Raw genomic sequence first — 55,913 nt, forward strand, 5'->3', positions numbered from 1 at the left:
CGCACGCGCCGCCATCGGCGACGACGTCTGCGCCGTGATCGTCGAACCGCTGCAAGGCGAAGGCGGCGTGGTCCCGGGCGACAAGGCCTTCCTGCAAGAGCTGCGCGACCTGTGCACCAAGACCGGCGCCCTGCTGATCTTCGACGAAGTGCAGTGCGGCATGGGCCGTACCGGCGAGCTGTTCCACTACATGACCTACGGCATCACCCCGGACATCCTGACCTCGGCCAAGGCGCTGGGCAACGGCTATCCGATCGGCGCCATGCTGACCACCGACGAACTGGCCAAGACGCTGGGCGTGGGCACCCACGGCACCACCTACGGCGGCAACCCGCTGGCCGCGACCGTGGCGCTGACCGTGCTGGACACGATCAACCAGCCGGCGTTCCTGGCCCGCGTGAAAGAAGCCAGCGCCAAGCTGCGTTCGACGATGGAAAAACTGGTGGCCGACTACTCGCAGGTGTTCACGCTGGTGCGCGGCGCCGGTATGCTGCTGGGCCTGGTCGTCACCGATGCCTGGAAAGGCCGTTCGAAAGACATCCAGCGCGCCGCCGAAGCCAACGGCCTGATGGTGCTGATCGCCGGCATGGACGTGGTGCGCCTGGCGCCTGCGCTGATCGTCACCGACGCCCAGATCGCCGAAGTCGACCGCATCCTGCGCCTGTCGCTGGACGGCATGATCAAGGCTGCCTAAACAGCACCTACGGCGGCGGACCTGGTTCCGCCGCCTTTCATTTCAGCCCGGTGCCTTGCGCTCCGGGCTTGTGCGTTAATCTGAGGAGTTCCCATGTATGTAGTCCGTCCGGTAGAACTTGCGGATATTGCTGCCCTCGAAGCGCTGGCCGCAGTGACCATGCCGGGTGTGCACACCTTGCCGAAAACGCGCGAGAAGATCGCCGACATGATCGAGCGCTCGATCGCCTCGTTTGCCGCCCACGTCGACATCCCGAGCGAAGAATCCTACCTGCTGGTGCTGGAATCGCCGGCCGATAAGACCATCGTCGGCACCGCCGCGATGTTCGCCGCCGCCGGCTCCAACGGCACCTATTTCTCCTTCCGCAACGACGTGATCCAGCAGGTGTCGCGCGACCTGAACATCAGCCACAGCGTGCACGCGCTGACGCTGTGCTCCGAGCTGACCGGCTATTCCCAGCTGTCGAGCTTTTACGTCGGCGAACGCGAACACGGCACGCCGGAAGCGGCACTGCTGTCGCGCGCCCGCCTGATGTTCGCCGTGCTGGCGCCGCACCGCTTCGCCGACCGCTTCTTCGTGCCGCTGGCCGGCGTGACCGACGCCGACGGCGGTTCGCCGTTCTGGGATGCGCTGGGCCGCAAGTTCTTCAAGATGGACTTCCTCGACGCCGAACGCGTCATCGGCGGCGCCCGCAACCGCACGCTGATCGTCGAACTGATGCCGCACTATCCGGTCTACGTGCCGCTGCTGCCGGGCGACGCGCAGGCGGCCATGGGCCAGATCCATCCGTCGGGCGAGCTGGCGTTCAACCTGCTGACGGCCGAAGGCTTCGAAGCCGACGACTACATCGACATCTTCGACGGCGGCCCGATTCTGCAAGCGCACAAGAACACGCTGCGCACCTTCACCGGCGCGTTGCAGCGCCGCGTGACCACGGCGGTGGAATCGCCCGACCGCGGCCGCGAGCCGCAGCTGCGCTACGCCGTGTCGTCGGGCTCCGAACACAACTTCCGCGCCGTGATCACGCATTGCGCGGCGCTGGAATCGCAAGTCAACGTGGCGCTGCCGGCCGATGTGCAGGAAGCGCTTCAGATCGCCGAAGGCGATACCGTCATCTGCGTCAGAATCTAAGAGTGGACCACCTATGCTAGTAGTACGCGCAATCACAGCCAACGACCTCGACGCCCTGTACGTGATGGCCACGCAGGTCGGCAGCGGCATGACCACCCTCAAGCCGGACATGAAGATGATGGGCGACCGCCTGGCCATCGCCGTGGCCTCGTTCGCCGAAACCATCCCGCCCGAAAAGCGCGACTACATGTTCGTCATGGAGGACACCAGCAACGGCCGCATCGCCGGCGTGTGCGCGATCAAGGGCTCGGTGGGCTTGACCGAACCGTTCTACAACTACCGCATCGGCACGCTGGTGCACTCCAGCCGCGAGCTGGACGTGTTCACCCGCATGGACACGCTCTACCTGTCGAACGACCTGACCGGCAGCACCGAACTGTGCTCGCTGTTCCTGGCGCCGGACTACCGCACCGGCAACAACGGCAAGCTGCTGTCGAAGAGCCGCTTCCTGTTCATCGCCCAGTTCCCGCACCTGTTCACCGAAAAGCTGATCGCCGAGATGCGCGGCTACCAGGAAGAGGGCGGCCGCTCGCCGTTCTACGAAGGCCTGGGCCGCCACTTCTTCAAGATGGACTTCGACCACGTCGACGACCTGACCGCCGTCGGCAAGAAATCCTTCATCGCCGAGCTGATGCCGCGCCAGCCGCTGTACGTGGCCTACCTGCCGGAAGATGCGCAGGAAGTGATCGGCAAGGTCCACACCTCGACCGCGCCTGCGCGCCGCCTGCTGGAACAGGAAGGCCTGTACTTCGAAGGCTATGTCGACATCTTCGACGCCGGCCCGGTGCTGCAGGCGCGCGTGTCGGAACTGCGCGCCATGCGCGAGAGCACGCTGGCCGAAATCGGCCTGGCGACGGACTGGGATTCGGCCTGCGCGCCGGAGACCGCGGTCGCCGAACCGATGCTGGTGTCGAACACCACGCTCAAGGATTTCCGCATGATCCTGTCGCAATCGGTGCCGGTCAACGGCGCCATCGCGCTGCCGGAAGCCGAACAACAACTCCTGCACTGCCATCCTGGCGATACGGTGCGCACGCTGACCCTTAATCTGAGGAAGAATCCACATGTCTAAAGCTCTGAGTAACTTCATCAACGGCGAGTGGCTCGCCGGCAGCGGCGCCGAACTGGTGACGATCGATCCGTCGAACGGCAAGCAGACCTGGGCCAGCAACGAATCGACCGCGCAGGACGTCGGCCACGCCGCCGCCGCCGCGCGCGAGGCTTTCGAAGCCTGGGCGCTGACGCCGCTGGCCGACCGTATCGCCGTGTGCACCCGCTTCCGCGATCTGCTGAAGCAGGATGCGGAAGAGCTGGCGCTGCTGATCGCCGAGGAAGTGGGCAAGCCGATGTGGGAAGCCCGCACCGAAGTGACCACCATGGCCAACAAGATCGACATCTCGGTGCAGGCCTACGGCGCGCGCACCGGCGAAACCCAGAACAAGGTCGCCGACGGCGAGGCCGTGCTGCGCCACCGTCCGCACGGCGTGTTCGGCGTGTTCGGTCCCTACAACTTCCCCGGCCACCTGCCGAACGGCCATATCGTGCCGGCGCTGATCGCCGGTAACACCGTGGTCTTCAAGCCTAGCGAATACGCGCCGCGCACCGCCGTCAAGACCGTGCAGCTGTGGGAAAAAGCCGGCGTGCCCAAGGGTGTGATCAACCTGGTCAACGGCGGCCGCGACGCCGGTATCGCGCTGGGCCAGAACGCCTTGCTGGACGGCGTGCTGTTCACCGGCAGCTGCCAGACCGGCACCGCGCTGCACAAGCAGTTCGGCGGCCAGCCGGGCAAGATGCTGGCGCTGGAAATGGGCGGTAACAATCCGCTGGTGGTGTGGGACGTTAAAGACATTGACGCCGCCGTGTTCATGGCGATTTCGTCGGCCTTCATCTCGGCCGGCCAGCGCTGCACTTGCGCGCGCCGCCTGATCGTCAAGCAGGGCGCCGAGGGCGACGCGATCGTCGCGCGCCTGGTCGATGTGGCCAGCCGCCTGACCATCGGCGCATCGGCCTCGGAACCTGCGCCGTTCATGGGCCCAGTGGTGTCGGCGGCCATCGCCAAGCGCCTGGTGCAGGCGCAGGCCGACATGGTCGCCAAGGGCGGCAAGAGCCTGCTGACCATGCGCCAGCTGGTCGACAACACCGGCTTCGTTTCGGCCGGCATCGTCGATGTGACCGACGCCAAAGGCATTCCTGACGAAGAGTGGTTCGGCCCTCTGCTGCAGGTGATCCGCGTTGCGGACTTCGACAGCGCGATCAAGGCCGCCAACGCCACCGAGTTCGGCCTGGCCTCGGCGCTGATCTCGAATGACGAAAACCTGTGGAAGATCTTCCAGGTGCGCGCACGCGCCGGCATCGTCAACTGGAACCGTCCGACCACCGGCGCCGCCAGCAGCGCGCCGTTCGGCGGCGTGGGCCAATCGGGCAACCATCGTCCGAGCGCCTACTACGCGGCCGACTACTGCGCCTACCCAGTCGCTTCGATCGAAAACAATGTACTTGAAATGCCTGCGAAACTGTCGCCGGGCATGCACTTCTAAGGAACTGAAATGCGCGCACGCGAATTCAACTTCGACGGCCTGGTAGGCCCATCGCACAACTACGCCGGTCTGTCGTTCGGCAATGTGGCCTCGTTCAGCAACGTCAAGAGCGCTTCGAATCCGAAGCTGGCGGCCCTGCAAGGCCTGGCCAAGATGCGCGCCCTGGCAGCGCGCGGCTTCGGCCAGGCGCTGTTGCCGCCCCAGGACCGTCCGAATTTCCGCCTGCTGCGCAGCATCGGTTTCACCGGCAGCGATGCCGAGGTGCTGGCCAAGGCCGCCAAGGAGTCGCCGGTGATCCTGGCGTGCGCTTATTCGGCCTCGCCGATGTGGACCGCCAACGCGGCCACGGTCAGCCCGTCCGCCGACAGCGCCGACGGCCGCACGCACTTCACCGCAGCCAACCTGAATAACAAGCTGCACCGCGCCTTCGAGCACGCGCAGTCGGCGCGCTCGCTGCGCGCCATCTTCAAGGACGAGAAGCACTTCGCCGTGCATGACGCGCTGCCAGGCACGCCGGCATTCGGCGACGAAGGCGCGGCCAACCATACGCGCCTGTGCAAGGACCACGGCAGCGCCGCCGTCGAGATGTTCGTCTACGGCCGCACCGAGTTCGACGCCTCGGCGCCGGCGCCGAAAAAATACCCGGCCCGCCAGACGCTGGAAGCATCGCAGGCCGTGGCCCGCCTGCACGGCCTGTCGGCCGAGCGCACCGTCTACATCCAGCAGAATCCGGACGTGATCGACCAGGGCGTGTTCCATAACGACGTGATCGCGGTCGGCAACGGCAATGTGCTGTTCTACCACGAGCAGGCCTTCGCCGACGAAGCGGGCGCGCTGGAACAGCTGCGCCGCGCCATGGGCGGCGTGGGCGCGGAGCTGAACGCGATCCGCGTCGATACCGCCAAGGTGTCGGTGGCCGACGCGGTGCACAGCTATCTGTTCAACAGCCAGCTGCTGAGCAAGGACAACGGCAAGATGGCGCTGGTGATCCCGCAGGAGTGCGAGGAAAACGCCGCCGTCGCGGCCTATCTTCAAGGCCTGGTCGCCAGCGGCAACGCGGTCGACGAACTGATTCACTTCGACCTGCGCCAGTCGATGCGCAACGGCGGCGGTCCCGCGTGCCTGCGCCTGCGCGTGGCGCTGACCGATGCCGAAGCGGCTGCCATGCATCAAGGCGTGGTGATGACCGAGGCGCTGTACCACACGCTGGTGGCGTGGGTGGAGAAGCACTACCGCGACCGCCTGGAGCCGTCCGACCTGGCCGATCCGGCGCTGGCGATCGAAGTGCACACCGCGCTGGAAGACCTGAGCCGGATTCTGGGCTTGCCTGGACTGTATGATTTGTAAAACACCATCTCGCCCCCATATGGGGATTTGGTGTCTAATAGCGCTCAACCCTGCCGCGCAGCCACAAGCCGGCGCGGCGCCTGCAACATAAAATACACATAACGTATTGGAGAAGCAACGATGAAACAAATGCCACAAGACCTGCGTAAACAAACGCTGGAATTGGTCAACGCCAGCAAGCCCGCCAGCGACAGCACTCAAGTCGCCGCGCTGATCAGCGCCTGGCTCGGTTCCCTGGACGACGAAGACCTGGCCGGCACCGTGCCAAACAGCCTGGCGCCGGTCCTGTGGGATGGTTTCACTCAAGCTTCCAAGCGCACCGGCTCCGGCGCGCAGATCGCCAAGCTGCGCTACGCGGATGGCCGCGGCGGCATGGCCACCGCGCTGCTGGTGCTGAACGACGACGTGCCTTACCTGGTCGATTCCATGGTCATGGCCATGCGCAAGCTGCGCGTGGGCGTCAACGGCGTATTGAACTCGGTGCTGCCGGTTGCGCGCAATGCGGACGGCGTCGTCACCGCCGTCGGCCAGGCCGGCGACAAACTCGAATCCTACGTACTGTGCCTGCTGTCCGAAGACCTGCCTGAAGCCGAAATCGGCATGCTGGTCGAGCGCCTGGAAATGGTGTCCCGCGACGCCGCCGTGGTGCGCCGCGACAAAGCCGCGATGCAGGAGCACTTCAGCCGCATCGGCGCCGAAGCCGCTTCGCATGGCGAAGAAGGCAAGGAAGTCGCCGCCTTCCTGGAATGGGCCAAGACCGAAGGCTTCGAGCCGTTCGGCTACGCCTACTACCAGGTCAAGCCGGGCGTGCGCGAGCTGGAACGCGACATCCCTAGCCGCATCGGCGTGCTGCAGGATACGTCGCATCCGGTCTACGGCACCTGCCTGGCCAATATCCCCGGCGATTTCGACACGCTGTCGAAACGCGCCCACACGCTGTCCATCGTCAAGGCCGACGTGGAAGGCACGCTGCACCGCGATCAACAACTGGACTTCATCGGCATCCGCCACACCGACGCGCAAGGCGCGATCCTGGGCGAGTACTGCTTCGTAGGCCTGTTCACCCGCGCCGCCACCGCGACGCCGCTGAACCGCCTGCCGTTCGCCCGTGGCCGCGTGGCCAAGGTGCTGAGCATCGCCGGTGTGCGCCAGGAAGGCTTCCGTGCAGAGAAATTCCTGGAGATCCTGGAATCGCTGCCGCGCACCGAAGCGCTGGAAGCGGAACCTGAATGGCTGGCCGAAGTCTGCGGCGCCGTCGTGTCGCTGTACAAGCAGCCGCGCACCAAGGTGTTCGCCCGCCGCGACGTGTATGCGCGCCACCTGAACGTGCTGGTCTACCTGCCGCGCGAGCGTTACAGCGCAAGCGTCGCTTCCTCGCTGGCCAAGGCGCTGCAAGCCAGTTCGGGCGCGCAGTACGTCAGCTCGCAGACGCTGGTGGCCGACGGCCCGCTGGCCCGCGTGTACCTGATCGCCCACGCCGCGCGCTACCCGCTGGACCTGGAAACCGATATCCAACAACCGCTGCTGTCGGTGCTGGACGGCTGGCACGACCAGTTCTCCGTACTGGCCGACGCCGTGGCGGACCTGCCGCTGCGCGCCAGCCTGCGCAAGATGTGCGCCACGCTGCCGACCGACTACGTCGCCACCACCGCGCCGGAAGCCGCTTTCCACGACCTGGGCACCATCCTGCGCAACACCGATCCGTCGCGCGTGGACGTGCGTGTGGAAACCGTCGCCGATGCGACCACCATCCGTCTGTATTCCGTCGACCGCGTACCGTCGCTGTCGACCATCCTGCCTGCGCTGCACAACGCCGGCGTGTCGATCGACCGTGAACAGGCGCACTCGCTGCGCGTGGACGGCCAGCGCCACTTCGTCACCAGCCTGTCGGTGGACGCCGCCAGCGCCGCCAACCTGGCCAAGGCCGATGTCGTGCCGGTCGCGCAGGAACTGTTCGCCGCGCTGTTCAACAACGAAGCCGAAGACGGCCGCCTGAATGGCCTGGTCATCGAAGGCGGCTTGAGCGTACGCCAGGTACAACTGGTGCGCGCCTACATGAGCTACTGGCGCCAGACCGGCACCCGCTTCTCGGTGCGCTACATCGCCGAAACGCTGCGCAAGCAGCCGGTCATCGTCAAGGAGCTGGTGGACGCGTTCCTGCAGCGCTTCAATCCTGCGCTGGACGAAGCCACCCGCACCGCCGCGCTGGACAAGCTGGCCGGCATCAAGAGCCGCCTGCCTGCGATCAACCACGCCGACAGCGAAGAAGTGCTGGGCGCGATGACCGACCTGATGGTCGCCACGCTGCGCACCAACTACTTCCAGAACGAGCAGAAGGGCGACAAGATCATCTTCAAGTTCGACACCAGCAGCTTGTCGCTGGTGCCGGAACCGCGTCCGTTCCGGGAGATCTTCGTGTTCTCGCGCCGCTTCGAAGGCGTGCACCTGCGCGGCGGCCCGGTCGCCCGTGGTGGCCTGCGCTGGTCGGACCGCATGGAAGACTACCGCACCGAAGTCCTCGGCCTGGTGAAAGCGCAGATGGTGAAGAACGCCGTCATCGTGCCGGCCGGCGCCAAGGGCGGCTTCGTTTGCAAGCAGATGCCGAAAGACGCCGTGCGTGAAACCATCGCGGCCGAAGGCGAAGCAGTGTATCGCCTGTTCATCGCCAGCCTGCTGGAAATGACCGACAACCGCGTGCTGGGCAACATCGTTTCGCCAGCGGACACAGTGTGCTACGACGGCAACGACCCGTACCTGGTGGTGGCTGCCGACAAAGGCACCGCGACCTTCTCCGACATCGCCAACGGCATCGCCGTGCAGCGCGGCTTCTGGCTGGGCGACGCGTTCGCGTCGGGCGGCTCGAACGGCTACGACCACAAGAAAATGGGCATCACCGCCAAGGGCGCGTTCGAAGCCGTCAAGCGCCACTTCTACGAGATGGACCACGACATCCACGCCACGCAAGTGACGATGGTCGGCGTGGGTGACATGTCGGGCGACGTGTTCGGCAACGGCGCGCTGCTGTCGCGCAAACTGAAAATCGTGGCGGCCTTCGATCACCGCCACATCTTCCTCGATCCGAATCCGGACATGGAAAAATCCTTCGTCGAACGCGAGCGCATGTTCGCGCTGCCGCGCTCCTCCTGGGACGACTACAACAAGGAACTGATCTCGGCCGGCGGCGGCGTGTATCCGCGTACCGCCCGTTCGATCGAGTTGTCGCCGCAGATCCGCGCCGCGCTGGATATCGAGGAAACCGCGCTGTCGCCTGAAGAACTGATGCACCGCATCCTGCTGGCGCCGGTGGACCTGTTCTACAACGGCGGTATCGGTACCTACATCAAGGCTTCGACCGAATCGCACGCGCAAGTGAAAGACCGCGCCAACGACAACATCCGCGTGGACGGCAACCAGCTGCGCTGCAAGGTCGTTTCCGAAGGCGGCAACCTGGGCGCGACCCAGGCCGGCCGTATCGAATTCGCGCTGTCGGGCGGCCGCATCTTCACCGATGCGATCGACAACTCGGCCGGCGTGGATTGCTCGGACCATGAAGTGAACGCGAAGATGTGGCTGGACGTGGAAATGAACGCCGGCCAGCTGAGCGAGGCAGACCGCAACCGCGTGCTGAACGAAATGACCGCCGACATCGAACGCCTGGTCCTGCGCGACAACACGCTGCAAACGCAGCTGCTGGTGCGCGAAGCGCAAGCGCAGGTCGACGCCGCGGTGCAGGATGGTTATGCCGCGCTGATCGCGTCGCTGGAAGAAGAGGGCGCGCTGTCGCGCGAACTGGAGCAGCTGCCTAGCGTGGCTGAACTGGCGCGCCGCAAGGCCGACGGCCGTGGCCTGACCACGCCGGAACTGGCGGTGGTGATCGCCAACGTGAAGAACCGCTACAAGCGCATCCTGTCGGCGCTGCCGCTGACGGATTTGAGCTGGGCCGAGTCGGTGCTGAAGCCGTACTTCCCGGATCTGCTGGTGGCGACTCGTCCTGCGCTGGCGCACCCGCTGGCCAATGCCATCCTGGCGACCGTGCTGGCCAACGAATCGGTCAACCGTTGCGGCCCGCTGATGCTGCGCCAACTGGCCGGCGAACATGGCGTGGACGAATCGGATGTGATCCTGGCGTGGGGCCAGGCTTGGTCCGCGCTGAACCTGGCGCCTATCTTCACGACGCTGGATGCGGATGCGTTGAAGGTGCCGCGTGCCGTGTCGATCAAGGTCGATGCGCGTACCCGCGTGCTGCAGAAGTCCGTGATCGAAGGCGTGCTGACGGTGCCTGCCGACCAGCTGCGCGCCGGTGTCGCCGAGCTGACCAAGCTGTTCGCCAAGCCTGAGACGCTGGCGCAGCTGACGCCTGCCGACGGCCAGTCGGATGCCGACATTACCTCCGGCCTGCGCGCCGAATTCGTGCAGGCCTGGAAGGCTGTCGAGGCGATCGAGGCGGTGGCGGCGTTCGTGTTCGCGGCGCTGTCGGTATCGCGTCCGGAAGGCATGGACCTGCCGGCGTTCCTGCAGGTTGGCCTGGCGCTGCGTGCGCAGGTCGGCATCGATACGCTGGAACGCGGCCTGAAACTGCCAGCCACCAGCCGTTCGCAAGAGCAGTTGCGCAGCTACGCGCAGAACGCGCTGCGCCGCACGCAGCAACGCCTGCTGTCGCAGGTGCTGCAGCATGCGACCGGCGGCCACACGGCGGCGGAAGCGGTGGAAGTCGTGGCCAACACGCTGGGCTTGTCCGGCTACGCGGCGGCGACCGATCTGGAACAGGCGATGCTGGACGTTTGGGCTTTGTCCGAAGCGACCAATTCCGGTAACACGATGCTGGTGGTGTAAGTAGATGACTGATTTGCCTAAGGCTTTGCCGGCGGGGCCATTGCCCGGACCTGTGCGTGCGCTCGCTGAAGCCGATTTCAGCGCCGTCGCGCAGCGTTTTTCGGCGGCTGGTTTTGCGGTGACGCAGCCGGCCGACGGTATCCTGACGATCAAGGCCGAAGGCGAACGTCCGAGCGTGCTGGTTTCGGTCGGCGTGCACGGCGACGAGACCGGCCCGATCGAGGTGGTGGCGTATCTGCTGGACGCCTTGTCGCAGCAGGCGTCGTCGCTGGCGGTCAACCTGATGCTTTGCGTTGGCAATATCGGCGCCATCCGCGCCGGCAAGCGCTTCATCGATGCCGACTTGAACCGCATGTTCCGCACGGAGCGCGGTTCGCTGGAAGGCACGGCGGAAGCGGCGCGCGCCGATGTGATGATCGCCGCGACGACGGCGTTCTTCGATGGCGCGGGGCCGGTGCGCTGGCATCTGGATTTGCATACGGCGATACGGCCGTCGGTGTATCCGACCTTCGCTATCGTGCCGGAGCTGATCGCGGAGCAGCCGCGCCGCGAGTTGATCGAGTGGCTGGGATTGGCCGGCATCGGCGCGGTCATCATGAACCCGGCCTCGGTCGGGACTTACAGTTATTACTCGGCCGAGCATCATGCGGCGGCCGGCACTACGGTGGAGTTGGGGCGTATCGGTACGCTGGGGCAGAACGATCTGTCGCAGTTTGTCGATGCGTCGCAGGCGCTGGACGATTTGCTGCGCGGTGCGGCCAAGCGTGAGGCCAAGCAGCAGCCGCACGTGTTCAACACTGCGCGTCAGATTATCAAGTTGAGCGACAAGTTCCAGATGGCGTTCGGCAAAGAGACGCATAACTTCACGGCGCTGAAGCAGGGCGAGGAAATCGCCCGCGATGGCGATACTGTTTATACCGTTCAGCATCCCGAGGAGCTGGTGGTGTTCCCCAACCCTGATGTTCGTATCGGCCTGCGTGCGGGCTTGATGGTGGTGCGGGTCGCCTGATCTTTACGTCGCTTTACACTCTGCGGGGTCATAGTTACATCGATTAGTTCGTTAACAGGAACAACAGTGTCCTTAACCACGGAGTAATCATCATGACCACAGCAATCAGCGGCGTTTCAAGCGGCAGCACCCAGCCCACCTCCTTCGATCCTGCGAAGGGGGCGGCGCGCTTTGCGGCCAAGGTTTTCGGCGATCTGGATGCCGACAAGGATGGCAAGGTCAATAAAGACGAATTCGTATCGGGCCTGGAAAAGAAAGGCGTGTCGGCAGACGACGCCACCAAGCAGTTCGATGCAATCGACACGCAGAAGTCCGGTTCGATCACGCAGTCCGATCTGGAGACCGCGATCAAGAGCGGCACCTTTGCGCCGCCGCGCCCAAATGGTGGTGCCGGCGGCGCTCAAGGCGGCCAGGGTGCGCAGGGCGCGCACGGTGCGGGCGGCGGCGGAAGCGCGAGTGGCGCCAGCAGCACCAGCAGCTCAACCACGACCTACGAAGCGGCCGACACCAACAAGGACGGCACAGTCTCCGCACAGGAGCAACTGGTCTACAGCGTTTCCCATCCCGACAAAACCAACGACGCCAGCAAGATCGGCAACAACGTCGACCAGTTGGCCTGAGCGTCTCGATTGCGTCGATTGCGCTACACTCGCAGTTCTCTATCTCATGTCTGGAGTTCGCGATGTCGCTATCGATGCATCAGGTTTCTGTGCCCGTGTTTGTACGGGGTTTGAAGGTCTTGTCGGATTTGCTGAAGAAGGCCGAGGCCTATGTCGAGCAGCATGGCTCGGTGCCGGATGCGATGATCTCGGCGCGCCTTGCCGATGACATGCTGCCGCTGTCGGCGCAGGTGCAGCGCGCCAGCGATACGTCGAAATTGTCGGTGGAGCGTTTGAGCGGCGTGCCCGCGCCCAAGTTTGAGGACAACGAAACGTCGTTCGATCAGCTGCAGCAGCGGATCGCCGACACCATCGCCTACCTGGAAAGCGTCGATGAAAACGCGTTCGCCGACAGCGAGGCGCGCACGATCACACTTAATTTCGGTTCGTTCCAGCCGGAGTTCAAAGGGGACGATTATCTGCTGACGTTCGCGTTGCCGAACTTCTTCTTCCACATCGTCACCGCCCACGATATCCTGCGCAACCAGGGCGTCCCGGTCGGCAAGCGCGATTATCTCGGGCCGTTCTGAATCAGCCGCGCGCCAGCCACGCAGCCAGCGTGCCCGCCAAACCCAACAGGGCAACGGCGGCGCCAGTCACGACAGGATGAAAACGCCGGGATACAGTGGGGATTTTTTGGATAGGCATGGCAGGCTCTCTTGGGCTTGGGCTAGGCTAGTTGTAACACTTGTCCCTAGAGTAACTTGACAATAATTTCCAATCTATACATCCCGCTGTATCAAAAGTAAGCAACTGTAACGGAGCCCTTGCCCCGCTTGGGGTCTGAGTTGTTTTTCTAACACAAAATTACTGTATTGCGATGGGCCGGAAGGCCCTATAATCGCTTAGTTTTTTTGCCCGTACATATCTCCCACAAGGATTGCCTGTGAACCAAACGCTGGTCCAGAAACTGACCCGTACCAAGCCGGTCAACCACACTGTAGAAACTGCTCCCTCCAGTAGCAACGGCCTGCACCGCTCCATAGGCTTGTTTCCCCTGACAATGATCGGTGTCGGCGCCACGATCGGCACCGGGATCTTCTTCACGATGGTGGAGGCGGTGCCGAAAGCCGGGCCTTCCGTGATCCTGTCCTTCCTGTTCGCCGCCATCACCGCCGGCCTGACCGCGCTGTGCTACGCCGAACTGTCGTTCCGCATTCCGGCATCCGGCTCGTCGTATTCGTTTGCCTACGCAACCGTGGGCGAGTTCCTAGCCTTTATCATGGCGGCCTGCCTGCTGCTCGAATATGGCTTGGCGGCCAGCGCCACGGCGATCGGCTGGTCCGATTACCTGAACAACTTCCTGAACAATGCCTTCGGCGTGCACATCCCCGAGGTGCTGCGATCGCCGATGATCGTGTCCACACCCAAGGGCATCGAGTTCCATGGCGGCCATATCAACCTGCCACCTATCCTGCTGGTCGGCCTGTGCTGCCTGCTGCTGATACGCGGCACCAAGGAATCGGCCACCACCAACGCCATCATGGTGATGATCAAGCTGGCGATCCTGATCTTCTTCGTGGTGATCGCCTTCTCCGGTTTTGATATAAACAATTTCCATCCGTTCTTTAGCCCGGACAACGGCGTCCACATCACCGGCATGACCGGCGTGACGGCCGCCGCGGCCACGGTGTTCTTCTCGTTCATCGGGCTCGACACCGTCGCCACGGCCGGCGAAGAAGTGCGCGATCCCAAGCGCAATGTGCCGATCGGCATCCTGGCGGCGCTGGGCATCGTGACCTTGTTCTACCTGCTGGTGGCCGTGGCCGCGATGGGTGCGCAGCCTGCGTACAAGTTCGCCGGGCAGGAAGCCGGCCTGGCCGTGATCCTGCAGAACGTGACGGGCAAGACCTGGCCGGCGCTGGTGCTGTCGGCCGGCGCCGTGATCTCGGTGTTCAGCGTGACGCTGGTGACGATCTACGGCCAGACCCGCATCCTGTACGCGATCTCGAAAGATGGCCTGATTTCCAAGTCGTTCCAGAAGGTCAATGCGCGCACGGCCTCGCCGGTGCATAACACGCTGATCGTCTGCATCGTGGTCGGCCTGGTGGCTGGTTTCGTCGACGCGACCTTCCTGTGGGATATGGTCAGCATGGGTACGCTGACGGCCTTCATCGTGGTGTCGCTGGCGGTGCCGGTGATGCGCCGCAAGGAAAACGGCAAGGGCACCAAAGGCTTCCGCGTGCCGTTCGGCCCGTATGTGGTGCCGGGGCTGAGCATTGCCGCCTGCCTGTACCTGATGTTCGGCCTGTCGCTGACGACCTACACCATCTTCATCATCTGGATGAGCGCGGCGGTCCTGACCTACTTCCTGTACGGCATGCGCAACTCGCGCCTGAATACGGCCAAGTAAGCAGGCTGGAAGCGAGAAAGCCCCGGTAACGCGCAAGCGGCCGGGGCTTTTTTCATATGCGCTACAGACGGCTTACGCTTCGTCTTTGCCCGGCTTGGCGCCCAGGTAGAGGCGCAGTACGAGGCCAGACAGGGCGATGGCGGCAGGCAGGTTTTCGATGATGGTCAGCATGGTGATCTCCAGGAAGTTGAATTCGGTGCGATTAACCGCGCGACGCCATGTAGCGCAATTCGGCGGACAGGTTGGGCGAATGACGTTCGCAGTCATTGGCCATGCTGTTCAGCCAGGATGCGGCGGACTCTTGCTGGCGCTGCGTAACAACTTCTTCAGCGACGACAGCTGGACGTGGCTTGACTGCGAACAGTGCGGCAATCAGCTGGCGCGCTGCGGCGGCAACGTTGCTTGCATAGCGGGTCGAGGTCAGGTCGATGTAAATCAGGTTGTTAGTTGCGCTCATCAGAAGCTCCATAAATGTTCGTTTGTTGCAGTGCAGTATGCGCGCCTTTCAGTAATAAATAAACTTTTGATTTGTGATACTCGCCATAAGTATTCCGTATAACTGGCGGTTTCTCCTATGAGGAAAGCGTTCTCAAGAGTAATTTTTTTAGGCTGGATTTTTTTACTGGCCGACTGCCATCGGGTATGATTACTGTCCAACTGGCAATAATTTGACGGAGCTCCGATGTCCCTGCGCACGAAATTCATGCTTGCTTTGCTGCTGACCGGGTTGGCGGCCGTGGCGATGGTGGGCAGCCTGGCCTACGTGGGCATGACCAAGAAGGTCGATGTGATCCGCCGGCAGAGCGCCGCCGATCATTTTTACGATGGCATGAGCGCCTATTTACAGAAGTACGGCAGCTGGCAGGCCGCCATCGCCGTCGAGTCCTTCGATGACTTCATGCACAGCTCGCGTGGCCGTCCTCCGCCACCGCCGGAGCAGGATGGCGGCGATGACCGCCCGCCACCGCCGCCGGACGAAGAACCGCAGCGCGCAGGCGAGGGGCCGCCACGCCAGGGCGACCGTCCGCCGCCGCGACGCGGCGGCGAGCCGCCGTACCACTTCATCGTGGCCGACCAGGATTTCCGCGTGCTGATGGGCGGTGGCGCATACCGGCGTGGCGAAGTGCTGCCGGCGTCGGCCCGCAAGGATGCGCGCGCCGTCAAGGTGGGCGAGCGCGTGGAGGCCTACATTTCGCCGGAGGGCGTGTTCACGCCCAGCAAACAGGAGCAGCAATATATCGACGCCATGCGCGAGGCGCTGGTGGCCGGCGTGACCGGCGCGGCCGCGTTGGCGCTGGTGCTGGGCGTTTTGCTGAGCCGTGGCCTGAGCCGCAAGCTCAGTCACCTGACCGGTGCGGTGCGCGCCATGCACGGCGGCTCGCTGCTGCAGCGGGTGCCGGTGGAGGGCAAGGATGAAGTGGCGGCGCTGGCCAGCGCCTTCAACGACATGAGCGAGCAGCTGGCGCGCTCGCACGAGGAATTGAAGGAGTCGCACCAGACCATCCTGGCGCAGGCCGAGCAGATGCGCGAGCTCAGTGTGCGCGACGCCCTGACCAGACTGCACAACCGCCGCCATTTCGACGAGCAGGCCACTACCCTGTTCAGCCACGCGGTGCGCCACAAGCGGCCATTAAGCGTGGTGATAGGGGATATTGATTTCTTCAAGCGTATCAACGACCAGTTCTCGCACGCCACCGGCGATACGGTGCTGCGCCAGGTGGGCGAGATCCTGCGCAGCCATATGCGCCTGAGCGATCTGGTGGCGCGCTACGGCGGCGAGGAGTTCGTGATCGCCTTCCCGGAGACCGAGCTGCCGCAGGCCGCCGCCCTGTGCGACAAGCTACGCAACATGATCGAAGGCTTCCCGTGGCATGAGGTGCACCCGGACCTGAAGGTGACGATGAGCATGGGCGTGTACGCCGACCTGGCCGCCGGCACCGCCGAGGCCATGCTGCAGAAGGCCGACGAGCTGCTGTACCGCGCCAAGCAGACGGGCCGCAACCGCGTCTGCTTCGCTTAACTAGCCACGCTGCCCCAGCCAGCGCCCGCCGAACATGGTGCAGATCAGCGAGGCGACGATCAGCGCGATGCCGGCCCACTGCCAGCCGGTGATGACATCGCCCAGCGCGATCATGCCGGCGCTGATGCCGACCACCGGCACGCCCAGGCTAAACGGCGCCACGCGGTTGACCGGGTGGCGCTTCAATAAACGCGTCCACATGGCGTAGCCGAGGATGGTCGCCATCCAGCCCAGGTAGGCGGCCGAGATCCAGGTGGCCAGCGGCGCGCTGGTCCAGCTCCAGCGCGTGGCCGGATCGTCGAAGGCCAGCGACAGGCCGACGAAGGGCACTATCGGCACCAGGCTGCACCAGACCATGAAACCCACCACATCGAATTGCGGCGTGGCCTGCTGGGCGCGGCGCACGACGATGTTCGACGCCGCCCACATCGCGGCGGCGGCCAGGCACAGCACGAAGCCGCCGGCGGTGGTGCCGCCTGCGTGGCCGGGCTGCACGTAGTTCATGCCGAAGCAGACCAGGCCCACGGCGGCCAGCAGCAGGCCGGCTTGCAGTGCGCGGCTGGCGCGTTCGTGCAGCAGCGCGAAACCGAAGAAGGCGGTGAAGAAGACTTGCGTTTGCAGGATCACGGAGGCCAGCGCGGCCGACATGCCGACCTTCAGCGACAGGAACAGCAGGCCGAATTGGCCGACACCCTGGCACAGGCCGTAGGCCACGATCCATTTCACCGGCAACTTGGGCGGGCGGATGAACAGGATCAGCGGCAGCACGGCGAAGATGTAGCGCGCGGCGCCCATCTGGAACGGCGTCAGGTCGCGCAGGCCGACCTTCATCGCGACGAAGTTGGTGCCCCAGATCAGGACGACGAATAGCGCAGACACCAGGTCGCGGGTGCTGAAGGCGGATGGGGAGGTGGAGGCGCTCATCCAGCCATAGTAGCAGGCCCGCGCCATCGGCGCAGGGGGCCGGCCGATCAGGCGACGTTGCGGACGATGGCTTCGCTGTGGACGATGATCTTGACGGCGTCCGCCTGCAACAGGCGGATGCGGCGCTGCACCAGCGGCCAGCCGGACCACGGCACGCTGGCGGTGTCCACGGCCGGCGCGGCGACCGGCGACGGCTCGGCCGCCGCTGACGCCGGCTTGGCGGTTTGCGGCGCCAGCGCCTGCGCCAGCGTGCGCACCACCTGCTCGTGGCTTTCGTTCAGCATGGCGTTGACGTGCGCCGTCGGCAACTCCTTCTGGTGGCGGCGCAGGATGGACCGCAGCGCGGCCACATGCGCCACCAGCAGGTAGTTCTGCACGATGAACAGGTTGATGTCCTCCACCGCGCGCTGCTTGCGGGCCGGCTCGTCGAGCATGCGCATTAGCGCGGAGCTGAGCGCGGCCAGGCTGTCCATCAGACGCTTGCGCTCGATGCGGTAGGCGAAATCGTCCTTGCCCTTGCCTTGCAGCAGATCGAAGCTGGCCTGCATATAGCGCAGGTTCACGCCCAGCACTTCGCGGATCAGGCGCGGCAGGGATTGATATTCCCAGCTGGCCAGCACGAAGCTGAAGGCGGTCGCCACGGCCGCGCCGATGAAGGTGTCGATCAGGCGCTCCATGATCAGGTCATGGTTGCCCGGCGCGATCAGGTGCATCTGCAGCAGGATCATGATGCTGACCGCGATCGCCGCGTAGCGGTAGCGCAGGTAGATGAAGGTCGGCGTGGCCACCGTCGACAGAATCAGGAAGCCCAGTATCGCCGCCGGATAGTTCAGGTACTTGATGATCAGCGCCGTGATCACGCAGCCGACGATGGTGCCGACGATGCGGTCGCTGCGGCGCTGCTTGGTCATGCTGAAGCTGGGCTTGAGGATGATGACGATGGTCAGCACGATCCAGTAGCTGTGCGCCGCATACGGCAGCCACGCGGCCACCGCCAGCCCGACCGAGATCGCCATCGCCACCCGCAGCGAGAAGCGGAAGATCGGCGAGTCCAGGCGCAGGTGCGACAGGATCATGCGCAGCTCGTACTTCTGCTGCGACAGGAAGGGGCCCATGTCGGCGTCGACCCAGAACGGCGTGCTGTCGTAGACCTTCTGGCTGGCGCGGTGCAGCTCGACGATCATCGTGATGATGGCGCGTACCTTGTTGCGCTGCGCGCGCAGCACGGCCAGCGCTTCCTGCGCCGGCTTGCCTTCGTCCACGCGGCGCTGCAGGGATGCCAGCTCCGCCTCGATGGCGTCCAGCTCCGGCTCGTAGCTGATCTCGGGGTAGGAGGCTTTCTTGCGGGTGACGTCGTAGGCCACCGATTCGATGTCGCGCGCCGCCTTGTAGGCCAGGTCGTGCAGCGATTTCAGCACCGGCGAATCGGCCAGATGCACGCGCAACTGGGCGTAGTCGGTGTGGGTCGACAGGATCAGCTCATACAGGTCCAGCATGCAGACGTGGGTCTGCACGACGATGGCGTCCTTGCTGTTCTGGTGGCTGCGCAGTATCAGGTCGCGCGAGGCTTGCTGGCGGTCGGCCAGCAGGCTTTGGTGGCGCACCAGTTTGTTGAACTGTTCGGTGAGGTTGTAGCGGGTGTCGTAGAAGTCGGCCTTGATGTCGATGTAGGCGGCCAGCTCGAACAGCGCCTCGGCCAGCACCTGCTGCTTGATGCGGTGGCGCAGTATCCACGAGATGCCCATCGCGTAAGCCAGGTAGGCCACGGCGCCCAGCGTGAACAGGCCGGTATGGATGAAGGACTCGCGCACTGTCATGTCGTGTTCCATCGACATGGTCATGATGAACAGCGTGGCCAGTTGCAGCGGCATCGACTTCTTGCCGTAGACGACCATCATGCAGGCCAGGAAGCTGATCGCCACCAGCATCACCATCAGCAGCCAGTGCACCGGCGCGCATAGGCTGATCAGCAGCGTGACGGCGCTGCACAGCAGCACCGAGGCGCTCATCTCGTTGAACTTGTGGCGCAGGGGGCTGGGCATGTCCATCAGCGCGGTGCAGAGCGCGCCGATGCACACCGTCATGGCGGTGGCCATGTCGGCGAATTGAAGGGTGATCAGGGTGACGCCGACCAGGCCTGCGGCGAAGCGCAGCCCGAGGTAAAAGTAATGGCTGTAAAAAAACGTGCGCAGGTTGAGTGCGTAATGCATGGCTATGGCCTTGTGGGCAGCTTGCATGCGCGCCGCGGGATCGCCGCTGCGCGCATGGGGTAACGCTAGTTGATGCTTGCGGGGACTTAGAAGACGGATAGCACCGGGTAACGGCGCCATTCCGGCTCGGCGTGGCGTTTGCCGTTTTCGAAGATGAAGCCCAGTACCTTCTCCTGGTCGGACAGCAGCGCCGGATTTGCGGCCTTCCATTGTTCGAATTTGGCTTTCAGCTCAGGCTCGGTTTCCAGCATCTCCATCGCCAGGTCTTCGAACACGTAGTCGGAGAACGCTTCTTTTTTCTCCAGCACGCTGTTGAAGAAACCCCAGCGGAAGAAGGAGTCGTGGCCTTGCGGTTCCAGCGTTTCGACGGCGTAGCGGGCGTTGGCCTGCTTGAGCGGAATGAAGTAGTCGCCCGGCTGCACGGTGAAGCTGCCGGTGCGCGCTTCCAGTTCCACCACGTCGTGGTACATATGCCCTTCGTAGGCGTGCGGACGCGAGGTGACGGAGGCGATGTGGTAGTACTGCGCCTCGATGGTGGAGGCTTCGTCGAAGCGCGCCATTTCCACGCCGTTCCATTGCAGGCGCTCGATGGCTTCGCGCCAGGCTTGCGGGATCACGTAGCCCTTCGGTGCACGCACGGTGGCCGACGGCACGAAGCTGTTGTAGTAGGCGATGTCCTTTTCCCACGGCTGGCTGCGGTCGTAGGACAGGCGGGTGTAGTTGCCCAGCAGGCTGGGGCTGCGCTTGGCGGCGTAGCCCTTGAAGCGGAAGGTCGACGGATTCGCTTCATCCATCTGCCAGCTGACGGTCCACTGCTTGGCGTTGGCGGCCTGCTCGCGCGCGTCGGCGCGCAGCTTCCGGATTTGTTCGCCGTGGGTGACGGTGAAGGCCATGGTCACGTCCAGCAGCGCGCGCATCGACTCGTAGCGGTCCTTGAAGGGCTTGAGCATATGCGTCTCCGGCATGAAGCCGATCACGTGGTGCAGCGCTGCGAAGCCGGTCGAGAAGCGCGGCACTTCGAGGAATTCGGCGATGCCGTCGTCCGGCGTGTCTTGCACCGGGTTGACGTAGGGGCAGGTCGGCCAGCCCTTGGCTTCCATCTCGGCGTAGATGTGCGGCAGCATGGTCTCGCGCAGGAAGGGGCCGAGGCCGTAGCCCAGCTTGTCCGCCTGCGTGTGGATCAGCGTCATCGTGTATGGATAGTCGGCGCCGTTGGAGGTGTGGGTGTCCACCATCACGTCCGGATCCCAGCTGGTGACGAGCTGGTTGAACAGCTGCGCGTTGAGCGTGTCGCACTTGATGAAGTCGCGGTTCAGGTCCAGGTGGCGGCTGTTGCCGCGGAAGCCGAACTGCTCCGGGCCGTCCTGGTTGACGCGCGAGGTGTTGGCGCGGTTGAGCGCGCCGTCGACGTTGTACAGCGGGACGAACAGCAGCACGGTCTTGCCCAGCGCGGCCAGGCGGGCCGGATCGAAGCACAGGTCGCGCACGATGGCCATGCAGGCGTCCACGCCTTCGGGTTCGCCGGGGTGGATGCCGTTGTTGTTGAAGAAGACGGTGCGGCCTTCGGCCTTGATCTGGTTGCGGTCGAACACGCCGTCCGCGCTGACTACGCCCGCATGCACCGGGATGCCGCCGTCGGAGGTGCCGATCTGTTCAAAACGCAGCACTTGCGGGAAGCGCTGCGCCAGTTCCTGGTAGAACGCAATGCATTCGGTCCACAGGGTGGTCTGGTTTTGATTACCTTTTTCGTAAGGCGTAGGCATATCTGGGTGCATGGCAGTCTGGATCTCAGAGGGAGTTGGATGGAAAGGCACGCCGCGCTGGGTAAGCGTTGCAACGCGCTGCCGAGGGCGGAATTGTATCATTCGTGCCCGATTTTTGAGCGCCGCCAGCCGAAGCGGGGCCGCCTTTTGAGTTGCTTCAAGAAAACCCCGCGCCGCCGGTGTTCTACTGGAGAACGACGGGGATGCGCGGGAGAATGCGATGGGCAACAGCTATGGATGGCGGGCATTGATCGTGGTGGCCTTGCTGGCGCTGGGCTGCAAGGTGGGGCTGGCGCAGATCGGGCCGCGTTATGTGATCGAGCTGGAGGGCGCTGCGCCGGTGGCGCCGGCGGCCCCGGGGCGGGTGCAACTGGCGGGCAGGGGGCTGGCGCTGATTCACTTCCAGGGCTTGAGCATCCTCACCGTGGGCGCCGACGCCGACGCCTACAGCGCCGAGGCGGTGCGCCAGTGGCCGGCGGCCGATCTGCTGCTGGTGACGCCGGCCGGCAGCGGCCGCTACGGCGGGGTGGCGCCGCTGGCGTCGCTGGGCAAGCTGCCGGTGATCGTGGCGGAGCCGGCCGCAGCATCGTCGCAGCTGGAGGGGGCCGTTGCGCCGCGCTTCTATCCGATGCAGCCCTGGGATACGCTGCATCTGCGCAAGGGCAAGACCAGGCTGCGCGTGACGGCGCTGCCGGGCCAGCCGGGCACGGCGAATGTGGCGGGCTTCATGCTGGAGGTGGGCAATAGCTGGGCATCGTACCGGCTGTACGTCAGCTGCGAGCAGCTGGGGGCGGACGAGGCGGGGGCGCTGGCCCAACGCTTGCCGGGCGCCGACCTGGCATTGCTGCCGGACCCGGAGCGCAAAGCGCCGCTGCTGCTGGCGCTGCAACGCGCGGCGCGGCCGGCGGCCGCTTATGCAGCCGCCAAGCCTGCCGCGCTGACCGAGGCCGGCCACGCCTTCAAGGCGCTCAAGCGCTGATCAGTTTTTGGCGTTGGCCTCGACCCAGGCGCCGAAGGTGTTCATGAACTTTTGCAGGAACTCGCGGGTGCTGTCGTTGTTCAATTTGCCGTCGTCGCCGAGCAGCTTGGCGGCGCCGCCGATATAGGCTTCCGGTTGCTGCAGCAGCGGCATGTCGAGGAACACCATCGACTGGCGCAGATGGTGGTTGGCGCCGAAGCCGCCGGTGGCGCCCGGCGACACGCTGACGATGGCGGCCGGCTTGCCGCTCCAGATGCTGCTGCCGTAGGGGCGGGAGCCGATATCGATGGCGTTCTTCAGCGGCGCCGGCACCGAGCGGTTGTATTCCGGCGTGACGAACAGCACCGCCTGCGCGTCCTGCATGCGCTGGCGGAAGTGGGTCCAGGTTTGCGGCGCGGTGGCGCCGTTTTCCTCCAGGTCCTGGTTGTACAGCGGCAGTTCGCCGATCTCGACGATCTCCAGCTGCAGGGATGGCGGCGCCAGCGCGATCAACTCGTGGGCGAACTTGCGGTTCAGCGAATCCTTGCGCAGACTGCCGATTACTACAGCGACTTTTTTAGCGGCCATGACATCTCCTGAAGATGGTTGAGGGAACCTTAATGTAACCGATCCATAAAAAAACCACGCCGCGTTGCCGGGGCGTGGTTTCGAGGGGAAGGCGGAGACGGCTTATTCCGCGTTCATTTCCTTCAGCAGGTTGTCGGCGTGGTCCACGTGTTTCATGTTCCACAGGATGTAGCGCAGGTCGACCTGGATGTCGCGGGTGTTGGCCTTGTTGAAGTCCCAGTCCGAGATGATCGAATCGAGCGTGCCGTCGAAGGCCAGGCCGATCCACTCGCCCTTGGCGTTCAGCGCGGCCGAGCCGGAGTTGCCGCCGGTGATGTCCAGCGTGGCCAGGTAGGCCAGCGGCACCGATTTCAGCTTCGGATCGAAGTACTTGCCGAAGTCCTTGGCCTTGATCGCGGCCAGCTGGGCTTTCGGCGCGTTGAACTCGCCTTCGCCGGTGGCTTTGGCGACCACGCCTTCCACGGTGGTGAAGGCTTTCCAGGTGGTGCCGTCGGCGCCGTGGTCGCGGCCGGCGATCTTGCCGAAGGTCACGCGCAGCGTGCCGTTGGCGTCAGGGTAGACGGCCCGGCCTTTGCTCTGCATGAAGGCGATCTTGGCCTTCATATAGTTGGCGTAAGCCTGTTGCAGTTTGCCGCCCAGCTCTTCCTCTTCCGCTTCTTCCTTCATGCCCGGTTCGTACAGGGCCACGGCCGCCTTGATGAAGGCGTCGTTGCTGGCCTTGAACTCGGCCGGGGTCTTGCCGATCCAGCTGGTGCGCTCGGCGGCGTCGCCCAGCTTGCTGCCGGCGTACATCACGTCCAGCGCGGCTTGCAGGTCGGCCTTGCTCATGCCGTCCTTGATGCCGATGACGGCGTCGAACTCGGCGTTGCGCTGGGCTGCCGGCAGGGCGGCGTACTTGGTCAGGCTGTTCATCACCAGCGCCTTGTCGACCTTTTCATCGTAGTTGCGCACCAGGGCGGCGACCGACGATTTGATGCGCGGCACGTCGCGGACCTGGAAGCCGGCCTTGCGTTCGGCGTCAGGCTTGGTGTTTTCGTTGGCCAGGCGGTACAAGGTGCGCGCGGTGTTCAGCAGGCGTGGCTTGGACGAGGACAGGAAATAGTCGCGCTTGGTTTCGGCGTCGCGCTGGGCGATCAGCTTTTCCACCAGTTCGATGTCGCCGGCGTACTCGGCCTTGCGGGCCGGGTTGGCGTTGATCCAGGTCTTCAGCGCTTCGTGCTCGGCGGTTTTACGCTTGAGCATGTCGCTGCCGGCGTAGGAGTCCAGCATGCCCTGGCGGTTCTTGTAGTAGTTGTTGATGCTGGCCACTTGCGACGCGTATTTCAGCGCGGTGTCCTTGTTGTCCTTGGTGGTGTCGGCGATGGTCGCCAGGCTCTCGGCCGAGGTCTTCACGAACGTCGGGTAGCTCCAGTCGAAGGTGTACGACACTTCCGACGGCAGGCGGTGGCGGTTGGTGCGGCCTGGGTAGCCGAGCACCATGACGAAGTCGCCTTCCTTGCTGCCTTCCTTGGCCAGTTTCAGGAAGTGCTGCGGCAGGTAAGGGACGTTGTCCTTGCTGAAGTCGGCGGCCTTGCCGTCCTTGCTGACGTAGGCGCGGTAGAAGCCGTAGTCGCCGGTGTGGCGCGGCCACATCCAGTTGTCGGTGTCGCCGCCGAACTTGCCGACGCCGGCCGGTGGCGCGTGCACCAGGCGCACGTCGCGGATTTCCAGTTGCTTGATCAGGTAGTACTCCAGGCCGCCGTAGTAGGACGACACGGTGCAGCGGTGGCCTTCGTCTTTTTCGCACTCGGCCTGGATGGATTTCTGGTTCTTCTCGATGGCGTCGCTGCGTTTCTTGCCGCTCAGTTTGGCGACATCGGCGGTGACGACTTGCTTGCTGACGTTGGTGACGGCCTTGGTCACGAAGATGCGGCTGCCCGGGGCGGCCGGCAGTTCTTCGCCGAAGTTATGGGCCAGGAAGCCGTTGGCCAGCAGGTCGCGCTCCGGCGTGGAGTTGTGCGCCACGCTGCCGTAGACGCAGTGGTGGTTGGTGGCGACCAGGCCTTGCGGCGAGACGAACGAGGCCGAGCAACCGCCCAGGCTGACGATGGCGCCCATCGGGAACTCGGTCAGTTTGGTCAGGTTGGCGGGATCCAGTTTCAGGCCGGCGGCTTTCAGTTGCTTGGCTACTTGTGGCAGCTGTTGCGGCATCCACATGCCTTCATCGGCCTGTGCTGCGGTGCTCAGGATGGCGAGCGCGATCAGTGTCTTATGCATTTTTGTCGTTGTTGAAGTGGTGGTAAGGGGAACAACGACGGGAGTATAACGAAAAACCGGGGTCAAGTCTGACATTCGGACACGAGCTCTGCCTTAGCGGTTGCTAGGGCAGAGCTCGTGTCCGAATGTCAGACTTGACCCCAGGGGTGTGACCCCAGCGGTGAGCGCCAGGGTTTAGTCGGCTTTGATGGCTTCGATCTGGATCGCCAGTTTGACTTCCGGCGCGAAGGCCGGGGTGCCGTAGTTCAGGCCGAAATCGGTGCGCTTGAACTCGGCCACGGCGTTGGCGCCGCACACTTCACGCTTGTAGCGCGGGTGCATGATGCAGTTGAACTTGTCCACCTTCAGGCTCACCGGCTTGGTCACGCCCAGCAGGGTCAGCTCGCCGTCGACACCCACCAGCTTGTCGCCATCGAACTTGAACGACTTGCTCTTGTAGGTGATGGTCGGGAATTTCTCGACGTTGAACATGTCGGCCGTCTTGGCGTGGCTGTTCATCTTGTCCATGCCGAAGTCGATCGAGTCGGCGGCGATGGCGATGTCCAGCGCGCCGGTCTTGGCGCTACGGTCCATGGTCACGGTGCCGCTGGTCTTGTCGAACTTGCCGCGCCATACCGACAGGCCCATGTGGTCGGCCTCGAAGCTCGGGTAGGTGTGCGTCGGGTCGATGTTGTAGGTGGCGGCGATGGCCGACGAGGCCGAGGCTGCCAGCAGCGTGGCGATCAGGATTTGAAATTTCATGCGCTTGTCTCCGTGGTTGAATTATTGGCCTGCGACGACGTGGAACTTGATGGTCACTTCATCGGCGACCATGCCGGTGTCTTTCCATTCGCCTTCGCCGATGTTGTAGGCCAGGCGTTTGATCGGCAGCGCGCCTTCAAACACTTGCTTGCCGCCGTCGGCCTTGACCGTCAGCGGGAAGGTGATGTCGGCGGTCTTGCCCTTGATGGTCAGCTTGCCGGTGACGTTGAGCTTGCCGGCGCCGGCGCTCTTGATCGACGACGAGACGAAGGTCGCTTTCGGGAACTGGGCCGAGTTGAACCATTCCTTCTTCGCCACTTCCTTGTTCATGTCGGCGTCGCCGACGTCCAGGCTGGCGGTCTCGACTTCGACGGTGGCCTTGGAGGCATCCGGCTTGGCCGCGTCGTAGTCGATGGCGACAGTGTATTTCTTGAACTTGGATTCGACCGGCACGTTCATCTGCTTGAACACGGCCGACACGGTGGACTTGGCCGGATCGGTCTTCAGGGCGGCGGCGCTGGCGGCCAGGGCAACACCCATCAACGAGACGAGGGCGATTTTTTTCATGGTTTTCATAGTAGGCTCCGGTGATGAGTGGGGATTACGGCAGCATGCGTTTGAGCGTGGCGTCGCGATCGACAAAGTGATGCTTGAGTGCGGCGAGGGCGTGGGCCACTACGGCGGCGGCCATCGTCATGGTCAGAACATAGTGAACGGTTTTTAAGATCGGCTTAAGTTCGGCGTTCGGTTCGATCAGGGCAGGCAGCTGGAACAGGCCCAGGTACACCACCGGCACGCCGGCCGCGTACGAATACAGGTAGCCGGACACCGGCACGGCGAAGATGAAGAAGTACAGCAGGTAGTGCATGCCGTCGGCCACCTTGTGCTGCCAGTCCGGAATGCTGGCCAGCGCCGGCGGCGGGCGGTTGGCCGAGCGCCACAGCAGGCGGATGGCGGCCACGCCCAGCACCGTCACACCCAGCCATTTGTGCCAGGAATAGTATTTGAGCTTGGTGGGCGTGATGCCGTGGATGTCCACCATGGTCAGGCCGAGGAAGAAGGCGGCGATGATCAGCAGGGCGGTCAGCCAGTGCAGCAGCATTGCCGTTTTGGTATAGCGTTGCATAAGCTTGAACTCCAGAAATAGTACGTGTTAGGACTAATATACCAAAGAAATGCGATGCGTGCTGGACGGGCAAAAAAAAGCCCCCGCGACAAATGTCGGCGGGGGCTAGTGTAAAACAGTTTGGCGGGTTTGCTTAGATGGCTTTAGCCAGATCCGTCGCGATGCCGATGTAGTTGGCCGGGGTCATGGCCAGCAGCAGGTCCTTGGCTTCCTGCGGGATCGCCAGGCCGGTGATGAAGTCGCGCAGCGCGTCTTTGGAGATGCCTTTGCCGCGGGTCAGCTCTTTCAGCTGCTCGTACGGGTTCTCGATGCCGTAGCGGCGCATCACGGTCTGCACCGGCTCGGCCAGCACTTCCCAGTTGGCGTCCAGGTCGGCCGCCAGGCGGGCGTGGTTCACTTCCAGCTTGTTCAGGCCGCGCAGGCAGCTGTCGTAGGCCAGCAGCGTGTAGCCCAGGCCGACGCCGATGTTGCGCAGTACGGTCGAGTCGGTCAGGTCGCGCTGCATGCGCGAGACCGGCAGTTTTTCGGACAGGTGTTTCAGCACGGCGTTGGCCAGGCCCAGGTTGCCTTCCGAGTTTTCGAAGTCGATCGGGTTGACTTTGTGCGGCATGGTCGACGAACCGATTTCGCCGGCCTTGGTCTTCTGCTTGAAGTAGCCCAGCGAGACGTAGCTCCAGATGTCGCGGTTCAGGTCCAGCAGGATGGTGTTGACGCGGGCGAAGGCGTCGAACAGTTCGGCCATGTAGTCGTGCGGTTCGATCTGGATGGTGTACGGGTTGAACACCAGGCCCAGGCGCTGCTCGATCACGTCCTTGGAGAAGTTGGCCCAGTCAAACGACGGGTAGGCCGACAGGTGGGCGTTGTAGTTGCCGACCGCGCCGTTCATCTTGCCGAGGATCTCGACCTGCTCGATGCGCTTGATGGCGCGCTGCAGGCGGGCGACGACGTTGGCCATCTCCTTGCCCAGCGTGGTCGGGCTGGCGGTCTGGCCGTGGGTGCGCGACAGCATCGGCACGTCGGCGTTGTCGATGGCGATTTCCTTCAGGCGGGCGATGACCTTGGTCAGCGACGGCAGCATGACGCTGTCGCGGGCCGCCTTCAGCATCATGCCGTGCGAGGTGTTGTTGATGTCTTCCGAGGTGCAGGCGAAGTGGATGAACTCCGACGCGGCCACCAGTTCCGGCACATCCTTGACCTGCTCCTTGAGCCAGTACTCCACGGCCTTGACGTCGTGGTTGGTGACGGCTTCGATTTCCTTGATGCGGGCGGCGTCTTTTTCGCTGAAGTCGCTGGCGATCTTGTCCAGCAGGGCGGTGCCGGCGGCCGAGAAGGGCTTGATTTCAGCGAAACCGGCCAGCGACAGCGCTTGCAGCCAGGAGATTTCTACTTTGACGCGGTGGTGCATGAAGCCCGATTCGGACAGGATGGGACGCAGCAGGTCGGTTTTACCGGCGTAGCGGCCGTCCAGCGGCGACAGCGCCGACAGCGTGGAGTAAGGAGTAGTGGTCATGATGGGAAGGAAGGCAGGGTTAAAATTGCGCAAAGGTAGATTTTACCATTGGCCGGGCGCGAGGCCTCCGATGTTATACTGTTGTCTGATCTTCCACTCTAAGCCTCTATGAAACTCATCGGTTCCCTCGCCAGTCCTTATGTACGCAAAGTTCGTGTTGTCCTGGCGGAAAAGAAGCTTGATTACCAGTTTGAACTGGAAAATGTGTGGGCGCCGGACACCACCATCGACAAGCTGAACCCGCTGGGCAAGGTGCCTAGCCTGGTCATGGAAGACGGCAACGTCATGATCGATTCGCGCGTCATGGTCGAGTATCTCGACACGCTGACGCCGGTATGCAAGCTGCTGCCGCCAAACGGCCGCGACCGCGCCGACATCAAGTGCTGGGAAGCGCTGGCCGACGGCATGCTGGACGCCGCCATCATCGTGCGCCTGGAGCGCACCCAGCGTCCGCCTGAATTGCAGAGCGAGGACTGGATGGCGCGCCAGATGCGCAAGGTGCACCTGGGCCTGGCCTCGCTGTCGGAGAAGCTGGGCGAGTCGGCCTATTGCGCCGGCATCCATTACTCGCTGGCCGACGTGGCGGTGGGCTGCACGCTGGGCTGGCTGTCGTTCCGCTTCCCGGAAATCACCTGGCGCGACGACCATCCCAACCTGGCGCGCCTGTTCGATAAATTGTCCGAGCGCCAGTCGTTCAAGGACACGGTTCCCCAGTAAGCCATGCCCAAGACCACGCCGCCCGACGCGGACAGTTCCGCCCAACAGCGGCGCCTGCAAATGGCCGACATCGCGCGGCTGGCCGGCGTGTCGACGTCTACCGTGTCGCGGGCGCTGGCGGGCAGCAAGCTGGTCAGCGAAGAGACGCGGGTGCGCATCATGGAGCTGGCCCGCTCGCTCAAATACACCATCAACATCGGCGCGCAGAACCTGCGCATGAAGCAGAACCGCACCGTCGGCGTGGTGATCCCCTACGACTCGGCCACGCGCCAGCATTTGTCCGATCCCTTCTTCCTGTCGATGCTGGGCAGCCTGGCCGACGCGCTGACCGAACTGGGTTTCGATATGCTGGTTTCTCGCGTGGACGCCGAGGAGCTGGACGCGGCCGCCGCGCCCTTCGATACCGGCCGCGTGATCGGCATCATCCTGATCGGCCAGTGGCGCCACCACGAACAACTGAACCAGCTGGCCGCGCGCCATGTGCCCATCGTGGTGTGGGGCGCGCAATTGCCGCAGCAGCTGTACTGCACCGTCGGCGGCGACAACGTGGCCGGCGGCGAATTGGCCGGCGCGCATCTGATCGCGCAGGGCCGCAAGCACATCGCCTTCTTCGGCGATATCAACCTGCCCGAAGTGGGCCAGCGTTACGAAGGCTTGTGCCGCGCGCTGGAGCGGGCCGGCATGAAGGCCGATCCGGCGTTGCAGGTGTCGGTCTCCTTCCTGCCGGAAGGCGGCAGGGATGCGGTGCAGGAGTTGCTGCACCGTGGCGTGCCGTTCGACGCCGTCTTCGCCGGCAGCGACCTGATGGCCATGACCTCGATAAACACGCTGCGCCAGCACGGCTACGATGTGCCGGCGCAGGTCGCCGTGGTCGGCTACGACGATATCGAGCTGGCCGGCTACTTCCATCCGCCGCTGACCACCGTGCAGCAACCGATACGCGAGGCCGGCCGGGCGCTGGTGGCCCAGCTGCTGGAGCTGGTCGACGGCCGCCCGGCGCCCTCTCTGCAAATTCCCACCCAGTTGATCGTCCGCAGCAGTTCTGTCTGATTTATGCAACCGATTGCATAAACTTCATAGCAAGGCCTGTAAATATATTTTTGCAGAGTTATGCAATCGATTGCATTAAATCGAAATCCGTTGAATAATGGCGTACCTGCTCAATAAAAGAGCAGATCAAAACGACAATATCTGGAGACGACAATGGAACAACGCACCTTCAAACTGGGCGGCATCGCTGCCGCTGTTGCAACGGCTGTCCTGCATATGGGCGGCGCCTCGGCGCAGCAAGCCGCGCCATCCGCCGATGGATTGAACATGGAGCGTGTGGTCGTCACCGGCAGTTCCGGCGGTTCCACCAAGATGAAATCGAGCGTGTCGATCAGTACCCTGGAAGGCGAGACCATCAAGAACGGCGCGCCGCTGAGCGCCGCCGAGGTGCTGCGTTCGGTGCCGGGCGTGCGTTCGGAATCGTCGGGCGGCGAGGGCAACGCCAACATCACGGTGCGCGGCGTGCCGATTTCCGCCGGCGGCGCGCGCTATGTGCAGATCCAGGAAGACGGCCTGCCGGTGCTGCAATCGGGTGATTTCAACTTCATCACACCGGACAGCTACGTCAAGATCGACGGCACGCTGGATCATCTGGAAGTGGTGCGCGGCGGTTCGGCCTCCACGCTGGCGACCAACGCGCCGGGCGGCATCATCAACTTCATCACCAAGACCGGCGAGGAAAAGGGCGGCCATATCGGCATCAGCCACGGCCTGGGCTACGACGAGACGCGGCTGGACTTCGACTACGGCGCGCCGATCTCGGACAAGACGCGCTTCTTCATCGGCGGGAACTACCGCACCGGCGAGGGCGTGCGCAACACGGGCATGAGCACCGAGGACGGCGGCCAGATTCGCGGTAATATCACGCATGACCTGGACAATGGATTTATCCGCCTGTCGTTCAAGCACGTGGACGACAAGTCGCCGACGGTGCTGCCGGTGCCGGTGCAGGTGGTGAACCAGCAGATCACCGAGATCCCCGGCATCGATCCGCGCAAGGTGACGTTCTACTCGCCGTACTGGGTGCGCGATGTCACGCTGGGCAAGAACAATACGCCGGTGTCGACCAACGTCAACGATGGCCTGAAAGTGAAGAGCGATACGGTCGGCCTGGAAGGTTCGTTCGACCTGGGCGACGGCTGGAACCTGAGCGACAAGTTCCGCACCTCCAGCAACAGCGGGCGCTTCACCGGCGTCTTCGCCGGGAACAACGGCACGGTCGGCAGCTATGTGTTCGCGACGGGGCCCAACAAGGGCCAGGCCTACAACGGCCGCGCCTTCTCCGCCGTGGTGTTCAACACGTCGATCGACGATGCCGGCAATACGCTCAACGACACCAAGCTGGCCAAGACCTTCAAGCTGGCCGACGGCTCCAAGCTGACCACCACCGCAGGCCTGTACCTGTCGACGCAGAAGCTGGCGCTGACCTGGAACTTCAACGAGTATCTGATGCAGGCCAGCGGCGACAAGCCGGCCTTGCTGCAAACGGCCAGCGCCACGCCGGGACTGGTCGGTCCGGCCTTCGGCGGCTGCTGCTCGCGCGCGGTCGACATGGAATACAAACTGACGTCGCCCTACCTGAACGTGGGCTATGAAACCGGCCCGCTGAACGTGGACGCGAGCGTGCGCCAGGATCGCCAGCGCGCCAGCGGCACGGCCAACATCGCCACCATCAGCGGCGGTGCGTTGCGCTACGATCCGGCCACGCAGCAGCTGGTGGACTACAAGATCAACCACAACTCGTATTCGATTGGCGGCAATTACCGCATCACCAGCAACCTGGCGGCATTCGCCCGCGTCAGCGATGGCGTGGCCTTCAATGCGGACCGCATCCTGTTCGGCACCCCGCTGGATGGCAGCGCGCCGATCAACATCAACACCGTCAAGCAGATCGAGGGCGGCGTGAAGTGGCGCAGCGGCGGCATCAGCACCTTCGTGACGCTGTTCCAGGCCAAGACCGATGAGAGCAACTACGAGGCGACCACGCAGCGCAGCACCTCCAACAAGTACGACGCCAAGGGTGTGGAGCTGGAAGGCGCATACGCGCTGAACGACTTCCGCGTCACCGGCGGCATGACCTACACCGACGCCAAGATCACCGGCACCGCGCCCGGCGATGTGGCCGTGATCGGCAACACGCCGCGCCGCCAGGCCAAGGTGGTGTACCAGATCGCGCCGACCTACACCTTCGGCCAGGCCACCGTCGGCGCCAGCGTGATCGGCACCGGCAAGTCGTGGGGCGACGATGCGCACACCATCGTGCTGCCGGCGTATCAGGTGGTGAACGCCTTCGTCAATTATCGCGTGACGGAGAAGGCGACCCTGTCGCTGAGCGTGAACAACCTGCTTAATAAAATCGGCTACACCGAAGTCGAAGGCGACGGCCATGCCGCCCGCTCCATCTCCGGCCGTGCCGCGAAAGTCAGCCTGTCTTATGCCTTCTAAAGTTTTTTCGGACCGTCTGCTGGCGGTCCTTTCCGATGATCTGCGGCCGCAGGCTGCGCAGCGGCTGACGGCGGCGGAGCCGGTGCTGCGCCGGCTGCTTGCCGGCCTGTATGGCGAGCGTGCCGATTTCGATGCGTGGCTGGGCGATCTGATGGCGTCACTGGGCGCGCTGTACGCGGCGCGGCCGGCGGAGCTGCGGGCGCTCGACGCGCAGCGGGCGGCGCAGCCGGAGTGGTTCCTCAGCCAGCGCATGCTGGGCTACTGCGCCTACGTGCAGAACTTCGGCGGCGATTTGAACGGCGTGGCGGCGCGCATTCCGTATCTGCGGGAGTTGGGCGTCAGCTATCTGCATCTGCTGCCGTTCCTGCGTCCGCGCGAGGGCGAGAACGATGGCGGCTTTGCCGTCTCCAGCTTCGACGAGGTCGATCCGGCGCTGGGCTCCAATGCCGATCTGGATGCGCTGACGGCGCAGTTGCGGGAGGCGGGCATCAGCCTGTGTTCGGACTTTATCCTGAACCATGTGGCCGACGATCACGCGTGGGCGCAGGCGGCCAAGGCGGGCGATGCTGGCGGGCGGGCGATGTTCCATGTGTTCCCCGACCGCGCCATGCCGGATCGTTACGAGCGCACGCTGGGGCAGGTGTTCCCGCAGGTCGCGCCGGGCAATTTCAGTTTTGTCGAAGCGCTGGATGGCTGGGCGTGGACGACGTTTTATCCGTATCAGTGGGATCTGAACTACGCCAATCCGGCGGTGTTCGCCGAGATGGCCGGCGCGCTGCTGCGCCTGGCCAATCGCGGCATCGAAGTGTTCCGGCTCGATTCGACGGCCTTCCTGTGGAAGCGCGAAGGCACGAACAGCATGAACCAGCCGGAAGCGCACCAGCTGCTGCAAGCCTTGCGGGCGATTGTCGATATCGTCGCGCCGGGCGTGCTGCTGAAGGCCGAGGCCATCGTGCCGACGCGTGAGCTGCCTGCGTATCTTGGCAGCGCCGCTGCGCCGGAGTGCCACATCGCCTATCACAGCAGTCTGATGGCGGCCGGCTGGGTGGCGCTGGCGGAGCAGGATACCGGTGTGCTGCGCGAGGTGATTCGCAATACGCCAGCGCTGCCTGCCGCTGCGACGTGGCTCAGCTACGTGCGCTGCCATGACGACATCGGCTGGAACGTGTTGCGGGCGGAGGCCTCCGCTGACGGCAGCGACAGCACGGCGCGGCTGGCCCGCGTGGCCCGGTTCTTCAGCGGAGCGGAAGGCAGCTACGCCATCGGCGCCGCCTTCCAGAGCACCGATCCGAACGCGGCGCATGGCAGCAACGGCATGGCCGCGTCCCTGACCGGCTTGCAATCCTCCGCCACCGAAGAGGAGCGCACACTGGCGCTGCGCCGCATGCTGCTGCTGCACGGCCTTGCCCTGAGCTTCGGCGCGCTGCCGGTGCTGTACATGGGCGACGAGCTGGCGATGGAAAACGACTACAGCTATCTGCATCGTCCGCAACACGCGATGGACAGCCGCTGGCTGCAACGCCCGGTGTTCGATCAGCAGCGCTGGAAGCATCGCTACGATGTGTCCACGGTGCCGGGCGCGATGCATCAGGCGCTGGCAAAGCTGGTGCGCATCCGCAGCCGCCACGACGCGTTGGCCGCCAACGCGCCGCGTGCGCTGCTGGCCGATGCGCCGGAAGGCATGCTGGCGCTGGCACGCGGCGAACGCTTCCTGACCCTGATGAACTTCTCAGGCCAAGCGCAAACCTATGCCTTGCAGGACGCATGGCACGATTGCGTGGCGGAGCAGGCGACGAGTGGAACGCTGGTGCTGGAACCGTACGCGATGTGCTGGCTGGAACGCGAATAATATAGAATCGCCCGAGCAGGGCGTGGAGACAAGCATGACCCAACAAACCATTGCCATATTCGGCGAAGCGCTGGTTGACGATTTCATCACCGAGCAGGTCGTCGGCGGTGCGCCATTCAACGTCGCGCGCAATCTGGCTGCCTTCGGGATGGCGACGCTGATGGTCACGCGCATCGGCGCGGACAAGAACGGTGCGCTGGTGCGCAGTGAGTTCGCCCGTTTCGGCATGAACGAGGCAGGCTTGCAGCGCGATCCGCAGGAGGCCACGGGCCGTGTGGTGGTCGAGCGCAATGCGGACGGCCACCGCTTCATCATCCTGCCCGACCAGGCCTACGATTACGTCGAGACCAAGCCGGCGCTTACGGCCCTGGCGCAGGCTGCGCCAGGCACGATCTACTTCGGCACCATGGCGCAGCGGCACGAGCAATCGCGCGCGGCGCTGCGGGCGATGCTGGATGCTTCCGCCGCCTTCAACGTGCGGCGCTACCTGGACCTGAATGTGCGCGACGGCCAGGTGACGGAGCGCTGCGCCTTCGAATCCCTGCATCTGGCGGACATCGTCAAGGTCAACGAGGATGAGCTGAAGGATTTGTTTAGCTGGTACACCCACACCAAGCCGGGCACCAAGGCCATCGACGACGCCGAGATGGTGGACGCCTGCCAGGCCTTGATGCGCATCTTCTCGCTGCAAGGCCTGATCGTCACGCTGGGCGAGCGCGGCGCGCTGTACTTCGGCGCCGAGGGCGGCGTCATCGCCAACCAGGATTGCCATGCACCGGTGCGCATCGTCGATACGGTGGGTGCGGGCGATGCCTTCTCGGCCGTGTTCCTGTTCGGGCAGGCGAAGGGCTGGCCGGTCAGCCTCACGCTGGCGCGGGCCAATGCCTTCGCTGGCGCCATCTGCGGCATCTCCGGTGCGGTGCCTGCCGATATCGCGTTCTACCAGCCTTGGATAGCCGCATGGCGCGGCGACGCCGTCATGCCCGGAGCCGTCGCATGAAGCCGCGGCTGTCGTTCTGGCAGATCGTGAACATGAACATCGGCTTCTTCGGCATCCAGTTCAGTTTCGGTCTGCAGCAGAGCAGCATGAGCCCGATCTACAAATACCTGGGCGCGGACGAGGCCAGCCTGCCTTACCTGTGGCTGGCCGGGCCGATGACCGGCCTGCTGGTGCAGCCGCTGATCGGCGCCATGAGCGACCGCACCGTCACGCGCTGGGGACGGCGCACGCCGTACTTCCTGATCGGCGCCATCCTGTGCAGCCTTGGCCTGTTGGCGATGCCGTTCAGCCCCACGCTGTGGATGGCGGCCAGCCTGCTGTGGATACTGGACGCGGCCAACAACGTGACGATGGAGCCGTACCGCGCCTTCGTCAGCGACAAGCTCGATCCGCAGCAGCATTCGCTGGGCTTCCTGACGCAGAGCGCCTTCACCGGCCTGGGACAAACGCTGGCCTACCTGACGCCGTCGCTGCTGGTCTGGCTGGGCATGAACAAGGATGCCGTCAACGGCAGCCATATTCCGCACATCGTCATCGTCGCCTTTTTGATCGGCGCGGTGTTCTCGATTTCCTCGGTGCTGTGGACGTTGAAGACCACCCCCGAATACCCGTTGAGCAGCGAGGAGCTGGCGCAGATCCGCGCGCGGCCTGCCGGCTGGCGGCATACGCTGGGCGATGTCGCCAGCGCTATCCGCGAGATGCCGGCCACGATGAAGCAGCTGGCCTGGGTCAAGCTGTTCCAGTGGTATGCGATGTTCTGCTATTGGCAGTACATCATGCTGTCGCTGTCGACCACCATCTACGGCACGACCGACCAGGCCTCGCAGGGCTTCCGCGATGCGGGGCTGCTGGCGGGGCAGGTGGGGGCGTTCTACAACTTCATCGCGTTCGTGGGCGCGCTGGCGCTGGTGCCGTTCACGCGCCGCTATGGGCCCAAGCTCACGCACAGCGCCTGCCTGGCGCTGGCCGGCATCGGCATGCTGTCGATACCGATGATCCACTCGCCGGCGCTGCTGTTCGTGCCGATGGTGGGCATAGGCCTGGCGTGGGCCAGCATCATGGGCAATCCGTATGTGATGCTGGCGGGCTGCATACCGCCGGAGCGCACCGGCGTCTACATGGGCATCTTCAATATGTTCATCGTGATACCGATGATCATCCAGATCTTCACGCTGCCGCTGTACTACCGCAGCCTGCTGGGCGGGAACCCGGAGAACGTGATCCGCCTGGCCGGGGGCCTGATGCTGTGCGGCGCGCTGGCCGTGCTGGCGGTGAAAATAAAAAAGCCGCAGGCGAAGCTGCGGCTCGGTGAGCTGAACGAGGCGAGTTAGATCACTCGTCGTTCATCTGGCTTTGCAGGTAGTTCTGGATGCCGACCTTGCCGATCAGGTCCAGCTGCGTTTCGAGCCAGTCGATGTGTTCTTCGGTGTCTTCCAAAATCATCAGCAGCAGGTCGCGCGACACATAGTCGGCGGCTTTCTCGGCGGCGGCGATGCCTTCCTTGACGGTGATCTGTGCGCCTTTTTCCAGCTTCAGATCGCAGCCGATCATTTCTTCGGTGTTCTCGCCGATCATGATCTTGTGCATGGCTTGCAGGTTAGGCAGGCCGTCCAGCATCAGGATGCGGTCGATCAGTTTGTCGGCGTGCTTCATTTCGCCGATCGATTCTTCGTATTCCTTTTTCGCGATCTTCTCGAAACCCCAGTGACGGTACATGCGCGAGTGCAGGAAGTACTGGTTGATTGCGGTGAGTTCGTTGGTCAGCTGAGCGTTCAGCAGGCGTATAACTTCTGGATCACCCTTCATGGGAATCTTTCTACAATGGTGGCGGAATACTGACATTTTGCCACGAACGGGGCGGTTCCCACAGTGGGGCGTGCGAAAGTGTACCAATATCCCCGGACTGAGATTGTTGGGGCAAATGAAAACAATTAACATTCGCATACCGTCGATACGAAAGGAGCGCCCATGATGCTGCACATCCCCGCCGTGCTGACCAAGCCGCAGGTGCAGGAGTTCCGGCGCCGCCTGGCGCAGGCCGAATGGATCGACGGCCGCGCCACCGCCGGCCCGCAGGGCGCGCAGGTCAAGCGCAACCGCCAGTTGGCGGAGCTGTCGCCGCTGGCGCAGGAGCTGGGCGGCGTGATCACGCAGGCGCTGGCGAATCATCCGCTGTTTTTCGCGGCGGTGCTGCCGCTGCGCATACTGCCCCCGTACTTCAACAGCTACGCTGGCGGCGAGCATTACGGCATGCATATCGATAGCGCCATCCGCACGCGGCCCGGCACGGCCAATGCGATGCGGGCGGACGTGTCGTCGACCGTGTTCCTCAGCGAGCCGGCGGAGTACGACGGCGGCGAATTGATCGTCAGCGACGCCTATGGCACGCACGAGGTCAAGCTGGCGGCGGGTGATGCGATCGTTTATCCGTCCAGCAGTGTGCATCGCGTGGCGCCGGTGACGCGCGGGGAGCGGGTCAGTTCATTCCTGTGGAGCCAGAGCATGGTGCGCGACGACGCCAAGCGCGGCATGCTGTTCGAGCTCGATCAGAACATCCAGAAGCTGCGCGCCGCGCATGGCGACGATGAGATTTCGGTGGAGCTGGCCGGCCATTATCACAACCTGCTGCGCATGTGGGCGGAAGTGTGAGACAACCCACGGAGTGCTGGCGCCGCCAGGGGTAGTATCAATGATCCACCACCCCTACCGGAGCGCAGCGCCATGGATACGATCAATGCCAATCAGCCAGAGAACAACCACCAGGACTTGATCGGCGAAGACGCCGTCAAGAAGATCCGCGAGTTTGTCGACAATACGCCCGGCTGCTTCTTTTGCACCAGCGATGTCGCGGGCGGCCCCGGCGACGCGCGGCCGATGACCGCGCTGCAGGTCGATGCGCAGGGCAACCTGTGGTTCATCAGCGCCAGCGACAGCCTGAAGAACCTGGAGCTGGCGGCCGAGCCGTCGGCCACGCTGTACTTCCAGGGTTCGGCCCATTCGGAGTTCATGCACCTGGAAGGCATCGCCACGGTGCTGCGCGATCCGGTCAAGCTGAAGGAGTTGTGGAGTTTTACGATGAAGACGTGGTTCACCGGCGGCGAAGACGACCCGCGCATCACGCTGATCAAGTTCGCGCCGACCTACGGCTACTATTGGGATACCAAACACGGCAAGGCGGTGGCCAGCGTCAAGATGCTGATCGGCGCCGTGATCGGCAAGACCCTCGACGACTCGATCGAGGGCAGGCTGGACGTGTGATCAGCCCAGCTGGAAGTTGATCGGCACCAGCGCGTACACGGGGACCGGCTTGCCGTCTTCCATGTTCGGCTTGTACAGGGCGCGCATCACGGCCTGGCGGCCTGCCTCATCGAGGTTGCTGGAGCCGGACGATTTGTGGATCACGACCTGCTCGGCCTGGCCTTTTTCGCCGATCAGCACGCGCAGGATCACAACGCCGCTCTCGCCCATGCGGCGCGAGATGTTGGGATAGACCGGCTGCGGCGCGCGCACGTATTCGACGCCCGACACGGTTTTCGGCTGGCTCGGCGCGGCCACATGCAGCGGCGCCGGTGGCGCTGCCGGGGCGGAGACTGCGGCCGGCTCGCTGGTGCGCGGCTGCGGCGGGGCGACCGTGATGGTCGGCTCGGTCTGGACCACGTTCACCAATGGAATCGGCGGAATGAAGGCCGGCGCCTGGCGCACGACCGGCACGGTCTTCGGCGGCGGCGGGGCCGGCTTGAGCGGCTCCGGCGAGGCGACGAAGGTGACGTTGACCACTTGCGGCAGGATGGCGTGCGAGACCTGGCGCAGCATTCCCGACTGGAACATATAAAACCCGAACGCATGGACCATGACGATGGCGGCCAGCGGCGCGAACTTGCGGCCGCGCACTTGCCATTGCAGTTTCAGCTGCGCGGCCAGGCCGCTGTCGTCTGCCGGCGGCGTCGCCGTCCGGCCATAGGTCATGGTGTTCATGAGAGTATTCTTAGTTGCTGAAGGCGGGGCGCTTCAGTACGGTTTCCTGGATCCCGGCGCTGGCTGCCAGGTGTTCGTTCAGGATTTCTTCTGCGCAGGAAAAGCATTGGCCGCAGCACGTCGCCACGCCCAGGTCGCGGCGCAGTTCTTCCATCGACGTCAATCCCAATTCCATGGCTTGACGGATTTCACGATCAGATATGTTGTTGCAGACACATACAATCATCGATACACCTTCTGGCTAGGCACTACGAAAAGAAAAAACTGACATGATTGCTAGTTAGCTACTTAATGCGAATCATTATCATTAATCGTATACTGCCTCAAGTTTGAGCGGGATGCAAGCGCAAATAGAAGTAATTCGCATTACCGTTTATAATGCTAGTATCTTATTTCCGGCGAGAACGCGATCTTGCAGTTCGCCGGCAAGCCGCGGCGGCGCAGGCCGGGCGGCGATTTGAACGGACTTAGCCATGACGCACGCTGTTCCCTTGATCACCCTCGATACCTTGCAGGTCGGCCAGAGCGCCACCGTGGCCCATGTGCGCCCCGGCGACTCGGCCGACGACGGCGCCACGCTGGTGCGCCGCCTGATGGAGCTGGGCTTTGTGCCCGGCGAAAAAATCCGCATGCTCAAGCGCGGCATGCCGGGTGGCGAGCCGCTGGCGATCAAAGTCGGCAACTCCACGTTCGCCCTGCGCCGCTTCGAGGCGGCGTTGGTTTGGCTACAACCTTCGATCCAACCGGAATAAGCCATGGGTGCAGTCGATATCGCGGTGCCGCAGGCGCCGCTGCTTTCCCGGACGCCGATGGTGGCCTTGCTGGGCAATCCGAATTGCGGCAAGACCGCGCTGTTCAACCGCCTGACCGGCGCGCGCCAGAAGGTGGCGAACTACGCCGGCGTGACCATCGAACGCAAGGAGGGCTCGTTCAGCTCGCCTGCGGGCCATGGCTTCCGCGTGCTGGACTTGCCGGGTGCTTATAGTTTGTCGGCCCACACGCCGGACGAGGCCATCACGCGCGACGTGGTGGCCGGCCTGCGCGCGGGCGAGCAGTCGCCGGACGTGGTGGTGTGCGTGGTCAACGCCACCAATCTGCGGTTGAACCTGCGGCTGGTGCTGGAGATCAAGCGCCTCGGCTTGCCGATGATACTGGCGCTGAACATGGTCGACGTGGCCAAGAAGCGCGGCATCGAGATCGACGCCGACCGCCTGGCGCAGGAGCTGGGCATGCCGGTGGTGGAAACCGTGGCGGTGCAGGCGGGCGGCGAGAAGTCGCTGCTGCGCGCGCTGGACGCGATGTGGCCGCTGCACGAGAGCGCGCCGCAGCCGCTGGCGGCGATCGACGCCGTCGGCGTCGAGGACACGCAGCGCGAGGTGCGCCGCATCCTGGCGCTGGTCAGCAGCGACGCGCGCGACACCGGCAACCTGACCGAGAAGATCGACAACGTGGTGCTGCATCCGGTGCTGGGCCCGGTGATCCTGGCGGTGCTGATGTTCCTGGTGTTCCAGGCGGTGTTCAGCTGGGCCAATGTGCCGATGGATATGATCAAGGCCGGCGTCGACGGCGTCGGCACCATGGTCAAGGGCGCGATGGCCGATGGCTTGCTGCGCAGCCTGCTGGTCGAAGGCATCCTGGGCGGGGCCGGCAGCGTGCTGGTGTTCCTGCCGCAGATTCTGATTTTGTTCTTCTTCATCCTGATCCTGGAGGACTGCGGCTATCTGCCGCGCGCGGCCTTCCTGCTGGACCGCCTGATGGGCGGCGTGGGCCTGTCGGGCCGCGCCTTCATTCCGTTGCTGTCGAGCTTTGCCTGCGCGATTCCGGGCGTGATGGCGGCGCGCACCATCCAGAATCCGCGCGACCGCCTGGTGACGATCATGATCGCGCCGCTGATGACGTGCTCGGCGCGCTTGCCGGTGTATGCGCTGATCATCGCGGCCTTCATCCCGGAGCGCGAAGTGTATGGCTTCATGAGCTTGCAGGGCCTGGTGCTGTTCGTGCTGTATTTCGCGGGCATCGCGTCGGCGATGGCGGTGGCTTACTTCATGAAGCGCACCATGGGGGCGAACAGCAAGCAGCCGCTGATGCTGGAGCTGCCGGCCTATCACTGGCCGCATATGCAGAACCTGGCGCTGGGCTTGTGGGAACGCTGCAAGATCTTCCTGTCGCGTGTGGGCACCATCATCCTGACCTTGATGGTGCTGCTGTGGTTCCTGAGCTCCTTCCCGGGCGCGCCCGAGGGGGCGACGCATCCGCCTATCTATTACAGCCTGGCCGGCATCCTGGGGCGCGGCCTGGAGTATGTGTTCGCGCCGATCGGCTTCAACTGGCAGATCTGCATCGCGCTGGTGCCGGGCCTGGCCGCGCGCGAGGTGGCGGTGGGTGCGCTGGGCACGGTGTATGCGCTGTCGCAGAGCGGCGAGGAACTGGCGCAGTCGCTGACGCCCATCATCGCCGGTTCGTGGACTTTGCCGACGGCCTTGTCGCTGCTGGCGTGGTATGTGTTCGCGCCGCAGTGCATGTCGACGCTGAGCGTGGTGCGGCGCGAGACCAACAGCATCCGCTATCCGCTGATGATGGCCGGTTATATGTTCGCGCTGGCGTACACGGCGTCCTTCCTGACTTACCGTATTTCCCTGTTCCTTATCGGAGGCTGAGCATGTGGCAGCAAGTGATCGTGGCGTTGATCGTGGTGGCGGCGCTGGTGCATTTCTGCACCAAGTACCTGCCGGCGGCCTTGCGCAAGCAGATCGTCTACCTGCTGTCGCGGCGCGGCTTCGACCAGAATAAACTGGCTAAACTGTTTAACACGAAATCGAGCTGCGGCGACGGCTGCGCCAGCTGCGGCTCCTGCGAGACCACGCCGTCCGCACCGTCCGGCGCATCCGGCTCCGCGCCGCTCAAGCGCGTCATCATACTGCGCGCGCAGCGCTGATCAGGCCACGTAGGCCATGCCTATCGAGGCCGGCGCGGTCGGCGCGAAGCCGTATTGCGCATACAGTTCGTTGGCCTTGCCGTCGGCGATCAGGCTGACGTAGCCGCCGGGCGGCACTTCGCGGTCGAGATAGGCCTTGATCTCCTTCATGATCGCCTTGCCCAGTCCCTGCCCCTGGTGTGCCTTCAGCACGCCGATATCCACCACCTGGTAAAAACAACCGCCGTCGCCGATCACGCGGCCCATGCCGACCGGCTCGCCGTCGCACAGCACCTGCACGGCAAACAGGCTGGCGGGCAGGCCGCGCGCCGCCGCTTCCGTGGATTTGGGACTGAGGCCGGCGCCGATGCGCAGCGCCTGGTAGGTGGCGATGGAGGGTGTGGCATGGACGATGGTATAGCGTGTCATGGTCTGTCAGCACAGTGGGTTGAACGATTCGGCCTGCGCCATCGGCCAGTACAGGCCGAACACCGGCGGCAGGCGCGCCAGCTGGCTGGGGTCGAGCAGCTCGCCCGGCTCCAGGTAGGGCAGTAGCGCCGACGCCAGCTTGACCTGGTTGGGCGAGATGCGCCGCACCAGGTGGTGCGCCTTCAGCTGCGACGGGTGCGTCAGGCCGGCGGCGGCGATCAGCTGGGCCAGCGCCTTCAGGGTGTTCTCGTGGAAGTTGGCGACGCGCCGGGTCTTGTCCGGCACCATCAGCGCGCGCTGGCGGGTCGGGTCCTGGGTGGCGACGCCGGTCGGGCAGCGGTCGGTGTGGCAGCTCTGCGACTGGATGCAGCCCAGCGCGAACATGAAGCCGCGCGCGGAGTTGCACCAGTCGGCGCCCAGCGCCAGGATGCGGGCGATGTCGAAGGCGGTGATGATCTTGCCGGAGGCGCCGATCTTGATCTTGTCGCGCAGGTTGGCCCCCACCAGCGTGTTATGCACCAGCAGCAGCGCTTCCTGCAGCGGCGTGCCGACGTGGTCGGTGAACTCGACCGGCGCGGCGCCGGTGCCGCCCTCGCCGCCGTCGACCACGATGAAGTCGGGCGTGATGCCGGTGGCCAGCATGGCCTTGACGATGCCGAAGAATTCCCACGGGTGGCCGATGGCCAGCTTGAAGCCGGTCGGCTTGCCGCCGGAGAGCGTGCGCAGGCGGTCGATGAAGGCCAGCATCTCCAGCGGCGTGCCGAAGGCCGAGTGCCTGGACGGCGAGATGCAGTCTTGGCCCTGCGGCACGCCGCGCGTGGTGGCGATTTCTATCGTCACCTTGGCGCCGGGCAGTACGCCGCCGTGGCCCGGCTTGGCGCCCTGCGACATCTTCAGTTCGATCATCTTCACTTGCGGCGAGGTGGCGTTGGCGACGAAGTTCGCTTCCGAGAACGTGCCGTCGGCGTTGCGGCAGCCGAAGTAGCCGGAGCCGATCTCCCACACCAGGTCGCCGCCGTTCTGGCGGTGGTAGGGGCTGATGCTGCCTTCGCCGGTGTCGTGCATGAAGCCGCCGGCCTTGGCGCCGCCGTTCAGCGCCAGGATGGCGTGCGAGGACAGCGCGCCAAAGCTCATCGCCGAGATATTGAACACGCTCGCCGAGTAGGGCTGGGCGCGCCGGCAGTCGGGGTGGTTGCCGATCTCGATGCGGAAGTCGTGGTGCTGTTCGGGCGCGGGGCTGATCGAGTGGTTGATCCATTCGTAGCCGGGGGCGTAGACGTCGAGCTGGGTGCCGAAGGGGCGCTTGTCGGTGTCCATCTTGGCGCGCTGGTAGACGATGCTGCGCTGGTTGCGCGAGAACGGTTCGGCGACGGTGTCGTCTTCCAGGAAGTACTGGCGGATCTCCGGGCGTATCGATTCGAAGAAGAAGCGGAAGTGCGCCAGGATGGGGTAGTTGCGGCGCAGCGCGCGCTTGGTCTGCAGCAGGTCGGTGATGCCGACCACGGTGAGGGCGGCGGCGGTCAGCGGTATCCACCACGGCGCGCCCAGGGCCAGCGACGCGGCCAGCGCGACGACGGCGGCGTTGAAGACGAGGTAGCGCGGGGAAAACAGGTTCATGAAGGCTCCGGTTGGCGGCTGCTGGTGAGGGCAGTGTACTGCCGGCACGCAAGATTGCCAACAATGCTAAGCTAGCGGCGTTGCGGCGCACGGCCGTTCTTTTCCGGGAAGCTCACCATGATTGTTGTCCACCATCTGAATAATTCGCGCTCGCAGCGCGTGCTCTGGCTGCTGGAGGAGTTGGGCCTGGAATACGAGATCGTGCGCTACCAGCGCGACAAGAAGACCATGCTGGCGCCGCCGGAGCTGCGCGCCATCCACCCGCTGGGCAAGTCGCCGGTGATCAGCGATGGCGATATCGTGGTGGCGGAGTCGGGGGCGATCGTCGAGTATCTGGTCGAGACTTATGGCCAGGGCCGGCTGGCGCCGCCGGCCGGCACGGCGGATCGCCGCCGCTGGACCTACTTCCTGCACTATGCGGAAGGTTCGGCGATGGCGCCGTTGTTGATGAAGCTGATCTTCGACCGGGTCGAGACCAGCCCGGCGCCGTTCTTCGTCAAGCCGATCGCGCGCGGCATCGCGCAAAAGGTCAAGAGCAGCTACATCCAGCCGCAGATCGAGGCCCACCTCGATTACCTGGAGGCGGAGCTGGGCAAGACGCCGTGGTTCGCCGGCGCCGAGTTCAGCGCGGCCGATATCCAGATGAGCTTTCCGCTGGAGGCGGCCGCCGCGCGCGGCGGGCTGGACGAGCGCCGTCCTAACCTGACGGCCTTCCTCAAACGCATCCACAGCCGCCCGGCCTTCCAGCGCGCGCTGGAGCGCGGCGGCCCGTACGAATTGTTGAAATAAAATAAATTTCTCAATAGCATGCTGCGGGGCATATGATGTCGAATCATAAACCCCATTTCAGGATGCCCCATGTTCATGCGCCTTGCCTTGCCAGCACTGGTTGTCACCTTGTTCACCGGTTGCGCGATCAACCAGACCGTCAAGCCGGTCGAGCGCTTCGCCGACCACCAAGTGTGCATCATCGAGAATCCGGCGGTCAAGACCGGGTTCATGGTGTCATACAAGCAGGCGCTGGAGGCCAAGGGCTATGTGGCGCGGCAGATGCCGTCCAACGCCTCCATCGTCGACTGCGCGATCACGTCGACGTATGTGGCCAACTGGCGCTGGGACCTGGCGCTTTACATGACCTATGCCGACATCAAGGTTTATAACGGCGGCAAGCCGATCGGCGAAGCCGTCTACGATGCCAAGGGCGCCGGCATGAACACCGCCAAGTTCATCGACGCCGACAAGAAAATCCGCGAACTGGTCGACCAGTTGTTCCCGGGCGGCGCAGGCCAATAGGGAAGCGCGGCGCGCTCGGGTAAAATGATGGATTGAACAAGCCCGGAAGATGTTGAACATGGGTAGACTCCTTGCCATCGACGGCCTCAATATCGTGCGCCGCGTCTACGAAGCCAGCCCCGAACCCGATAGTCCTGAAAAGGCCGAGATCGCGCTGCGCCACGCGCTGTCCTCGTTCCGCAAACTGCTCAACGACCATGAGCCGACCCACGTGCTGCCGGCCTTCGACTTCGGCGGCCCCACCTGGCGCCATGATTTGTACGCCGGCTACCGCGAGGCCCGCGCGCCGATGCCGTCGCCGCTGCGCGATGCGCTGCCGGCCTTCTACGACAAGCTGCGCGGCGTCGGCCTGCATGTGGTGTCGCTGCCGGAAGTGGAGGCGGACGACGTGATCGGCACCGTGGTGCTGCGCTGGCTGGCCGACGGCCGCGGCGAGGCCACCATCGCCTCCACCGACAAGGATTTGCACGGCCTGATCGCGCAGGGCGCCCGCGTGTGGGACCACTTCAAGGGCGAATGGCACGACCACGCCTGGGTCGAGCAGAAATGGGGCGTGCCCCCGGAGCAGCTGCCGGACCTGCTGGCGCTGATGGGCGACGCCACCGATTCCATCCCCGGCGTGTCCAAGGTCGGCGTCAAGAAGGCGGCCAAACTGTTGCGTACTTACGGCACTCTGGATGCGATCATGGCCGGGGCCGGCATTCTGAAGGATACGCTGGGCGAAACTCTACGAAAAGAACGCGAAATGCTGTATCTTTCGAAACAATTGGTGCAATTAAAAACGGACGTGCGGGTCGGCGTGACCTGGAACATGCTGGCTTGGGACAAGAACTAAGCGCACGCCCACTAAGACAAGGTTTGCAAGATGTTAAAAGCGGTCATTATCGACGGCAGCGCGATCGCGCGCGGCCTGCTCAACACGGTCCTGCTCGATGGCGGCTATGACGTGGTGGGCCAGACCCACACCTGCGCCAGCGGCCTGGCGCTGCTGCTCAAGCACAATCCCCATATCGTTTGCATCGCCCGCGAGCAGATCGAGAACGGCGAAGAGGTGGTGCGGGAGATCAAGACCAACTGGCCGAAGGCGCTGATCTTCATGGTCTCCAGCGAATTCGATGCGGCCACCATCCAGGCCGCGCATGCGATGGGCGTGAACGGCTTTATCGTCAAGCCGTTCAAGGCCGACACCGTGCTCAATACGATACGCAATACGGTGATCGCCATGGTCAAGCGCCAGCGCGCGGCGCTGGCCAAGGACGCCGGCGCGGACGCGCCGGAAGGCGATGGCGGCGAGCCCGCCGCCGAGTAGTCAGGCCGGCTAGGCGGGGAACATCAGGCGGCGAAGGTCGAGCTGTCGATGATGCCGCCGCCGAGGCAGACGTCGCCGTCGTACAGCACGGCCGACTGGCCCGGCGTGACCGCCCACTGGGCATCCATGAACTTCAACGCGAAATCGGAATCGCCTTCCGGGGCGATCTCGCACGCCACGTCGGCCTGGCGGTAGCGGGTCTTGGCCGACATCGCGCGCGGCGACGGCGCCTCGCCGGCGATCCAGCTGGCCTGGTCGGCGCGCAAGGTCGACGACAGCAGCCATGGATGGTCGTGGCCCTGCACGATGTACAGCGTGTTCTCGGCCACGTCCTTGCGCGCCACATACCAGGCGTCGCTGCTGCCGTCCGGGTTCTTGTACGCCTTCATGCCGCCCACGCCTATGCCCTTGCGCTGGCCCAGCGTGTAGAAGCTCAGGCCCACGTGCTCGCCGACCACCTTGCCGTCCGGCGTCTTCATCGGCCCCGGCTTGTACGACAGGTAGCGGTTGAGGAATTCGCGGAACGGGCGCTCGCCGATGAAGCAGATGCCGGTCGAATCCTTCTTGGCGGCGTTGGGCAGTTGCAGCTTCTCGGCGATCTGGCGCACTTCGGTCTTCGGGATCTCGCCCAGCGGGAACAGGGTCTTGGACAACTGCGCCTGGTTCAGGCGGTGCAGGAAGTAGCTCTGGTCCTTGGTGTGGTCGACGGCCTTGAGCAGTTCGTGGCGCTCGCCGTTCTGGCGCACGCGCGCGTAGTGGCCGGTGGCGATCAAATCGGCGCCCAGGTGCATGGCGTGGTCGAGGAAGGCCTTGAACTTGATCTCGGCGTTGCACAGCACGTCCGGGTTGGGCGTGCGGCCGGCCTGGTATTCGCGCAGGAAGTCGGCGAACACGCGGTCCTTGTATTCGCTGGCGAAGTTGACGGCTTCGATGTCGACGCCGATGACGTCGGCCACGCTGGCGGCGTCGATCCAGTCCTGGCGCGTCGAGCAGTATTCGGAATCGTCGTCGTCTTCCCAGTTCTTCATGAACAGGCCGACCACGTCGTAGCCCTGTTCCTTGAGCATCCACGCCGCGACCGAGGAATCGACCCCGCCTGACATACCGATCACGACTTTTTTCTTGCTCATCTTACTTTCCTGCCTTATCCATTCGCGGTGCTCACCGCTTCCTTGTACACCGAGGTGTGGGTTTGTATCAGTTCCAGCGGGGCGCGGCGCCCGGCCAGGTATTCGTCCACGCATTGCAGCACCGTCGGGCTGCGGTGACGGTCGGCGCAGGCGGCCAGTTCGTCGCGCGTCAACCACATGGTGCGCAGGATGCCTTCGTCCAGCGGACGGTCATGCTGGGCGCCCGGCACGCCGCAGAAGGTGAAGCGCAGATACGTCACTTCCTCGCCGGTGCGGTTGGAGGTGTAGCGCGACATATACATGCCCACCAGCGCGGTCGGCGTGAAGTCGTAGGCGGTTTCCTCCAGCGTTTCGCGGATGACGGCCTGCTCCAGCGATTCGTGCGGGTCGAGATGACCGGCCGGCTGGTTGATGCGGATGCCATCGCTGGTTTCTTCTTCGATCAGCAAAAATTTGCCATCTTTTTCGACAATGGCGGCAACAGTAACAGAGGGTTTCCAGATACGCGGCATGAGTCATCCTTGAAAGAGCCGACATTTTAGCCTGTTCCGGGCGTTTGGTTTGAACCCGCCTGCACGGAAATATGGGTTCGTATTGAAATATCGCAAGGTTTGTCTCCTTAATCCATGTTGGAGTGGCTGCCGTGTGCGAAATTAGCTGTTTTAACGGCAATTCATTACAAATAGTAATAAATGATGTGATGAAAGCGCTATTTATTGATAAATAGATATTAAGTATCATGAAGCCATCGACGGGCGTTGCTGCCCATGCATTCCGTGTTAGATTCTAGTCAGTTTATTAATCATTTGGAGGCACCATGAGGATAGGCATACCGGCCGAAACGCGGCCGGGGGAAACCCGGGTAGCGGCAACGCCCGAGACAGTCAAGAAGCTCGCAGCCAAGCATCAAGTGATCGTGCAGGCCGGCGCGGGCGTGGCGGCATCGGTGACGGACGAGGCTTACGCCGCGGCCGGCGCACAGATCGTCGGCGCGGCGGAAGCCTTCGCGGCGCAGGTGGTGCTGAAGGTGCGGGCGCCGAATGCGGAAGAGCGGGCGCTGATCCCGGCCGGCACGGTGGTGATCGGCATGCTCAATCCCTTCGATGCCGACAACAACGCGGCGATGGCGGCGGCCGGGTTGCAAGCCTTCGCGCTGGAGGCGGTGCCGCGCATCACGCGCGCGCAGTCGATGGACGTGCTGTCGTCGCAGGCCAACATCGCCGGCTACAAGGCCGTGATGGTGGCGGCCAATACCTATCAACGATTCATGCCGATGCTGATGACCGCGGCCGGCACCGTCAAGGCGGCGCGGGTGCTGATCATGGGCGTGGGCGTGGCGGGCTTGCAGGCGATTGCGACGGCCAAGCGGCTGGGCGCGGTGATCGAGGCGTCCGACGTGCGGCCTCCCGTCAAGGAGCAGGTGGAGTCGCTGGGCGCCAAGTTCATCGACGTGCCTTTCCTGACCGACGAGGAGAAGGAAATCGCCAAGGGCGTGGGCGGCTATGCGCGGCCGATGCCGGCGGACTGGATGCGCCGCCAGGCGGAGCTGGTGCACGAGCGCGCCAAGCTGGCCGACATCATCATCACCACCGCGCTGATCCCGGGCCGTCCGGCGCCGGTGCTGATTTCCGAAGAGACGGTGAAGGCGATGAAACCGGGTTCGGTGATCGTCGACCTGGCCGTGTCGCAGGGCGGCAACTGCCCGCTGTCGGAGCTCAACAAGACCGTGGTGCGGCATGGCGTGCACATCGTCGGCGAGCCGGATCTGGCGACGCTGGTGGCGGCCGATGCGTCGGCGCTGTATGCGCGCAACGTGCTGGACTTCCTCAAGCTGATCATCGACAAGGAAGACCAGCTGGCGATCGACCGCGAAGATGAAATCATCAAGGCCACGCTGCTGTGCAGCGGCGGCGAGCTGCTTAGAAAATAACAGGGGAAAGAATAATGGAAGTCAGCCACACCATCATCAATCTGATCATTTTTGTGCTCGCCATCTACGTCGGCTACCACGTGGTCTGGACCGTGACGCCTGCGCTGCATACGCCGCTGATGGCCGTCACCAACGCCGTCTCGGCCATCATCATCGTCGGCGCCATGCTGGCCGCCTCGCTGACCGAGGGTTTGATCGGCCAGGTCGCCGGCACCGTCGCGGTGGCGCTGGCCGCCGTCAATGTGTTCGGCGGATTCCTGGTGACGCAGCGCATGCTGGAGATGTTCAAGAAAAAAGAACCTAAAGCGAAAAAGGGAGATCACGCATGAATTTCATCTCCATGAACCTGGTGACGATGATGTACCTGATCGCATCGGTGTGCTTTATCCAGGCGTTGAAAGGCCTGTCGTCGCCGTCCACGGCGCGCACCGGCAATGCGTTCGGCATGTCGGGCATGGCGATTGCCGCCGTCACGACGATCGCGCTGATCCTGAAGCTGAAGGCGGAAGCCACGGCGGCGGCAGTGGCGGGGACGTCCGGCGGCATGGGCCTGGGCCTGGTGGCGCTGGGCGTGATCGTCGGCGGCGGCATCGGCGCGGTGCTGGCCAAGAAGGTCGAGATGACCAAGATGCCTGAGCTGGTCGCGGCGATGCACTCGCTGATCGGCCTGGCCGCCGTGTGTATCGCGGTGGCGGCGGTGTCGGAGCCGCATGCATTCGGCATCGCGGCGGTGGGCGAGGCGCTGCCGTTCGGTAATCGCATCGAGCTGTTCATCGGTACCTTCGTTGGCGCGATCACGTTCTCCGGTTCGGTGATCGCGTTCGGCAAGCTGTCGGGCAAGTACAAGTTCCGCCTGTTCCAGGGCGCGCCGGTGAGCTTCGCCGGCCAGCACATGCTGAACCTGATCCTGGCCATCGTCATGGTGGGCCTGGGCCTGGTGTTCTGCTTCGCCGGCGGCACCGAGCCGGCGTGGACGCCGTTCCTCATCATGACCGCGATCGCCTTCGTGCTGGGCGTGCTGATCATCATCCCTATCGGCGGCGCCGACATGCCGGTGGTGGTGTCGATGCTGAACTCGTATTCGGGTTGGGCGGCGGCGGGCATCGGCTTCTCGCTGAATAACTCGATGCTGATCATCGCCGGTTCGCTGGTCGGTTCGTCCGGCGCGATCCTGTCGTACATCATGTGCAAGGCGATGAACCGTTCCTTCTTCAACGTGATCCTGGGCGGCTTCGGCGGCGCGCCGGCGGAGGCGGGTGCCGGCGGTTCGAAGGAGCAGCGTCCGGTCAAATCCGGTTCGGCCGACGATGCCTCGTTCATCATGGCCAACGCGGAAAGCGTGATCATCGTGCCGGGCTACGGCCTGGCCGTGGCGCGCGCGCAGCACTCGCTGAAGGAGCTGGTCGAGAAGCTGACGCACAAGGGCGTGACCGTGAAGTATGCGATCCACCCGGTGGCGGGCCGCATGCCGGGCCACATGAACGTGCTGCTGGCGGAGGCCGAGGTGCCGTACGACCAGGTGTTCGAGATGGAGGATATCAATGGCGAATTCGGCCAGACCGACGTGGTGCTGATTTTGGGCGCCAACGACGTGGTCAACCCCGCCGCCAAGGATCCGAAATCGCCGATCGCCGGCATGCCGATTCTGGAGGCGTACAAGGCCAAGAGCATCATCGTCAACAAGCGTTCGATGGCTTCCGGCTATGCGGGTCTGGACAATGAGCTGTTCTACCAGGCCAACACGATGATGGTGTTCGGCGATGCGAAGAAGGTCATCGAGGACATGGTCAAGGCTGTAGAGTAAAGTTGATTCACAATTTGTGAATGGTTCATGGTCTTTTGGCCGATTGATGGTGAGGTTGATGAAGCCTACGATGGCTACATCAACCCACCTCAAGGAGTCTCACCATGAACCGCTTACAAAACAAAGTCGCTATCGTTACCGGCGCAAGCTCCGGCATCGGCCGTGCCACCGCCAAACTGTTTGCCGCTGAAGGCGCGAAGCTTGTCGTCGCTGCGCGCCGTCAGGCCGAGCTCGATACGCTGGTGGCGGAAATCGCCGCCGATGGCGGCAAGGCTGTCGCGCTGGCCGGCGATGTCACTTCCGAATCGTTCAATGCGCAACTGGTCGCCACTGCCGTCGAGGCTTTCGGCCGGCTCGATATCGCCTACAACAACGCCGGCACGCTGGGCGAAATGGGCGAGACCACCGGTGTGTCGGAGCAGGGCTGGAACGAGACCATCGCCGCCAACCTGACCAGCGCCTTCCTCGGCGCCAAGCATCAAATCCCTGAAATGATCAAGCATGGCGGCGGTTCGGTGATTTTCACGTCGACCTTCGTCGGCTACAGCTTCGCCTTCCCGGGCGTGGCGGCTTATGCGGCCAGCAAGGCGGGCCTGATCGGCCTGACCCAGGCGCTGGCTTCGGAATACGGCCCGCAAGGCGTGCGCGTGAACTCGGTGCTGCCGGGCGCGGTCGATACGGCGATGTATCGCGATATGAACAATACGCCGGAGTCGGCTTCCTTCGTCACCAATCTGCATGCGCTGAAACGCGTGGCGCAGCCGGAGGAACTGGCGCGCTCGGTGCTGTATCTGGCGTCGGACGACTCGTCCTTCGTCACCGGCACGGCGTCGCTGGTCGATGGCGGCGCTTCGATCACGCGTACCTGAGCGTAGACCGGCGCAGCGTATATGTATGGGGTGGCGCTGCACGACCCTTGGCAGAACCTCCCTATTTTCGCTCTCTATTTCCTTCTATTTTTCTTGGTTCTTTTCTGATTTTCGACCTTTGCGAATTAGAGAGGGAAATAGAGAAAACGAATGGGGAAGAGAGAGCGGAAATAGTGACGTTCGGCCAAGGGCCGTGCAGCGCGCGCCCCGTGTGTATTCTCAGGTCAACGGCGGCCGTACATCATCAGCTCGGCCAGCACGCTGCGGGCGGGGGCGACCATGTCGATGGCGGCCAATGACAGGCCCAGCAGCGCTTGCGCCGGCGAGTCGTTGGCGAAGATGCGGGCCATGGTGTCGGTCAGGCGCACGGTGGTGTGGCGGTCCTGGCGGCGCAGTTCTGTGAATTGCGCCAGCATCGCCGGCGTCGCGCCTTGCGCCAGCAGGCGCGCCAGCACGGCGACGTCGCGCAGGCCGAGGTTCAGGCCTTGCCCCGCCACCGGGTGCAGCGTCTGCGCCGCGTTGCCGATGGCGACCGTGCGCGCGGTGCTGCGCGGATCGGCGTTCAATCCCAATGGGAAGGCCAGCCGTGGCGAGGCGTGCGTGAAACTGCCGACGCGCTCCCCGAACGCCGCGCCCAATTCGGCGAGGAAGGCATCATCGTCCAGCGCCTGCAGGCGCGCGGCGGTATCGGGCCGCACGCACCAGACCAGCGAGTATTCTTCGCCTTGCGGCAGCAGGGCCAGCGGGCCTTGTTCGGTAAAGCGTTCGTAGGCGCGATGCGCCAGCGGGCGGCTGCTGCGCACCTGCGCGATGATCGCGGTTTGCTGGTAGTCGCGGTGCTGGGCCTTGCTTTCCTGATCGCTGAACAAACCGCCTTCGGCCTGCACGACGATGGCGGCCGTGGCGGAATCCGCGCCGGCGATGGAGAGCGCGACCGCATCCGCGCTTTCGTCGATGGCTTCAACGCGGGCGGGGCGCAGCGTGGCGATGCCGGCGCGCGCGCAAACCGCGCCCAACGCCGTCACCAGATCGCCGTAGCGCAGCACGTAGCCCAGCGCCGGCAGCTTGTGTTCGTCGCGGTCGATCAGGCTGCGGCCGAACTGCCCGCGACGCGATACGTGGATCTGGTGGATCGCCGTGGCGGCCACCGGCCATGCGCCGATTTCCTCAAGTATCTGGCGGCTGCCCCAGGACAGCGCGATCGAGCGCGGGTCCTTGCTGGCTTGCTCCAGCGTCTTGGCGTCGATCAGGGCGATGCGTTGTGCGGGCGTGCCGCGTTTGGCCAGCAGCGCGGCCAGCGCCATGCCGGCCGGTCCCGCGCCGCAGATGGCGACATCGAAAGTGGAATCTGTCATTGCTGTTGCATCAGTTGTTCTATGTCGGCGACCGTCTTCGGCGCGGCGGCGCTCAGTATGGTGTGGCCGTCCGGCGTCACCAGCACATCGTCCTCGATGCGGATGCCGGTGTTCCAGTATGCCTCGGGAACGCCGTCGGCCGGGCGCACGTAGATGCCCGGTTCCACCGTCAGCGCCATGCCCGGCTGCAGCGCGCGCGAGGGCTTGCCTTCGGCCGCCGTGTCGCGGTACTGGCCGACGTCGTGCACGTCCATGCCGATCCAGTGGCCGGTGCCGTGCATGTAGAACTGCAGGTAGCTTTTGTTGGCGACGATGTCGGCGAGGCTGCCATGCGCGTTCTGGTTCAGCAGGCCCAGGTCCAGCATGCCCTGCGCCAGCACCTGCACCGCCGCCTCGTGCGCGCCGGCATACGGCAGGCCGGGCGCGATCGCCTTCAATGCCGCCGATTGTGCGGCCAGCACCAGTTCATACAGGCGCTTTTGCGGCGCGCTGAAGCGGCCATTGACCGGATAGGTGCGGGTGATGTCGGAGGCATAGCCATCGAGTTCGCAGCCGGCGTCGATCAGTATCAGTTCGCCGTCGCGGCTTTGCGCGTTGTTGGCGCTGTAGTGCAGCACGCAGGCGTTGGCGCCCGCCGCGACGATGGAGTTGTAGGCCGGCGCCTGCGCGCCATTGCGGCGGAACTCGTACAGCAGCTCCGCTTCGATTTCGTATTCGTACATGCCGGGCTTGGACGCCCGCATGGCCCGCGCATGCGCGTGCGAGGAAATGGTGGCGGCGCGCAGCATGGTGGCCTGTTCGGCGTCGTCCTTGAACAGGCGCATTTCGTCGAGCAGCGGCAGCAGGTCGACCGCGCTGGCCGGCGCGCTGACGCCGGTGCGCGCCATGCGCCGCACGCTGGCCAGCCACAGCTTGACCTGCGCGTCCAGTGCGCTGCCCAAGGCGTAGTACAGGGCCGGCGCGTCGGCCAGCAGCTTGACGATCTCGGTGTCGAGATCCTCGATGGCATGGGCGGCGTCGAAGCCGAAGGCGGCGCGCGCGCCGTCCGGGCCGTGGCGGAAGCCTTCCCAGATTTCGCGTTCGACGTTCTTCTGCCGGCAGAACAGGATGGCGCGCGCCGGCGCATCGCCGCGCGCGGCCACCAGCACCAGCGTGCTTTCCGGTTCGGCGAAACCGGTCAGGTAGTAGAAGTAGCTGTCGTGGCGGTACAGGTATTCGCTGTCGCTGTTGCGCGTGACTTCGGGCGCGGTCGGCAGCACGGCCACGGCGCCGGGCGGCATGTGCGCCAACAGGCGCGCGCGGCGGGCGGCGTAGGACTGTAGCCCGGCCGACATCACTGCACGCCCTTGGCCGCCGCCAGGCGCGAGGCCGGCGGCGCGTTGAGCAGGTCGAGCTGCTGTACGGTGCCCAGGTTGTGCCACTCGCCCTGGTAGACCTCGCCGCCGACCTGCTGCTTGTCGGCGTAGGCGCGGATCAGCGGGCCGAGCTTGGCGTATTCGCCGGGCGCGATGCCGTCGAACATTTCAGGCCGGTAGACGCCGACGTTGCCGAAGGTCCATTTGGGCGAG

51 protein-coding genes (2 of these 51 running past the window's edge) are annotated in these 55,913 nt (G+C 64.3%); 31 read left to right on the top strand and 20 right to left on the bottom strand.

Annotated features, from left to right (window positions below):
- The 10 genes from astC to DUGA2_RS25880 form a co-directional block, all read left to right on the top strand.
- A protein-coding gene (gene astC / locus DUGA2_RS25835; protein ID WP_070272286.1) for an acetylornithine/succinylornithine family transaminase crosses the window boundary here: on the top strand, nt 1-694 show its 3' portion. 551 nt of this gene lie to the left of the window's left edge; only the last 694 of its 1,245 coding nucleotides appear in the window; the start codon falls outside the window, past its left edge; it ends in the stop codon at nt 692-694.
- A 93-nt stretch (nt 695-787) separates the two neighbouring features.
- Nucleotides 788-1,825, top strand: coding sequence for an arginine N-succinyltransferase (locus DUGA2_RS25840; RefSeq protein WP_070272287.1), 1,038 nt, complete (start codon nt 788-790; stop codon nt 1,823-1,825).
- 13 nt (nt 1,826-1,838) lie between these two features.
- The gene (astA, locus tag DUGA2_RS25845; RefSeq protein ID WP_008452933.1) at nt 1,839-2,897 is read left to right on the top strand and encodes an arginine N-succinyltransferase; all 1,059 of its coding nucleotides are present in this window, start codon (nt 1,839-1,841) and stop codon (nt 2,895-2,897) included.
- Nucleotides 2,890-4,362: a succinylglutamate-semialdehyde dehydrogenase gene (gene astD, locus DUGA2_RS25850; RefSeq protein ID WP_070272288.1), complete on the top strand. Its 1,473-nt coding sequence runs from the start codon at nt 2,890-2,892 to the stop codon at nt 4,360-4,362. Before astA ends, astD begins: the two co-directional genes overlap by 8 nt.
- 9 nt (nt 4,363-4,371) lie before the next feature.
- Entirely contained in the window at nt 4,372-5,709 is a 1,338-nt protein-coding gene (astB, locus tag DUGA2_RS25855) for an N-succinylarginine dihydrolase (RefSeq protein ID WP_070272289.1), read from the top strand.
- A 120-nt stretch (nt 5,710-5,829) separates the two neighbouring features.
- Nucleotides 5,830-10,542 (top strand): NAD-glutamate dehydrogenase domain-containing protein, encoded by a 4,713-nt coding sequence (locus DUGA2_RS25860; RefSeq protein WP_070272290.1) that lies wholly within the window; start codon nt 5,830-5,832, stop codon nt 10,540-10,542.
- Between the two features lie 4 nt (nt 10,543-10,546).
- The gene (locus DUGA2_RS25865; protein ID WP_070272291.1) at nt 10,547-11,551 is read left to right on the top strand and encodes a succinylglutamate desuccinylase; all 1,005 of its coding nucleotides are present in this window, start codon (nt 10,547-10,549) and stop codon (nt 11,549-11,551) included.
- A 92-nt stretch (nt 11,552-11,643) separates the two neighbouring features.
- Nucleotides 11,644-12,171: an EF-hand domain-containing protein gene (locus tag DUGA2_RS25870; protein ID WP_070272292.1), complete on the top strand. Its 528-nt coding sequence runs from the start codon at nt 11,644-11,646 to the stop codon at nt 12,169-12,171.
- A 62-nt stretch (nt 12,172-12,233) separates the two neighbouring features.
- Nucleotides 12,234-12,740, top strand: coding sequence for a DUF1993 family protein (locus tag DUGA2_RS25875; RefSeq protein ID WP_070272293.1), 507 nt, complete (start codon nt 12,234-12,236; stop codon nt 12,738-12,740).
- A 356-nt stretch (nt 12,741-13,096) separates the two neighbouring features.
- Nucleotides 13,097-14,563, top strand: a complete 1,467-nt coding sequence (locus tag DUGA2_RS25880) for an APC family permease (protein ID WP_008452920.1) — start codon at nt 13,097-13,099, stop codon at nt 14,561-14,563.
- 202 nt (nt 14,564-14,765) lie between these two features.
- Here the strand turns inward: DUGA2_RS25880 and DUGA2_RS25885 are convergent, their stop codons facing one another.
- Nucleotides 14,766-15,020 (bottom strand): hypothetical protein, encoded by a 255-nt coding sequence (locus DUGA2_RS25885; protein ID WP_070272294.1) that lies wholly within the window; start codon nt 15,018-15,020, stop codon nt 14,766-14,768.
- Nucleotides 15,021-15,245: 225 nt separating this feature from the next.
- Between DUGA2_RS25885 and DUGA2_RS25890 the strand changes: the two genes are divergently transcribed.
- Complete coding sequence (locus DUGA2_RS25890) at nt 15,246-16,583, top strand: diguanylate cyclase (protein ID WP_070272295.1); 1,338 nt, start codon at nt 15,246-15,248, stop codon at nt 16,581-16,583.
- Here DUGA2_RS25890 and DUGA2_RS25895 read toward each other — a convergent pair whose 3' ends face one another.
- The 3 genes from DUGA2_RS25895 to DUGA2_RS25905 all read right to left on the bottom strand — a co-directional run bounded on the left by DUGA2_RS25895 (nt 16,584) and on the right by DUGA2_RS25905 (nt 21,492).
- Nucleotides 16,584-17,507: an EamA family transporter gene (locus tag DUGA2_RS25895; RefSeq protein ID WP_070272337.1), complete on the bottom strand. Its 924-nt coding sequence runs from the start codon at nt 17,505-17,507 to the stop codon at nt 16,584-16,586.
- Between the two features lie 47 nt (nt 17,508-17,554).
- Complete coding sequence (locus tag DUGA2_RS25900; protein WP_070272338.1) at nt 17,555-19,717, bottom strand: FUSC family membrane protein; 2,163 nt, start codon at nt 19,715-19,717, stop codon at nt 17,555-17,557.
- Between the two features lie 86 nt (nt 19,718-19,803).
- Nucleotides 19,804-21,492, bottom strand: coding sequence for a M14 family zinc carboxypeptidase (locus DUGA2_RS25905; RefSeq protein WP_070272296.1), 1,689 nt, complete (start codon nt 21,490-21,492; stop codon nt 19,804-19,806).
- 208 nt (nt 21,493-21,700) lie between these two features.
- Between DUGA2_RS25905 and DUGA2_RS25910 the strand changes: the two genes are divergently transcribed.
- Nucleotides 21,701-22,459 carry a hypothetical protein gene (locus tag DUGA2_RS25910; protein ID WP_070272297.1) on the top strand — a complete coding sequence of 253 codons (759 nt, stop codon included), beginning with the start codon at nt 21,701-21,703 and terminating at the stop codon, nt 22,457-22,459.
- Here the strand turns inward: DUGA2_RS25910 and DUGA2_RS25915 are convergent, their stop codons facing one another.
- The 6 genes from DUGA2_RS25915 to purB all read right to left on the bottom strand — a co-directional run bounded on the left by DUGA2_RS25915 (nt 22,460) and on the right by purB (nt 28,659).
- A complete protein-coding gene (locus tag DUGA2_RS25915; protein WP_070272298.1) occupies nt 22,460-23,026 on the bottom strand; it encodes an NADPH-dependent FMN reductase in 567 nt (188 codons plus the stop codon).
- A 102-nt stretch (nt 23,027-23,128) separates the two neighbouring features.
- On the bottom strand, nt 23,129-25,282 hold the full coding sequence (locus tag DUGA2_RS25920) for a S46 family peptidase (RefSeq protein ID WP_070272299.1): 2,154 nt from the start codon (nt 25,280-25,282) through the stop codon (nt 23,129-23,131).
- 174 nt (nt 25,283-25,456) lie between these two features.
- Nucleotides 25,457-26,023 carry a YceI family protein gene (locus DUGA2_RS25925; RefSeq protein WP_070272300.1) on the bottom strand — a complete coding sequence of 189 codons (567 nt, stop codon included), beginning with the start codon at nt 26,021-26,023 and terminating at the stop codon, nt 25,457-25,459.
- 21 nt (nt 26,024-26,044) lie between these two features.
- Nucleotides 26,045-26,599, bottom strand: coding sequence for a YceI family protein (locus DUGA2_RS25930; RefSeq protein WP_070272301.1), 555 nt, complete (start codon nt 26,597-26,599; stop codon nt 26,045-26,047).
- Between the two features lie 25 nt (nt 26,600-26,624).
- Nucleotides 26,625-27,149 carry a cytochrome b gene (locus DUGA2_RS25935; protein WP_070272302.1) on the bottom strand — a complete coding sequence of 175 codons (525 nt, stop codon included), beginning with the start codon at nt 27,147-27,149 and terminating at the stop codon, nt 26,625-26,627.
- A gap of 133 nt (nt 27,150-27,282) precedes the next feature.
- The gene (gene purB / locus DUGA2_RS25940; protein ID WP_070272303.1) at nt 27,283-28,659 is read right to left on the bottom strand and encodes an adenylosuccinate lyase; all 1,377 of its coding nucleotides are present in this window, start codon (nt 28,657-28,659) and stop codon (nt 27,283-27,285) included.
- 108 nt (nt 28,660-28,767) lie between these two features.
- On the opposite strand from purB, the gene DUGA2_RS25945 reads away from it, so the two are divergent.
- From DUGA2_RS25945 to DUGA2_RS25970, 6 genes are all read left to right on the top strand, one after another.
- Nucleotides 28,768-29,376, top strand: a complete 609-nt coding sequence (locus tag DUGA2_RS25945; RefSeq protein WP_070272304.1) for a glutathione S-transferase N-terminal domain-containing protein — start codon at nt 28,768-28,770, stop codon at nt 29,374-29,376.
- 3 nt (nt 29,377-29,379) lie between these two features.
- On the top strand, nt 29,380-30,426 hold the full coding sequence (locus DUGA2_RS25950; RefSeq protein ID WP_070272305.1) for a LacI family DNA-binding transcriptional regulator: 1,047 nt from the start codon (nt 29,380-29,382) through the stop codon (nt 30,424-30,426).
- 153 nt (nt 30,427-30,579) lie between these two features.
- Complete coding sequence (locus tag DUGA2_RS25955) at nt 30,580-32,871, top strand: TonB-dependent siderophore receptor (protein WP_070272306.1); 2,292 nt, start codon at nt 30,580-30,582, stop codon at nt 32,869-32,871.
- Nucleotides 32,861-34,720, top strand: a complete 1,860-nt coding sequence (locus DUGA2_RS25960; RefSeq protein WP_070272307.1) for an alpha-amylase family protein — start codon at nt 32,861-32,863, stop codon at nt 34,718-34,720. Before DUGA2_RS25955 ends, DUGA2_RS25960 begins: the two co-directional genes overlap by 11 nt.
- Before the next feature lie 34 nt (nt 34,721-34,754).
- On the top strand, nt 34,755-35,720 hold the full coding sequence (locus tag DUGA2_RS25965) for a PfkB family carbohydrate kinase (protein ID WP_070272308.1): 966 nt from the start codon (nt 34,755-34,757) through the stop codon (nt 35,718-35,720).
- Complete coding sequence (locus DUGA2_RS25970; RefSeq protein WP_070272309.1) at nt 35,717-37,051, top strand: MFS transporter; 1,335 nt, start codon at nt 35,717-35,719, stop codon at nt 37,049-37,051. Before DUGA2_RS25965 ends, DUGA2_RS25970 begins: the two co-directional genes overlap by 4 nt.
- Before the next feature lies 1 nt (nt 37,052).
- Here the strand turns inward: DUGA2_RS25970 and bfr are convergent, their stop codons facing one another.
- Nucleotides 37,053-37,526 (bottom strand): bacterioferritin, encoded by a 474-nt coding sequence (gene bfr / locus DUGA2_RS25975; RefSeq protein WP_008452894.1) that lies wholly within the window; start codon nt 37,524-37,526, stop codon nt 37,053-37,055.
- Between the two features lie 162 nt (nt 37,527-37,688).
- Here bfr and DUGA2_RS25980 point away from each other — a divergent pair, with 162 nt between their 5' ends.
- Both DUGA2_RS25980 and DUGA2_RS25985 read left to right on the top strand, forming a co-directional pair.
- The gene (locus DUGA2_RS25980) at nt 37,689-38,369 is read left to right on the top strand and encodes a Fe2+-dependent dioxygenase (protein ID WP_070272310.1); all 681 of its coding nucleotides are present in this window, start codon (nt 37,689-37,691) and stop codon (nt 38,367-38,369) included.
- Nucleotides 38,370-38,441: 72 nt separating this feature from the next.
- Nucleotides 38,442-38,978, top strand: coding sequence for a pyridoxamine 5'-phosphate oxidase family protein (locus DUGA2_RS25985; protein WP_070272311.1), 537 nt, complete (start codon nt 38,442-38,444; stop codon nt 38,976-38,978).
- Here DUGA2_RS25985 and DUGA2_RS25990 read toward each other — a convergent pair whose 3' ends face one another.
- Both DUGA2_RS25990 and DUGA2_RS25995 read right to left on the bottom strand, forming a co-directional pair.
- A complete protein-coding gene (locus DUGA2_RS25990) occupies nt 38,979-39,695 on the bottom strand; it encodes an energy transducer TonB (protein WP_070272312.1) in 717 nt (238 codons plus the stop codon).
- Between the two features lie 10 nt (nt 39,696-39,705).
- Nucleotides 39,706-39,921 (bottom strand): bacterioferritin-associated ferredoxin, encoded by a 216-nt coding sequence (locus DUGA2_RS25995; RefSeq protein ID WP_070272313.1) that lies wholly within the window; start codon nt 39,919-39,921, stop codon nt 39,706-39,708.
- Nucleotides 39,922-40,168: 247 nt separating this feature from the next.
- On the opposite strand from DUGA2_RS25995, the gene DUGA2_RS26000 reads away from it, so the two are divergent.
- Genes DUGA2_RS26000 through DUGA2_RS26010 form a run of 3 tightly spaced genes read left to right on the top strand, consistent with a single transcriptional unit; the run spans nt 40,169 to nt 42,630 of the window.
- Nucleotides 40,169-40,447, top strand: a complete 279-nt coding sequence (locus DUGA2_RS26000) for a FeoA family protein (RefSeq protein ID WP_070272314.1) — start codon at nt 40,169-40,171, stop codon at nt 40,445-40,447.
- 3 nt (nt 40,448-40,450) lie between these two features.
- Nucleotides 40,451-42,352 carry a ferrous iron transporter B gene (locus tag DUGA2_RS26005; protein ID WP_070272315.1) on the top strand — a complete coding sequence of 634 codons (1,902 nt, stop codon included), beginning with the start codon at nt 40,451-40,453 and terminating at the stop codon, nt 42,350-42,352.
- A 2-nt stretch (nt 42,353-42,354) separates the two neighbouring features.
- A complete protein-coding gene (locus tag DUGA2_RS26010) occupies nt 42,355-42,630 on the top strand; it encodes a DUF6587 family protein (RefSeq protein WP_070272316.1) in 276 nt (91 codons plus the stop codon).
- Here DUGA2_RS26010 and DUGA2_RS26015 read toward each other — a convergent pair whose 3' ends face one another.
- Nucleotides 42,631-43,038: a GNAT family N-acetyltransferase gene (locus DUGA2_RS26015; protein ID WP_070272317.1), complete on the bottom strand. Its 408-nt coding sequence runs from the start codon at nt 43,036-43,038 to the stop codon at nt 42,631-42,633.
- 6 nt (nt 43,039-43,044) lie between these two features.
- Complete coding sequence (locus DUGA2_RS26020) at nt 43,045-44,655, bottom strand: FMN-binding glutamate synthase family protein (protein WP_070272318.1); 1,611 nt, start codon at nt 44,653-44,655, stop codon at nt 43,045-43,047.
- 117 nt (nt 44,656-44,772) lie between these two features.
- Between DUGA2_RS26020 and DUGA2_RS26025 the strand changes: the two genes are divergently transcribed.
- The 4 genes from DUGA2_RS26025 (at nt 44,773) to DUGA2_RS26040 (ending at nt 47,257) form a co-directional block, all read left to right on the top strand.
- On the top strand, nt 44,773-45,444 hold the full coding sequence (locus DUGA2_RS26025; protein WP_070272319.1) for a glutathione S-transferase: 672 nt from the start codon (nt 44,773-44,775) through the stop codon (nt 45,442-45,444).
- A gap of 69 nt (nt 45,445-45,513) precedes the next feature.
- A complete protein-coding gene (locus tag DUGA2_RS26030) occupies nt 45,514-45,948 on the top strand; it encodes an Sbal_3080 family lipoprotein (protein ID WP_083296479.1) in 435 nt (144 codons plus the stop codon).
- Between the two features lie 58 nt (nt 45,949-46,006).
- On the top strand, nt 46,007-46,783 hold the full coding sequence (locus DUGA2_RS26035; RefSeq protein ID WP_070272340.1) for a 5'-3' exonuclease H3TH domain-containing protein: 777 nt from the start codon (nt 46,007-46,009) through the stop codon (nt 46,781-46,783).
- Between the two features lie 30 nt (nt 46,784-46,813).
- Nucleotides 46,814-47,257 (top strand): response regulator, encoded by a 444-nt coding sequence (locus DUGA2_RS26040; protein WP_070272320.1) that lies wholly within the window; start codon nt 46,814-46,816, stop codon nt 47,255-47,257.
- A 23-nt stretch (nt 47,258-47,280) separates the two neighbouring features.
- Here the strand turns inward: DUGA2_RS26040 and mnmA are convergent, their stop codons facing one another.
- Together mnmA and DUGA2_RS34610 are read right to left on the bottom strand one after the other, a co-directional pair.
- Nucleotides 47,281-48,387 carry a tRNA 2-thiouridine(34) synthase MnmA gene (gene mnmA / locus DUGA2_RS26045; RefSeq protein ID WP_070272321.1) on the bottom strand — a complete coding sequence of 369 codons (1,107 nt, stop codon included), beginning with the start codon at nt 48,385-48,387 and terminating at the stop codon, nt 47,281-47,283.
- 14 nt (nt 48,388-48,401) lie between these two features.
- Nucleotides 48,402-48,899 carry an NUDIX hydrolase gene (locus tag DUGA2_RS34610; RefSeq protein ID WP_008452862.1) on the bottom strand — a complete coding sequence of 166 codons (498 nt, stop codon included), beginning with the start codon at nt 48,897-48,899 and terminating at the stop codon, nt 48,402-48,404.
- Between the two features lie 305 nt (nt 48,900-49,204).
- Between DUGA2_RS34610 and DUGA2_RS26055 the strand changes: the two genes are divergently transcribed.
- The 4 genes from DUGA2_RS26055 to DUGA2_RS26070 all read left to right on the top strand — a co-directional run bounded on the left by DUGA2_RS26055 (nt 49,205) and on the right by DUGA2_RS26070 (nt 52,990).
- Entirely contained in the window at nt 49,205-50,317 is a 1,113-nt protein-coding gene (locus DUGA2_RS26055) for a Re/Si-specific NAD(P)(+) transhydrogenase subunit alpha (protein WP_070272322.1), read from the top strand.
- 14 nt (nt 50,318-50,331) lie between these two features.
- On the top strand, nt 50,332-50,646 hold the full coding sequence (locus DUGA2_RS26060; RefSeq protein WP_008452859.1) for a proton-translocating transhydrogenase family protein: 315 nt from the start codon (nt 50,332-50,334) through the stop codon (nt 50,644-50,646).
- On the top strand, nt 50,643-52,121 hold the full coding sequence (locus DUGA2_RS26065) for an NAD(P)(+) transhydrogenase (Re/Si-specific) subunit beta (RefSeq protein WP_070272323.1): 1,479 nt from the start codon (nt 50,643-50,645) through the stop codon (nt 52,119-52,121). The genes DUGA2_RS26060 and DUGA2_RS26065 overlap by 4 nt, the downstream gene beginning before the upstream one ends.
- Before the next feature lie 104 nt (nt 52,122-52,225).
- Complete coding sequence (locus DUGA2_RS26070) at nt 52,226-52,990, top strand: SDR family oxidoreductase (RefSeq protein WP_070272324.1); 765 nt, start codon at nt 52,226-52,228, stop codon at nt 52,988-52,990.
- A gap of 224 nt (nt 52,991-53,214) precedes the next feature.
- Here DUGA2_RS26070 and DUGA2_RS26075 read toward each other — a convergent pair whose 3' ends face one another.
- The 3 genes in view from DUGA2_RS26075 to murU are tightly spaced (each overlapping or abutting the next) and all read right to left on the bottom strand, a layout consistent with a single transcriptional unit that may run on beyond the window.
- On the bottom strand, nt 53,215-54,345 hold the full coding sequence (locus DUGA2_RS26075; protein WP_070272325.1) for a UbiH/UbiF/VisC/COQ6 family ubiquinone biosynthesis hydroxylase: 1,131 nt from the start codon (nt 54,343-54,345) through the stop codon (nt 53,215-53,217).
- Complete coding sequence (locus tag DUGA2_RS26080) at nt 54,342-55,679, bottom strand: aminopeptidase P N-terminal domain-containing protein (protein WP_070272326.1); 1,338 nt, start codon at nt 55,677-55,679, stop codon at nt 54,342-54,344. The genes DUGA2_RS26075 and DUGA2_RS26080 overlap by 4 nt, the downstream gene beginning before the upstream one ends.
- Nucleotides 55,679-55,913, bottom strand: the end of a protein-coding gene (murU, locus tag DUGA2_RS26085; protein WP_070272327.1) for an N-acetylmuramate alpha-1-phosphate uridylyltransferase MurU. 500 nt of this gene lie beyond the right edge of the window; 235 of the gene's 735 nt are visible here — the last part of the coding sequence; its start codon lies off the right edge, out of view — the gene reads right to left on this strand; the stop codon is at nt 55,679-55,681. The genes DUGA2_RS26080 and murU overlap by 1 nt, the downstream gene beginning before the upstream one ends.

The organism is Duganella sp. HH101 (assembly GCF_001758795.1).
Classification (GTDB): Bacteria; Pseudomonadota; Gammaproteobacteria; order Burkholderiales; family Burkholderiaceae_D; genus Rugamonas; species Rugamonas rivuli.

What these genes read in the sequence shown, in the direction of transcription:
- DUGA2_RS25945 (WP_070272304.1), top strand. Translation starts at nt 28,768, where the DNA reads ATGAAACTCATCGGTTCCCTCGCCAGTCCTTATGTACGCAAAGTTCGT.
- DUGA2_RS26010 (WP_070272316.1), top strand. Translation starts at nt 42,355, where the DNA reads ATGTGGCAGCAAGTGATCGTGGCGTTGATCGTGGTGGCGGCGCTGGTG.
- DUGA2_RS25990 (WP_070272312.1), bottom strand. Translation starts at nt 39,695, where the DNA reads ATGAACACCATGACCTATGGCCGGACGGCGACGCCGCCGGCAGACGAC.
- purB (WP_070272303.1), bottom strand. Translation starts at nt 28,659, where the DNA reads ATGACCACTACTCCTTACTCCACGCTGTCGGCGCTGTCGCCGCTGGAC.
- DUGA2_RS25920 (WP_070272299.1), bottom strand. Translation starts at nt 25,282, where the DNA reads ATGCATAAGACACTGATCGCGCTCGCCATCCTGAGCACCGCAGCACAG.
- mnmA (WP_070272321.1), bottom strand. Translation starts at nt 48,387, where the DNA reads ATGAGCAAGAAAAAAGTCGTGATCGGTATGTCAGGCGGGGTCGATTCC.
- DUGA2_RS26000 (WP_070272314.1), top strand. Translation starts at nt 40,169, where the DNA reads ATGACGCACGCTGTTCCCTTGATCACCCTCGATACCTTGCAGGTCGGC.
- DUGA2_RS26060 (WP_008452859.1), top strand. Translation starts at nt 50,332, where the DNA reads ATGGAAGTCAGCCACACCATCATCAATCTGATCATTTTTGTGCTCGCC.
- DUGA2_RS26070 (WP_070272324.1), top strand. Translation starts at nt 52,226, where the DNA reads ATGAACCGCTTACAAAACAAAGTCGCTATCGTTACCGGCGCAAGCTCC.
- DUGA2_RS25930 (WP_070272301.1), bottom strand. Translation starts at nt 26,599, where the DNA reads ATGAAAACCATGAAAAAAATCGCCCTCGTCTCGTTGATGGGTGTTGCC.
- DUGA2_RS26040 (WP_070272320.1), top strand. Translation starts at nt 46,814, where the DNA reads ATGTTAAAAGCGGTCATTATCGACGGCAGCGCGATCGCGCGCGGCCTG.
- DUGA2_RS25860 (WP_070272290.1), top strand. Translation starts at nt 5,830, where the DNA reads ATGAAACAAATGCCACAAGACCTGCGTAAACAAACGCTGGAATTGGTC.
- DUGA2_RS25935 (WP_070272302.1), bottom strand. Translation starts at nt 27,149, where the DNA reads ATGCAACGCTATACCAAAACGGCAATGCTGCTGCACTGGCTGACCGCC.
- DUGA2_RS26075 (WP_070272325.1), bottom strand. Translation starts at nt 54,345, where the DNA reads ATGACAGATTCCACTTTCGATGTCGCCATCTGCGGCGCGGGACCGGCC.
- DUGA2_RS25870 (WP_070272292.1), top strand. Translation starts at nt 11,644, where the DNA reads ATGACCACAGCAATCAGCGGCGTTTCAAGCGGCAGCACCCAGCCCACC.
- DUGA2_RS34610 (WP_008452862.1), bottom strand. Translation starts at nt 48,899, where the DNA reads ATGCCGCGTATCTGGAAACCCTCTGTTACTGTTGCCGCCATTGTCGAA.
- DUGA2_RS26005 (WP_070272315.1), top strand. Translation starts at nt 40,451, where the DNA reads ATGGGTGCAGTCGATATCGCGGTGCCGCAGGCGCCGCTGCTTTCCCGG.
- DUGA2_RS26080 (WP_070272326.1), bottom strand. Translation starts at nt 55,679, where the DNA reads ATGTCGGCCGGGCTACAGTCCTACGCCGCCCGCCGCGCGCGCCTGTTG.
- DUGA2_RS26065 (WP_070272323.1), top strand. Translation starts at nt 50,643, where the DNA reads ATGAATTTCATCTCCATGAACCTGGTGACGATGATGTACCTGATCGCA.
- DUGA2_RS26015 (WP_070272317.1), bottom strand. Translation starts at nt 43,038, where the DNA reads ATGACACGCTATACCATCGTCCATGCCACACCCTCCATCGCCACCTAC.
- DUGA2_RS25925 (WP_070272300.1), bottom strand. Translation starts at nt 26,023, where the DNA reads ATGAAATTTCAAATCCTGATCGCCACGCTGCTGGCAGCCTCGGCCTCG.
- DUGA2_RS25960 (WP_070272307.1), top strand. Translation starts at nt 32,861, where the DNA reads ATGCCTTCTAAAGTTTTTTCGGACCGTCTGCTGGCGGTCCTTTCCGAT.
- DUGA2_RS25970 (WP_070272309.1), top strand. Translation starts at nt 35,717, where the DNA reads ATGAAGCCGCGGCTGTCGTTCTGGCAGATCGTGAACATGAACATCGGC.
- DUGA2_RS25865 (WP_070272291.1), top strand. Translation starts at nt 10,547, where the DNA reads ATGACTGATTTGCCTAAGGCTTTGCCGGCGGGGCCATTGCCCGGACCT.
- DUGA2_RS25915 (WP_070272298.1), bottom strand. Translation starts at nt 23,026, where the DNA reads ATGGCCGCTAAAAAAGTCGCTGTAGTAATCGGCAGTCTGCGCAAGGAT.
- DUGA2_RS26055 (WP_070272322.1), top strand. Translation starts at nt 49,205, where the DNA reads ATGAGGATAGGCATACCGGCCGAAACGCGGCCGGGGGAAACCCGGGTA.
- astA (WP_008452933.1), top strand. Translation starts at nt 1,839, where the DNA reads ATGCTAGTAGTACGCGCAATCACAGCCAACGACCTCGACGCCCTGTAC.
- DUGA2_RS25905 (WP_070272296.1), bottom strand. Translation starts at nt 21,492, where the DNA reads ATGCACCCAGATATGCCTACGCCTTACGAAAAAGGTAATCAAAACCAG.
- DUGA2_RS25875 (WP_070272293.1), top strand. Translation starts at nt 12,234, where the DNA reads ATGTCGCTATCGATGCATCAGGTTTCTGTGCCCGTGTTTGTACGGGGT.
- DUGA2_RS25965 (WP_070272308.1), top strand. Translation starts at nt 34,755, where the DNA reads ATGACCCAACAAACCATTGCCATATTCGGCGAAGCGCTGGTTGACGAT.
- DUGA2_RS25900 (WP_070272338.1), bottom strand. Translation starts at nt 19,717, where the DNA reads ATGCATTACGCACTCAACCTGCGCACGTTTTTTTACAGCCATTACTTT.
- DUGA2_RS25885 (WP_070272294.1), bottom strand. Translation starts at nt 15,020, where the DNA reads ATGAGCGCAACTAACAACCTGATTTACATCGACCTGACCTCGACCCGC.
- DUGA2_RS26035 (WP_070272340.1), top strand. Translation starts at nt 46,007, where the DNA reads ATGGGTAGACTCCTTGCCATCGACGGCCTCAATATCGTGCGCCGCGTC.
- DUGA2_RS25910 (WP_070272297.1), top strand. Translation starts at nt 21,701, where the DNA reads ATGGGCAACAGCTATGGATGGCGGGCATTGATCGTGGTGGCCTTGCTG.
- DUGA2_RS26020 (WP_070272318.1), bottom strand. Translation starts at nt 44,655, where the DNA reads ATGAACCTGTTTTCCCCGCGCTACCTCGTCTTCAACGCCGCCGTCGTC.
- DUGA2_RS25840 (WP_070272287.1), top strand. Translation starts at nt 788, where the DNA reads ATGTATGTAGTCCGTCCGGTAGAACTTGCGGATATTGCTGCCCTCGAA.
- DUGA2_RS25980 (WP_070272310.1), top strand. Translation starts at nt 37,689, where the DNA reads ATGATGCTGCACATCCCCGCCGTGCTGACCAAGCCGCAGGTGCAGGAG.
- bfr (WP_008452894.1), bottom strand. Translation starts at nt 37,526, where the DNA reads ATGAAGGGTGATCCAGAAGTTATACGCCTGCTGAACGCTCAGCTGACC.
- DUGA2_RS25895 (WP_070272337.1), bottom strand. Translation starts at nt 17,507, where the DNA reads ATGAGCGCCTCCACCTCCCCATCCGCCTTCAGCACCCGCGACCTGGTG.
- DUGA2_RS25985 (WP_070272311.1), top strand. Translation starts at nt 38,442, where the DNA reads ATGGATACGATCAATGCCAATCAGCCAGAGAACAACCACCAGGACTTG.
- DUGA2_RS26030 (WP_083296479.1), top strand. Translation starts at nt 45,514, where the DNA reads ATGTTCATGCGCCTTGCCTTGCCAGCACTGGTTGTCACCTTGTTCACC.
- DUGA2_RS25995 (WP_070272313.1), bottom strand. Translation starts at nt 39,921, where the DNA reads ATGATTGTATGTGTCTGCAACAACATATCTGATCGTGAAATCCGTCAA.
- DUGA2_RS25890 (WP_070272295.1), top strand. Translation starts at nt 15,246, where the DNA reads ATGTCCCTGCGCACGAAATTCATGCTTGCTTTGCTGCTGACCGGGTTG.
- astD (WP_070272288.1), top strand. Translation starts at nt 2,890, where the DNA reads ATGTCTAAAGCTCTGAGTAACTTCATCAACGGCGAGTGGCTCGCCGGC.
- DUGA2_RS25955 (WP_070272306.1), top strand. Translation starts at nt 30,580, where the DNA reads ATGGAACAACGCACCTTCAAACTGGGCGGCATCGCTGCCGCTGTTGCA.
- DUGA2_RS26025 (WP_070272319.1), top strand. Translation starts at nt 44,773, where the DNA reads ATGATTGTTGTCCACCATCTGAATAATTCGCGCTCGCAGCGCGTGCTC.
- DUGA2_RS25950 (WP_070272305.1), top strand. Translation starts at nt 29,380, where the DNA reads ATGCCCAAGACCACGCCGCCCGACGCGGACAGTTCCGCCCAACAGCGG.
- astB (WP_070272289.1), top strand. Translation starts at nt 4,372, where the DNA reads ATGCGCGCACGCGAATTCAACTTCGACGGCCTGGTAGGCCCATCGCAC.